General features: G+C 69.2%; 40 protein-coding genes and 1 riboswitch. Of the genes, 24 read left to right on the top strand and 16 right to left on the bottom strand.

Going from position 1 to position 49148, the window contains the following annotated elements; translation table 11 throughout:
• Nucleotides 1-65: 65 nt before the first annotated feature.
• From QWY84_RS13710 to QWY84_RS13685, 6 genes are all read left to right on the top strand, one after another.
• On the top strand, nucleotides 66-917 hold the full coding sequence (locus tag QWY84_RS13710) for a tetratricopeptide repeat protein (RefSeq protein WP_290203285.1): 852 nt from the start codon (nucleotides 66-68) through the stop codon (nucleotides 915-917).
• 1101 nt (nucleotides 918-2018) lie between these two features.
• On the top strand, nucleotides 2019-8141 hold the full coding sequence (locus QWY84_RS13705; RefSeq protein WP_290203283.1) for an SPM autocatalytic domain-containing protein: 6123 nt from the start codon (nucleotides 2019-2021) through the stop codon (nucleotides 8139-8141).
• A gap of 92 nt (nucleotides 8142-8233) precedes the next feature.
• Nucleotides 8234-8773 carry a toxin-activating lysine-acyltransferase gene (locus tag QWY84_RS13700; protein WP_290203282.1) on the top strand — a complete coding sequence of 180 codons (540 nt, stop codon included), beginning with the start codon at nucleotides 8234-8236 and terminating at the stop codon, nucleotides 8771-8773.
• A gap of 58 nt (nucleotides 8774-8831) precedes the next feature.
• The gene (locus QWY84_RS13695; protein WP_290203280.1) at nucleotides 8832-11024 is read left to right on the top strand and encodes a peptidase domain-containing ABC transporter; all 2193 of its coding nucleotides are present in this window, start codon (nucleotides 8832-8834) and stop codon (nucleotides 11022-11024) included.
• On the top strand, nucleotides 11005-12375 hold the full coding sequence (locus tag QWY84_RS13690; protein WP_290203279.1) for an HlyD family type I secretion periplasmic adaptor subunit: 1371 nt from the start codon (nucleotides 11005-11007) through the stop codon (nucleotides 12373-12375). The genes QWY84_RS13695 and QWY84_RS13690 overlap by 20 nt, the downstream gene beginning before the upstream one ends.
• Before the next feature lie 8 nt (nucleotides 12376-12383).
• Nucleotides 12384-12851, top strand: coding sequence for a GNAT family N-acetyltransferase (locus QWY84_RS13685; protein ID WP_290203277.1), 468 nt, complete (start codon nucleotides 12384-12386; stop codon nucleotides 12849-12851).
• Nucleotide 12852: 1 nt separating this feature from the next.
• Here the strand turns inward: QWY84_RS13685 and pepN are convergent, their stop codons facing one another.
• Nucleotides 12853-15516, bottom strand: a complete 2664-nt coding sequence (pepN, locus tag QWY84_RS13680) for an aminopeptidase N (protein WP_290203275.1) — start codon at nucleotides 15514-15516, stop codon at nucleotides 12853-12855.
• 218 nt (nucleotides 15517-15734) lie between these two features.
• Here pepN and QWY84_RS13675 point away from each other — a divergent pair, with 218 nt between their 5' ends.
• Nucleotides 15735-16565, top strand: coding sequence for an SDR family oxidoreductase (locus tag QWY84_RS13675; protein ID WP_290203273.1), 831 nt, complete (start codon nucleotides 15735-15737; stop codon nucleotides 16563-16565).
• A gap of 5 nt (nucleotides 16566-16570) precedes the next feature.
• On the opposite strand, the gene QWY84_RS13670 is transcribed toward QWY84_RS13675, so the two are convergent.
• From QWY84_RS13670 to QWY84_RS13655, 4 genes are read right to left on the bottom strand one after another with little or no spacing between them, the layout of a single operon-like run.
• The gene (locus QWY84_RS13670) at nucleotides 16571-17233 is read right to left on the bottom strand and encodes an ABC-type transport auxiliary lipoprotein family protein (RefSeq protein WP_290203271.1); all 663 of its coding nucleotides are present in this window, start codon (nucleotides 17231-17233) and stop codon (nucleotides 16571-16573) included.
• The gene (locus tag QWY84_RS13665; RefSeq protein ID WP_290203270.1) at nucleotides 17217-18152 is read right to left on the bottom strand and encodes an MlaD family protein; all 936 of its coding nucleotides are present in this window, start codon (nucleotides 18150-18152) and stop codon (nucleotides 17217-17219) included. The genes QWY84_RS13670 and QWY84_RS13665 overlap by 17 nt, the downstream gene beginning before the upstream one ends.
• A gap of 8 nt (nucleotides 18153-18160) precedes the next feature.
• On the bottom strand, nucleotides 18161-18928 hold the full coding sequence (locus QWY84_RS13660) for an ABC transporter ATP-binding protein (RefSeq protein ID WP_290203268.1): 768 nt from the start codon (nucleotides 18926-18928) through the stop codon (nucleotides 18161-18163).
• A gap of 56 nt (nucleotides 18929-18984) precedes the next feature.
• Nucleotides 18985-20112 (bottom strand): MlaE family ABC transporter permease, encoded by a 1128-nt coding sequence (locus QWY84_RS13655; RefSeq protein ID WP_290203266.1) that lies wholly within the window; start codon nucleotides 20110-20112, stop codon nucleotides 18985-18987.
• 72 nt (nucleotides 20113-20184) lie between these two features.
• Here QWY84_RS13655 and QWY84_RS13650 point away from each other — a divergent pair, with 72 nt between their 5' ends.
• Entirely contained in the window at nucleotides 20185-21093 is a 909-nt protein-coding gene (locus QWY84_RS13650) for a PHP domain-containing protein (RefSeq protein ID WP_290203265.1), read from the top strand.
• Here QWY84_RS13650 and QWY84_RS13645 read toward each other — a convergent pair.
• Nucleotides 21026-21322 (bottom strand): hypothetical protein, encoded by a 297-nt coding sequence (locus tag QWY84_RS13645; RefSeq protein WP_290203263.1) that lies wholly within the window; start codon nucleotides 21320-21322, stop codon nucleotides 21026-21028. The two genes, QWY84_RS13650 and QWY84_RS13645, sit on opposite strands and share 68 nt — an antisense overlap.
• A gap of 234 nt (nucleotides 21323-21556) precedes the next feature.
• Here QWY84_RS13645 and QWY84_RS13640 point away from each other — a divergent pair, with 234 nt between their 5' ends.
• The 4 genes from QWY84_RS13640 to QWY84_RS13625 all read left to right on the top strand — a co-directional run bounded on the left by QWY84_RS13640 (nucleotide 21557) and on the right by QWY84_RS13625 (nucleotide 24610).
• Complete coding sequence (locus tag QWY84_RS13640; RefSeq protein WP_290203262.1) at nucleotides 21557-23200, top strand: methyl-accepting chemotaxis protein; 1644 nt, start codon at nucleotides 21557-21559, stop codon at nucleotides 23198-23200.
• Between the two features lie 96 nt (nucleotides 23201-23296).
• Complete coding sequence (locus QWY84_RS13635) at nucleotides 23297-23710, top strand: DUF2750 domain-containing protein (protein WP_290203260.1); 414 nt, start codon at nucleotides 23297-23299, stop codon at nucleotides 23708-23710.
• Nucleotides 23700-24152, top strand: a complete 453-nt coding sequence (locus QWY84_RS13630) for a PaaI family thioesterase (protein ID WP_290203259.1) — start codon at nucleotides 23700-23702, stop codon at nucleotides 24150-24152. The genes QWY84_RS13635 and QWY84_RS13630 overlap by 11 nt, the downstream gene beginning before the upstream one ends.
• Nucleotides 24149-24610 (top strand): PaaI family thioesterase, encoded by a 462-nt coding sequence (locus tag QWY84_RS13625; protein ID WP_290203258.1) that lies wholly within the window; start codon nucleotides 24149-24151, stop codon nucleotides 24608-24610. Before QWY84_RS13630 ends, QWY84_RS13625 begins: the two co-directional genes overlap by 4 nt.
• Before the next feature lie 29 nt (nucleotides 24611-24639).
• Here the strand turns inward: QWY84_RS13625 and QWY84_RS13620 are convergent, their stop codons facing one another.
• The 6 genes from QWY84_RS13620 to QWY84_RS13595 all read right to left on the bottom strand — a co-directional run bounded on the left by QWY84_RS13620 (nucleotide 24640) and on the right by QWY84_RS13595 (nucleotide 30577).
• The gene (locus tag QWY84_RS13620) at nucleotides 24640-24810 is read right to left on the bottom strand and encodes a hypothetical protein (RefSeq protein ID WP_290203257.1); all 171 of its coding nucleotides are present in this window, start codon (nucleotides 24808-24810) and stop codon (nucleotides 24640-24642) included.
• 15 nt (nucleotides 24811-24825) lie between these two features.
• On the bottom strand, nucleotides 24826-25080 hold the full coding sequence (locus QWY84_RS13615; RefSeq protein WP_290203256.1) for a hypothetical protein: 255 nt from the start codon (nucleotides 25078-25080) through the stop codon (nucleotides 24826-24828).
• A 153-nt stretch (nucleotides 25081-25233) separates the two neighbouring features.
• Nucleotides 25234-27111 carry a phosphomethylpyrimidine synthase ThiC gene (thiC, locus tag QWY84_RS13610; protein WP_290203255.1) on the bottom strand — a complete coding sequence of 626 codons (1878 nt, stop codon included), beginning with the start codon at nucleotides 27109-27111 and terminating at the stop codon, nucleotides 25234-25236.
• A gap of 56 nt (nucleotides 27112-27167) precedes the next feature.
• Nucleotides 27168-27271, bottom strand: a riboswitch (TPP riboswitch).
• Between the two features lie 347 nt (nucleotides 27272-27618).
• Complete coding sequence (locus tag QWY84_RS13605) at nucleotides 27619-28275, bottom strand: LutC/YkgG family protein (protein WP_290203254.1); 657 nt, start codon at nucleotides 28273-28275, stop codon at nucleotides 27619-27621.
• Nucleotides 28272-29696 (bottom strand): LutB/LldF family L-lactate oxidation iron-sulfur protein, encoded by a 1425-nt coding sequence (locus QWY84_RS13600; protein ID WP_290203253.1) that lies wholly within the window; start codon nucleotides 29694-29696, stop codon nucleotides 28272-28274. The genes QWY84_RS13605 and QWY84_RS13600 overlap by 4 nt, the downstream gene beginning before the upstream one ends.
• Nucleotides 29696-30577 (bottom strand): (Fe-S)-binding protein, encoded by an 882-nt coding sequence (locus QWY84_RS13595; protein WP_353959893.1) that lies wholly within the window; start codon nucleotides 30575-30577, stop codon nucleotides 29696-29698. Before QWY84_RS13595 ends, QWY84_RS13600 begins: the two co-directional genes overlap by 1 nt.
• Before the next feature lie 52 nt (nucleotides 30578-30629).
• Between QWY84_RS13595 and QWY84_RS13590 the strand changes: the two genes are divergently transcribed.
• The 7 genes from QWY84_RS13590 to QWY84_RS13560 all read left to right on the top strand — a co-directional run bounded on the left by QWY84_RS13590 (nucleotide 30630) and on the right by QWY84_RS13560 (nucleotide 38378).
• On the top strand, nucleotides 30630-30962 hold the full coding sequence (locus tag QWY84_RS13590) for a 4a-hydroxytetrahydrobiopterin dehydratase (protein ID WP_290203252.1): 333 nt from the start codon (nucleotides 30630-30632) through the stop codon (nucleotides 30960-30962).
• Nucleotides 30963-31721: 759 nt separating this feature from the next.
• The gene (locus tag QWY84_RS13585) at nucleotides 31722-32468 is read left to right on the top strand and encodes a GntR family transcriptional regulator (protein WP_290203251.1); all 747 of its coding nucleotides are present in this window, start codon (nucleotides 31722-31724) and stop codon (nucleotides 32466-32468) included.
• 75 nt (nucleotides 32469-32543) lie between these two features.
• Nucleotides 32544-33563 (top strand): TRAP transporter substrate-binding protein DctP, encoded by a 1020-nt coding sequence (gene dctP / locus QWY84_RS13580; RefSeq protein WP_290203250.1) that lies wholly within the window; start codon nucleotides 32544-32546, stop codon nucleotides 33561-33563.
• A 67-nt stretch (nucleotides 33564-33630) separates the two neighbouring features.
• Complete coding sequence (locus QWY84_RS13575) at nucleotides 33631-34170, top strand: TRAP transporter small permease (RefSeq protein WP_290203248.1); 540 nt, start codon at nucleotides 33631-33633, stop codon at nucleotides 34168-34170.
• A complete protein-coding gene (locus QWY84_RS13570) occupies nucleotides 34167-35474 on the top strand; it encodes a TRAP transporter large permease (protein ID WP_290203246.1) in 1308 nt (435 codons plus the stop codon). The genes QWY84_RS13575 and QWY84_RS13570 overlap by 4 nt, the downstream gene beginning before the upstream one ends.
• A 28-nt stretch (nucleotides 35475-35502) precedes the next feature.
• The gene (locus tag QWY84_RS13565; RefSeq protein ID WP_290203245.1) at nucleotides 35503-36864 is read left to right on the top strand and encodes a malonyl-CoA decarboxylase; all 1362 of its coding nucleotides are present in this window, start codon (nucleotides 35503-35505) and stop codon (nucleotides 36862-36864) included.
• Nucleotides 36861-38378 (top strand): malonate--CoA ligase, encoded by a 1518-nt coding sequence (locus tag QWY84_RS13560; protein WP_290203244.1) that lies wholly within the window; start codon nucleotides 36861-36863, stop codon nucleotides 38376-38378. Before QWY84_RS13565 ends, QWY84_RS13560 begins: the two co-directional genes overlap by 4 nt.
• A 236-nt stretch (nucleotides 38379-38614) precedes the next feature.
• Here the strand turns inward: QWY84_RS13560 and moaC are convergent, their stop codons facing one another.
• Nucleotides 38615-39100 (bottom strand): cyclic pyranopterin monophosphate synthase MoaC, encoded by a 486-nt coding sequence (gene moaC / locus QWY84_RS13555; protein ID WP_290203243.1) that lies wholly within the window; start codon nucleotides 39098-39100, stop codon nucleotides 38615-38617.
• Between moaC and QWY84_RS13550 the strand changes: the two genes are divergently transcribed.
• Entirely contained in the window at nucleotides 39099-40685 is a 1587-nt protein-coding gene (locus QWY84_RS13550; RefSeq protein WP_290203242.1) for a hypothetical protein, read from the top strand. The genes moaC and QWY84_RS13550 overlap by 2 nt on opposite strands.
• 554 nt (nucleotides 40686-41239) lie before the next feature.
• Here the strand turns inward: QWY84_RS13550 and QWY84_RS13545 are convergent.
• The 3 genes from QWY84_RS13545 to QWY84_RS13535 form a co-directional block, all read right to left on the bottom strand.
• On the bottom strand, nucleotides 41240-41623 hold the full coding sequence (locus QWY84_RS13545) for a hypothetical protein (RefSeq protein WP_290203241.1): 384 nt from the start codon (nucleotides 41621-41623) through the stop codon (nucleotides 41240-41242).
• 227 nt (nucleotides 41624-41850) lie between these two features.
• On the bottom strand, nucleotides 41851-43002 hold the full coding sequence (locus QWY84_RS13540; protein ID WP_290203240.1) for a DcaP family trimeric outer membrane transporter: 1152 nt from the start codon (nucleotides 43000-43002) through the stop codon (nucleotides 41851-41853).
• A 249-nt stretch (nucleotides 43003-43251) separates the two neighbouring features.
• Entirely contained in the window at nucleotides 43252-43845 is a 594-nt protein-coding gene (locus tag QWY84_RS13535) for a DUF2946 family protein (RefSeq protein ID WP_290203239.1), read from the bottom strand.
• Nucleotides 43846-44282: 437 nt separating this feature from the next.
• Between QWY84_RS13535 and QWY84_RS13530 the strand changes: the two genes are divergently transcribed.
• The 4 genes from QWY84_RS13530 to QWY84_RS13515 all read left to right on the top strand — a co-directional run bounded on the left by QWY84_RS13530 (nucleotide 44283) and on the right by QWY84_RS13515 (nucleotide 49100).
• Nucleotides 44283-44948, top strand: a complete 666-nt coding sequence (locus tag QWY84_RS13530) for a Z-ring associated ZapG family protein (RefSeq protein WP_290203238.1) — start codon at nucleotides 44283-44285, stop codon at nucleotides 44946-44948.
• 928 nt (nucleotides 44949-45876) lie between these two features.
• Entirely contained in the window at nucleotides 45877-47076 is a 1200-nt protein-coding gene (gene proV, locus QWY84_RS13525; RefSeq protein WP_290203237.1) for a glycine betaine/L-proline ABC transporter ATP-binding protein ProV, read from the top strand.
• A 3-nt stretch (nucleotides 47077-47079) separates the two neighbouring features.
• Nucleotides 47080-47988 carry an ABC transporter permease gene (locus QWY84_RS13520; RefSeq protein ID WP_290203236.1) on the top strand — a complete coding sequence of 303 codons (909 nt, stop codon included), beginning with the start codon at nucleotides 47080-47082 and terminating at the stop codon, nucleotides 47986-47988.
• Nucleotides 47989-48233: 245 nt separating this feature from the next.
• Nucleotides 48234-49100: a glycine betaine ABC transporter substrate-binding protein gene (locus QWY84_RS13515; protein WP_290203235.1), complete on the top strand. Its 867-nt coding sequence runs from the start codon at nucleotides 48234-48236 to the stop codon at nucleotides 49098-49100.
• The last annotated feature ends 48 nt before the right edge of the window (nucleotides 49101-49148 follow it).

The raw sequence follows: 49148 nt of genomic DNA, 5'->3' as shown, positions 1-49148 counted from the left end.
TGCCATTAGTGGGTTTGCGGTGCGCGGAGCACGTGGTGTAATTTTTCCATACAAGGACGAAGGCCATGCGGACGGATCCGATGCCCTACCTTCGAATCATCTCTGATCCTCTGACCGGGCGCGGTAGTGCGCTGGTTATCAGTTTATTGCTTTGCATGGCCGCTGACGTGGCCGTCGCCGATACGGCGGCGGGTGTGGAGGCGTTCGAGTCCGGAAACTACGAAGAGGCCTACGAAGAACTCATGCCGGAGGCCGAGGCGGGGGATGCCGAGGCGCAGTTCTACGTCGCAAAGCTCTATGGCAGCGGTTACGGAGTTTCTGAGAATTTGGATGTAGCGAACCAGTGGCTGCAGCGTTCGGCGCAACAGGGTTATACAGATGCGGTGGTAGGTCTTGGTTACGTTTATTCAAACGGCGTCGGTGTTGATGTCGACGACGAGCGTGCATTTGAACTGTATCGGGAAGCTGCCGAACAAGGGAGTTCGGCAGCTCAAACAAATCTTGGCTTAATGTATGAAGAAGGCGAGGGTGTCGAGCGCGATGCGGAGTTGGCTGCCAGGTGGTTCCGTCGGGCTGCGGAGCAGGGGCAGGCCGTAGCGCAGAGGCTGTTGGGGACGGCGTACATGTGGGGTAGTGGCGTCGAGCAGGATTACGGCCAGGGTGTGCAATGGTTCCTCGAAGCTGCCCGACAGGGGGAGAGCCAGGCCCAGTACATGCTCTACAACGCCCATATCCAAGGGCTCGGCGTGCCGCAGGATCCGGTTGAGGCGTTCAAATGGGCGAAGATCGCGGCGGACAACGGCCACGACTGGGCGTCAGCCGAGTGGTCGGAGACATGGCAGTGGTTCCTGGATGAGGAAGGCCGCCGTGAGGCGGCCCGTCGAGCCGAGCAATGGCAACGGGAGTACGGAGAATAGGCAAGAGGATTGTGGGGAATGACGGACAGGAACGCGACGGAACGCGGTCGAAACATCTCCGGATCAGGTCCGGGCGATAGCGCAGCGAGTTCAGCGTCGGACGCAGCACCAGCACTGCCGATTCCCGATATCGGTATGCGAGAGTTCGCTAATGGGGTGCCCTCAGTGAAGCTCGGCATCAATGATAAAGGGCAGATTGGGCCAGAAATTTCCGGGCTTGGTTTTTCAGCTGGTGGTTATATTGGATGGAATGAAACGGGATCATTCGAAGTGGGGACCCCAGTAGGAGATGTTTCCTGGGGCAATGATCGTATGTACAAGGAGATTAATACTGACGAGCACCGATACGAGGTTGAGATTAATGAAAGATCACTTCAGGTTGCCGGTCCGGAAGGCAACGTAGATTTGTCCATGGTTACCCAAGTCGATCTTGTCGGAGAAAACGAGATCGGGCAAGTAGTCAGATTATCCGGAAAGAGTTTTCCTGAAGGTTTCGCCAACAGTGACGCGGCATTTGGGCAGGCTATTGATGACCGGCTTGCCGGTGACGTTCTGCGGGTCGGGGAAGCCTTAGACCAGACGGCAGCCATGCTTGGTAATGAGGAAGGCTACGCGCGCGGCGATATGTGGTCCGGCGAGCTTTCCGACGGTACTAGGTTCGTTGCTATAGATAGTTACCGTAATAATCCAGAACAAGGAATTAATAACGGAATTACTATTCGAACAATTGCATATGAGGATGGCACGTTAAAGCACATTGATAAGCCGTCATCATATAGTTTTGGTGATTATGGGAATGGAAATGACTTTTTGATGCGTCCGGTGGCGACTACTGAGACTAGCGTTTCTGAAAATGGTAATACAAATGAGATAGGAGATCCTTACCTTGATGAAATGGATGGCACAGGGATGTGGCTACCTTCAAATCACGGGAGTAACGCACCCGGCGAAGCCGTTTACGGAAATGGGCTGAATGGTACATACTCCGGTCAAATTCCGTTGGACCTGAACGGCGAAGCTATTCCCAATGACGTCGCCGGTACTCTCCGGCGTGATACTCCATCCTTAGATGAGCCGCCCGAAGCCGGGAGTAGTGTGGGCTTGGACTCGCGCTGGTACCTGGATGCCGATACCGAGAACTCCGTATCGTCCGGAGAGTTCAGCGAACTCCCCGACGATGCGGGCGCTCATCCGGCCGGCGCTGCGCACAACGCCGATAACGGCCTGCCCGACAACGACGGCCTGGATCGCCCCCAGGGCAACCGCACCGGTGCGCCGGCGGAGTCGGATGGGGAGGTGCCGGAGCTGGAGCCGGGGCAGGGGGAGCATCCTGCCGGCGATGCGCACGTGAACCAGGTCGAGGCGGGGAGCGCCGTGGCCTCGGGGGGTGCCGCGGCGTTCGGTTCGCTTCTGAACCGGCAGCTCGATCCGGACAGCGCCGGCGAGCAGTTCGCTGTTGATACCCTCAACAGCACCTTCCAGAGCACCGCGGTCGACGTGGTGAACGCGCCGTCCGGAGGCGTTACCTCCGGTGGTCTCGGGGCCAACCTGGGCGCCGGGGCCGTGGGTGCGGGCGCGGGCCTGGTGGCGGGCGAGCTCAGCGAGTCGCTTGGCTTCGACGGTTCGTCCTTTGGTGACCGGCTCGGCAGCGCCATGACCGAGCAGGCGGTGGCGGCCGGCTTCGACGCGGCCCTGGATGCAACGGGTTCCAGCCTGGGTACCGCCTCGGACGCGGCGACGGCGATGTCCAGCGGGGCGTCGCTCATGAACGCGGGCGTGTCCCTGGGGGCCAGCATCGCCACCAGCCAGCTGACCAGCGAGCTGGGGCTGGGTGCCGAGACGGAAGCGGGGGCGGTCATGTCCGCCGTGGGCTCGACGGTGGGATCCACCATCGGTGGTGCGATCGGCAGCGTCATTCCCGTGGTGGGGACCGTTATCGGGTCCGTGGTGGGCCAGTTCATCGGCAGTGTCATCGGCAGCGTGGTGGGTGACCTGTTCGGCAGCGAGCCGGACTTCCCGCCGCCGCCGAAGGCGCATGCGACCCTGTCCATGGCGGAGGACGGCAGCCTGGACGTGACCGACGTCGGCGATGCCAACGGCGGCAACGGCGGCGGTCTCATGCTCGCGGTCCAGGGCGCCGCGGACACCATCGACGGCATCGTCGACGCCGTGGGCGGCCGTTTCCTGGAGCCGGATGCCGTGGGCGACCTGACCCTGCGGTACGAGGCGCGCGACGGCGTCTACGTCAACGGCACCGAGGTGGACTCCGTGGACGCCGGCGTCAACCGCCTCGTCGCCGAAGCCCTGCAGGCGACGCCCATCGCCGGCGGCGACGTGCACGTCAAGCGGGCCCTGTACAATCACCTGGAAGCCGGCGAAGTCGATATTGCCGCCCTCAAGGATGAGCTGGCGACGGCGCAGCGCTACAGCGCCTACCAGGAGCAAGCCCACCGGATCGAGGAGATCGCGGGGCAGGAGGATGTGCAGGAAGAGCTGTCCGCCCTTGCCGCCGGCGACCTCGACGAGGCGGAACTGTCCGAAAGCGCGGCGCTCGTGCACGACTACCGCGCGATCAAGGCGGAGGCCAAGGCGCTCGGCCTCGATCAGCCGCATCCCCATGACAACGCCAGCCGGGCGAACCAGGCGTTCGCCGAGGCCGGTATCTCCCTGGACGACGTGACGGCGGGCGACCTCGTCCTGGCCGACGAGCACGGCGAGCTCATCATCGGGGTTCGCCGTCCGGGACAGGAGGATGCCGCCCTCGGCGATCTCGATCACGTGCGCGTCGACGCCTACGCGGCCGATTTCGATGCGGCCGCGCTGTATCTTCCCGACGGAGGATCGTGGAGTCTCCAGGCGCTCATGGATGCCGTCGGGGTCGAGCCCGGTGCCGGGCCGGTGGACGTGGGTGAGGCCCTGCGGGCGGCCCACGGGGCCGCGGGCGATGCCGTCCGGGCGGGTACCGCCGACGGCGACGTGATCGAGGGCACCGGGGCGGACGAGGTCCTCATCGGGCTCGGCGGCAGTGATGTGCTCAACGGCGGTGCCGGCGCCGATACGCTGATCGGCGGTCGCGGCGCGGATGTCCTTCGCGGCGGTGCGGGTGAGGACACGGCGGCCTATACGGCCTCGGATGGCGGTGTCCGGATGGATCTCGAGGCCGGGGAAGGCTACGGCGGCTACGCGCAGGGCGACACCCTCGAGGCGGTCGAGCATGTCACGGGCTCCGCTCATGATGATGTCCTGTCCGGCGACACGGAAGCGAACACCCTGGACGGCGGCGTCGGTGCGGATACGCTCGTGGGGCGCGAGGGTGCCGACACCCTGATCGGCGGCGCGGGCGATGACGCCCTCTACGGCGGCGCAGGCGACGACCGCATCAGCGCCGGCGAAGGGGCGGATGTCGTCGCCGGCGGCGCAGGTGATGATCATGTCCTCGCCGGTGCGGGCACGGATCGGGTCAGCGGCGGTGGCGGTGACGATGTCATCGTCGGCGGCGAAGGCGACGACCTTCTCGCGGGCGGCGCGGGCCGCGACGTGGTCCACGGCGACGCCGGTGACGACGTGCTCGTGGCGGCCGGCGACGGTGACCGACTCAGCGGAGGCGAGGGCAGCGACACGGCCATCTACGAAGGCGCCCGCGATACCTACCGTACCCAGGTGGACGATGCCGGCAACCTGTACATTGCCGCTGCCGATGGCGGCGGGGCGGCGGACCGTCTCGACGGCATCGAGCAGGTGCGCTTCGCCGACGGGGTCGCGACGGCGGACGAGCTGATCGCTGATGCCGAGAGCCGCAGTCAGGCCCTGGCGGCCCTGGCGGACCTGGCGGAGCTCGACGAGGAGCGCCGCCAGTACCTCACCACCGGCCGGCCGTCGGTGGGCGGAACCGTGCTCGGGGATGCGGCCGCCATCGGCGTGGCGGCGGTGCTCGCCACCGAGGGCGCGCCGGCCGCCGAGCGCCTGGGTGATACGCCGGCGGCGGGCGAGGGCGCATCGGGTACCGTGGAGGAAGGTGCCGCGGTACCCGCGCAGCCGGCGGTGGCGGAGCCTGCTCCCGTGACTGCTGCGCCCGGCCTTGTTCCGGTTGCCGATGCCATCCCCAGTCCCGTGGAGACCGCCGGTCCGGGCGATGGGTCGACGGAGCCCTTGTTGCTTGCTCCGGTGCCGGCCGGCGTCGAATCAACGGTGGCTTCTGCGCGGTGGCCGGAAGCGGCCATGCCACCGGAGGTGGCCGAGCTTCTGCCGGTGACGAACGGCCTGGTGCCGGTGGAGGCCGGGGACGCCGCGTCGGCGCCGGAGACCGACGATGCACCCCCGAACGCGGGCGACGGCGACTCCGGCGGCCCGGTGCCCGGCGACGGCATGGGCATCCCGGCGGTGGAGGGTACCGGGGGCGCCGACCAGCTCGAGGCCCTGGACGAGCGCTCCGCGGTGTTCGGCTATGGGGGCGACGATGTCCTGATCAGTGGCGAGGGCAACGATATCCTCTACGGCGGAGCCGGGGACGACGAATTCGTCGCCTCCGCCGGCGAGGATCGGTTCCACGGTGACCCGGGCTTCGACCGCGTGACCTACGCCGCGGCGGAATCGCCGGTGGCGGTGGATCTCGGCCGGGGGACCGGGCTTGCGGGTACAGCGGCGGGTGATTCGTACGTCTCGGTGGAGGCGGTCACCGGCACGGCGTACGGTGACCTGCTCCGCGCGGCGAATACCGGCAGCACGCTGATCGGCGGCGCAGGGGACGATCAACTGACCGGGCGCGGTGGTGCCGACCGCCTGCGCGGCGGTGAAGGTGCCGATTCCCTCGAAGGCGGTGCCGGCGCGGACCGACTGGCCGGCGGCGAGGGCGATGACCGCCTGTTCGCCGGGGACGGCCCGGATACGCTGGAAGGCGGTGCGGGTGACGACCTCCTCGACGCCGGGGCCGGCGCCGACGTCCTGCGCGGCGGCTCCGGTGCGGACATTCTCATCGGCGGCGGGGGCGATGATGTCCTTCGCGGCGGCGCGGGTGTCGACGAGCTGGTCGGGGGCGCGGGTGACGACGAGATCCATGTCGACGGTGCCGACGATCTCGCCTTCGTCGACGGCGGTGCCGGCCGCGATACCGTCATAGCGGATGAGAGCCTCGGTGCGGGCGCCAATCTCGGGCGTCTCGCCGGGGTCGAGGTGTTCAAGGGATCAGCGGCCGATGACGTGGTCGACGCCGGCTTCGGCCTGGATCGCATCGACGGCGGCGCCGGCAATGACCGGGTGCGCCTGACCGATGTCAGCGTGTTCGACGTCGAGTCCTTCGACTGGAGCGACGACCGCTCCCGGCTGACCATCACGCATCAGGGCGAGTCGGTGAGCGTCAGCAACGCCGCCGTGGAGCTCGCCGAAGGCACGGTCCGGCTCGGCGGTGTCGATAACGCCCCGTTCGTGGCGTCGGGCCCGGACACGCTGTCCACCGACGAGGACACCTCGCTGCGGCTGACCCCCGAGGACCTGCAGCCCGAGGTGCGCGATGTCGATCCCGGCGACAGCGGTCCGGTCACCATCGCTTCGGTTGCCGGTGTCGATGTCGGCCTGAGCCGGGGGATTCACGACGGGTACTGGGACGCCGATCCCGGGGCCGGGGATACCGCCCGCTTCGCCGGGCAGCGCACGGACTACGACATCAGCGCCCACGGTGACCACATCCGCGTTGCCGACCCCGACCAGGGCAGCGTGGAGCGCCTTCAGGGCGTGCACGAGCTGCGCTTCACCGAAAACCAGGACAGCGTGTTCATCGGCCGTGCGGAAACGCGCCACGGCACGGTCGAGGTGGACGAGGCCATCCGCTACACGCCGGACGCCAATTACAACAGTAACCACGGTGGGCCGGAGTTGTTGGACTACGAGATCAGCATTGACGGTAGCCCTCGTGCACCGGCACAGGCACGGATGGACGTGCAGCCGGTGAATGACGCGCCGCGCCTGGCCATGGCGGAAGCGAGCTATGACGGCACTTACAACTTTCGGACGATGTCGTTCGGGATGCTAGTCCCGGATATGGCGGCTAGCGGCAACCACGCCGAAAAGGCCTTCTGGGAGGCCGAAGGGGCCGGGCGTGTCCTCGGGGTCGACGTCGAGGACACGGACGGCAAGGCCGACGGCGCCGGGACGCTGACATACCGGCTGGCGGAGGAGCCGGCGTGGGGCGAGGTCGACCTGCGGCAGGACGGCTCCTTCGACTACCGTCTCAACAAGGGGGATGATCGCCCCTATGCGGACCTCTACACGGGGGACCTTAGCGATCTTCCTGATCAGGACCAAAGTATCCTAGAGAGACACCGGATCGTTACCCCGGAGGGCTTTGACGAGGTGTCCGAGGACCAGGCGGAGCACCCGCGTTTCCAGGTGGAGATCGAGGACGCGGACGGTGCCACCACGACGGAGACGGTCCATCTGACCAACGCGGAGCCGAGCGGCGGTGGGGGCGGCTGCCCCGTGGCCCTGGACCTGGACGGCGACGGGCTGGAGTTCCGGGACATCGACGACTCCGACGTGCTCGCCGACGTCAACGGCGACGGCCGTGCCGACCGCACCGCGTGGATCGGGACCGATGACGGCCTCCTGGCGCTGGACCGCGACGGCGACGGCACGGTCGATCTGGACGGTTTCGACGAGATCCGCTTCAGCGACGATCACCCCGACGCCCGCACGGACATGGAAGGCCTGGCGCTCGCCCACGACACCAATGACAACGGGCGCCTGGATGCCGGCGACGAGCGCTGGTCGGAGTTCGGCGTCTGGCGGGACGCGGATGGCGACGGCGAGACGGATCGCGGCGAGTTCGTCGGCATGGACGAGGCCGGCATCCGGTCCATCGGCCTGGAATCGGACCGGCAGCCGGAGGTGGCGGCGGACGGGGATGTCCAGATCTTCGGGCGTTCCGCGTTCACGCGTACGGACGGGTCCACGGGCATCGCCGGCGATACCGCGTTCCGCTACGCTGCGGCCAACGAGGATGCCGCCGGTCCGTCCGGGAGCACGAAGGCTGGAGAAGGCTCCGCGGACGGCAGCGAGGCAGCGCCGCCGTCCGCGGATGAGCTCGCGAGCACCTGGGCCCTGCGGCTCGCCCAGGAACAGGCGGCCCGGGCGGCCAACGAGCCCGGCGCCGGTGACGACATCCCCGTGCCGCTGGAGTTCGCCGTCCCGGACGAGGCGGACGCCGCCGACACGGCCACCGTGGGCGGCTGATTCGCGCTGCGAGCCGTCCGGGAGACCGCCGGCGTCCGCCGTTCGGCGGCGGGGACGGCAGCCGGCCTGCAATGAACAAAGGGAGGATTCTCGTGACAGCAGAGGAAACCGGAACGACGAAGACCAACGCCGCGGAGACGTCCGGCGGTGACGCCGGAGACGGCGCCCCGGAGGGGGGCGGCGGATCCGGGGCGCAGGCGCCGCAGAAGACCGTCGGCGCGGCGCTGGGGGAGATCGCGTGGCTGCTGTCGCAGTCGTCCGTGCATCGCCACAGCCTGTTCCTGGCCGACCTGGAGTGGCTGGTGATGCCGCCGCTGATGCAGTCGCAATACCGGCTGTTCTATGCCGAGGGGCAGCCCATCGGCGCGGCGCTGTGGGCGTTCGTCTCCGAGACCGTCGAGCAGCGCCTGGCCGCCGGCGGGCGTATCGCGGCCGGCGAATGGCGGGGTGGTGACCGGGTCTGGCTGGTGGAGCTGATCGCTCCCTACGGGCAGCAGGACGCCATGCTCGAGGACCTGCGCGGCACGGCGCTCGCCGACCGGCGCTTCCGCTTCGTGCGCACCGACACGCGGGGGCGTCGGGAGACGGTGACCCTCGACGGCCAGCGGCTGGAAGGAGGCGCGCAGTCCTAGCACCCACCGACGACAGCCCGGCAAGCCGGGCGCAGGGAAAGGCACGAGGGAACGAACCATGGGCAGGACGCCCGAGGCGACAGAATCGGACCCGCCGGATCGGCCCGATCCGGGATTGACCGCTCTCCTGGTCGCGCTCCGGCTGCTCGAGCAGCCGGTAAGCGAGGACGAGCTGCGTCGGCGCACCGGGTTCCACGGGGCGTTCGGTGTCGACCAGGTGCTGGACGCGGTCGACTGCTGCGGCCTGTCGGCGGAGCGCATCACCATCCGCCCGGGCGAGCTGCAGCGACTGTCGGCCCCGGCGCTGGTGGAGGCCGACGACGGTCGGTTGCTGGTGCTTGCCGCCACCGGTGACGACGGCGGCACAACGCTGTTGGAGCCGGTCTCGGGCGAGCAGCTGGATCCGGGTTCCGGCGAGGCACAGCGGCGCCTGACCGGCACGGTCGTCCTGCTGGGAGCGCGGCCGGCACGCCCGGATGCCAAGCAACGGTTCGGCCTGGGGGCGCTCCTGCCCGGCCTGCTGCGCTACCGGGGCACCATGCTCCAGCTCCTGGGGGCGTCGCTGTTCATCCAGCTGTTCGCCATGGCGACGCCGCTGTTCACCATGCTGGTCATCGACCGGGTGCTCACCACCGGCGCCATGTCGACGCTCAACGTGCTCATCATCGGCCTGGCGGCCATCGCGCTGTTCGACCTGGTCATCGGTCTGCTTCGCGGCGCTCTCCTCGCCAACGTCACCAACCGCATCGACGTCGACCTGGTCGCCCGGCTGTTCCGCCACCTGACGCGCCTGCCCATGAGCTACTTCGGCGCCCGCCAGACCGGCGATACCGTCGCCCGCGTGCGCGAGCTGGAGTCGGTACGCCAGTTCCTTACCGGGCCCAGCCTCACGGCCATCGTCGATTTCCTCTTCGCGCTGCTGTTCCTGGGGGTCATGGCCCTGTTCAGCGTCACGCTGACGTTGATCGTGGCCGCGGCCATCGGCCTGATGCTGGGCCTCTACGCCGTGGCGGCGCCGTTGATGCAGCGGCGGCTGGAGGAGAAGTTCGCCAGCAACTCCGACAACCAGTCCTTTCTCGTGGAGGCGGTGGCGGGCATGGAGACGGTGAAATCGCTGTCGCTGGAGCCGCAGAAGCAGCGCGAGTGGGAGGACCGGGCCGTGGAGCAGACCCGCCACGCCCGGGAGTCGGAACGGCTCACCGGCACCCTGTCGCAGGTCGCGCAGTTCCTCAACAAGGGCACCGTGGCGCTGACGCTCTGGCTCGGTGCCCAGATGGCCATCGAGGGCAGTTTCACCGCCGGCCAGCTGATCGCCTTCAACATGATGGTCGGCCGCGTCATGGCGCCGGCGCAGCGGCTCGCCCAGCTGTTCCAGCAGCTGTCGCAGACGAAGGTGTCGGTCCGGCGACTCGCCGACATTCTCGATGCCCGGCCCGAGCCCGTGGTCCACGCCGCGTCCGACCGGCTGCCGCCCATGCAGGGCTCGGTGCGCTTCGAGCAGGTGTCGTTCCGGTACCGGGCCGAGACACCCGATGCCCTGCGCGAGGTCAGCTTCGCCGTCGAGCCCGGCGAGGTCATCGGCGTGGCGGGCGCGTCCGGTTCCGGCAAGACCTCGCTGCTGCGCCTGCTGCAGCGCTTGTACGTACCGACCGCGGGGCGCGTGCTGGTCGACGGCGCCAACATCGCCGACGTCGACCCGGTCTGGCTGCGCCGGCACATCGGTGCCATCACCCAGGACACCGTGCTGTTCGACGGCACCGTGCGCGAGAACATCGCCGCCGCACGGCCGGATCTGGGCATCGAGGCCGTGGAGCAGGCGGCCCGCCTGGCAGCGGCGGACGAGTTCATCCGCTCGCTGCCCAGCGCCTACGACACGCCCGTCGGCGAGCACGGCGCGCAGCTCTCGGTGGGGCAGCGCCAGCGCATCGCCCTGGCGCGCGCGCTGGCGGCGGATCCGCGCATGCTGCTCCTGGACGAGCCCACCAGCTCCCTGGATGCCGCCGCCGAACGCCGGATCCAGGACAACCTTCTGGAGATGGCGCGCGGGCGCACCGTGTTCATCGTCGCCCATCGGCTGTCGACGCTGCGGGTGTGCAACCGGGTACTGGTGCTCGAGGACGGCCGGCTGGTGGAAGACGGGGCGCCCGAACGGCTTCTGGCCGCCGACGGCCCGTTTGCCCACCTGAAGCGCGCCCAGCTCGATTTCCGTCGCGACAGCGGAGAGGCCACCGATGGCGCCCTGGCGAACTGAGCGCGCAGCCGATGCAAGGCGACGAGCGCAGGCGGATGATGCCATCGCCCGTCACCGCGGCGGCGTCCGGGCCATTACCGATGCGCCGCCACCCCGCGCCGGCTTGTGGCTGCTGGGCAGCCTGTTGCTGGTGCTTGCCGGGCTTCTTCTGTGGGCATCCCTGGGGCGGATGGACGTGGTCGCCTTCGCCCAAGGGCGCACCGTGGTCAGCTCCCGCGTTCAGCCGGTGCAGTCCGTGGAGCGGGCACGGGCCACCGAGGTGCTGGTGGAGGAGGGCGAACGCGTGGAGGCCGGTGATCCCCTCGTCTACCTGGAACGCGACAGCGCCAAGGCGCGGGTGGATGATCTCGCCTTCCGCCTGGAGCACAGGCGGGCGGAGCGGGCGCGGATCCGCGCACTGCTCGCCGCCGAGCCGGACGGCGACCCCCGGTTGGACATGGCGGAGGACATTCGCCCGCGCATCGCCGAGCGCGAGCGCGCCCGCCTGGCGAGCCAGTGGAACGCCTATCGCCGGGAGCTGGAAGAGCTCCGCCAGGAGCTGCGCAACCGGCAGGCCGAGGTGGCGACCACGCGCGCACGCATCGCCTCGATCAACGAAATCCTGCCGTATCCCCGGCGGCGCGTGGCGCGCATGGAGCAGCTGGTCGAGGGCGACGTCGTGCCGGTGGTCGATCTCGACGAGGCCCGCCAGGAGCTCGTGGCCAAGGAGAACGAGCGGCGCGTGCAGCAGCGGGCGCTGGAAGAGGCGAAGGGCCGGGTGGCCCTGACCCGGCGGCAGATCGAGCGCACCCGCAGCGAGTTCCGCTCGGATCTGCTGGACGAGCTCGCCCGCACCGAGAGCGCCATCACCGAGCTGCGCCGGCAGCTGGTCGAGGCGCGGGCCCGGCTCCGGCGCCACACGCTGCGGGCACCGATCGACGGCCTGGTGCAGGACGTCAAGGTCCACGCCGGCGGCACCGTAGTCGAGCCGTCGAAGGTGCTCATGCGGGTCGTGCCCGAGGACCGGCCGGTGGAAGTCGAGGCCAAGATCCTCAACCGGGATATCGGTTTCGCCCGTGAGGGCCAGGAGGTGGACGTGAAGTTCGACACCTTCGACTTCACCCGCTACGGCGTCGTGCCCGGGACCATCCGCGAGGTTTCGCGGACGTCCACGGAGGACGAGGACCTGGGGCGGGTCTACCGGGCGCTCATCGAGCTGGAGCGCAACACCATCACCGTCAACGGCGACGAGGTGCGGCTGCGGCCCGGCATGACGGCGACGGTGGATGTCGAGATGGGGCAACGCCGGATCATCGAGTACTTCCTCGGGCCGATCCTGCGCTATAGCGACGAGGCGCTGCGGGAGCGGTAAGGGAGGCAATGGTGAAGATCGAATGGCTGACGCATCCGTCCCTGGAAGACGCCGTGGCGCTGGGCCGGCAGATGCATGCCGAGAGCCGGTTCAGTGCGCTGCCCTTCGACGGCGAGCGCCTGCGGACCTCCCTGGCCGGCGCCATCGATGACGACCGGGGCGTGTATTTCACGGTGCTGGCCCGCAGCTCGGGCGGGGCGGTGGCCGGCGGCCTGTTCGGCACGGTGGAGCGGCCGTATTTCACCAGCGGCGTGCTGGCCCACGACTACGCGTTCTACGTGAAGCCCGATTTCCGGGGCTCCAGCGCGGCGCTGAAGCTGCTCACGGCGTTCCGCCGCTGGGCGCAGAAGCGCGGCGCGAGCGAGCTGCACGTCTATCAGACGGTGGCCGTGGAACGCGAGCGCTTCGACCGCATGATGCGCCGCGCCGGCTTCGAGTACGCCGGCGGCAACTACATCTATCCGCTGACCGGCTGAATCAGCCTGCCTGCCCGGGCGCCAGGGCCCGGTCGACCACCTCGCGGGTGTTGTCGGAGCATCCGGGCAGCTGCTGGACGCGCTCCAGCTGTGCCTTCATGAGCCCCTGCCGCCGGGCGTCGAAGCGTCGCCAGCGGATCATCGCCTGGACCAGGCCGCTGGCGATCTGCGGGTTGACGGGGTCGAGCTCCATGACGAAGTCCGCCAGCAGCCTGTATCCACGGCCGTCGGCGGCATGGAACGCCCGGAAGTTGCCCATGGCGAACGCGCCGACCAGGGCGCGGATGCGGTTCGGGTTGTGGCGGTCGAACGCCGGGTGGGCCATGAGGCGCTCGACATCGTCGATCGCCCCGGGGCGCTGGCTGGTGGCCTGCACGGTGAGCCACTTGTCCGTGACCAGCGGCTCGTCATGCCACTTGTCGTAGAACGCGCCGAGCGCCTCGTCGCGCTCCGGCCGGTCGAGATCCGCCAGGACGCGGAGGCCGCCCATGACATCGGTCATGTTGCGCGCGGCCCGGACCTGGTCAACGGCGTGCTGGACATACGCGTCGCGGTCCAGGTCGCCGAGATAGCCCAGGCACAGGTTCTTCAGCCGGCGCCGGCCCATGGATTCGGCGTCGATGCCGGTTCCGCGATCATCGGCGCGCAGCCGGTAGATGCGGCCGAAATCATCCTCCAGGGCCTCGGCAAGCTGGTTTACCAGGGTGTCGCGGGCGGCGTAGAGGCCGTCCGGGTCGATGACGTCGAGCTCCTCGCCGATCTCGCGGGCCCCGGGCAGGGTCAGCGTGGCGGCGATCATGGCGTCATCCATGACCTCGCTGTTGAGCACCCGGCGGAAGGCCTCGATGTCCGCCTCGGGCAGGCGGGGCGTCACGGAGCGGGCCTGCTGGTCCATGAAGTCCAGCACGCGGCCGGTGACCAGGGTCTGGGCGCTGTCCCAGCGGTTGAAGGCGTCGGTGTCGTGGGCGACGAGAAAGCGCAGGGTGTCGTCGTCGAACTCCCGCTCGACGATGACCGGGGCGGAGAAATTGCGCAGCAGGGAAACGGTCGGGCGTTCCCGGACCTCCCGGAACACGAAGGTCTGCTCGCTCTCGGTGACCGGGAGCACCGTCTCGGTGTCTTCACCGTCCCGGTCCCCGTGCTTCAGCGGCAGCGGCCGGCCCCGGCCGTCCAGCAGGCCCATGCGCAGCGGGATCACCAGCGGCTGCTTGTCGGGCTGGTCGGCGGTGGGCGGCGTCGACTGGTGCACGGTGAGGTGGTGGGTGTGCTGCTCGTGGTCCCAGTGCTCCTCGACGCGGATCCGCGGCGTACCGGCCTGGTGGTACCAGCGCTTGAAGCGGTCGAGGTCGGTGCCGGTGGCGTCGGCCATGGCGGCGACGAAATCGTCGCAGGTGACCGCCTGGCCGTCGTGGCGCCGGAAATAGAGGTCCATTCCCCGCCGGAAGCCGTCCGCGCCCACCAGGTTGTAGAGCATCCGGATGACCTCGGCGCCCTTCTCGTAGACCGTCAGCGTGTAGAAGTTGTCGATCTTGATGTAGTGATCCGGGCGCACCGGGTGGGCCATGGGCCCGTTGTCCTCCGGGAACTGCTGGCTGCGCAGCACGCGCACGTCCTCGATGCGCTTGAGCGGCGCCGAGTGCATGTCGGCGGTGAACTGCTGGTCGCGGAAGACGGTCAGGCCCTCCTTGAGCGAGAGCTGGAACCAGTCACGGCAGGTGACGCGGTTGCCCGTCCAGTTGTGGAAGTACTCGTGGGCGATGACCGACTCGATGGCCTGGAAATCGTTGTCCGTGGCCGTATCCGCGTCCGCCAGCACCAGCTTGGAGTTGAAGATGTTCAGCCCCTTGTTCTCCATGGCGCCCATGTTGAAGTCGTCCACGGAGACGATCTGGAACAGGTCCAGGTCGTACTCCAGGCCGAAGGTCTCCTCGTCCCAGCGCATGGCCTTCTTCAGCGACGCCATGGCGTGGTCCGTGCGGCCGCGGTTGTGGGCCTCGGTGTAGATGCGCAGGGTGACCTCGCGCCCCGAGGCGGTGGTGAAGCGGTCCTCGTGGGCCTCCAGGGCGCCGGCGACCAGGGCGAACAGGTAGCTCGGTTTCGGGAACGGATCGTGCCAGCGGGCCCAGTGCCGGCCGTCCGGCAGGCTGCCGCTGTCCAGCGGGTTGCCGTTGGACAGCAGCACCGGGTAGCGCGCGGCATCCGCCACCAGCGTGACGCTGTACACCGCCATGTTGTCCGGCCGGTCGATGAAGTACGTGATGCGCCGGAAGCCCTCCGGCTCGCACTGGCTACAGAAGGTCCCGTCGGCGATGTACAGCCCCATGCGCGTGGTGTTGGCCGCGGGGTGGCAGTCGTTGACCACCGTCAGCTCGAACGCGGCCGGCACGCCCGGGATGACCAGGCTCCGGCCCTCGAAACGGTAGGCGTCGGCGTCCAGCTCGTCGCCGTCGATGCGCAGCGAGCGCAGCTCGATGTCCTCGCCGTCGAGGATGAGAGGTTCCTCGGCGTTGGCCTCCGCACGGCGCCGGACCTGCATGGTACTGGTCACGCGCGTGGTGTCCGCGTCCAGGTCGAAGCGCAGATCCACCGCCTCGACGGTGAACGCCGCGGGCCGGTATTCGCTGAGATACACGGGACGCAGGGCAGTGCTGCTGGCATCGGACACGGGTGGAGACCTTCGGTTGCGGACGAACCGCCATTGTGGAGGGGGGCGGGGTTTCGGTCCAGATCCGGCCGGTATCCCGCACCGGTGTCGTGCCCCGACGTGACGCGGTGATTGACACCGCCGCCCGGGACCGGTTTGCTGCAACGTCGGACCCGACCGCTCGGGGCGACCGGCACTGACCTCGGGCCCGGAGCTGCCGCCACACAGGAGGAGATACCGTGACGACCCTGAAAAACAAGACCCTGTTCATTACCGGTGCCAGCCGCGGCGTGGGCCTGGCCATCGGCAAGCGCGCCGCGCAGGACGGCGCCAACGTGGTGATCGCGGCCAAGACGGACCAGCCGCACCCGAAGCTGCCGGGCACCATCTACACCGCTGCCGAGGAGATCGAGCAGGCCGGCGGCCGGGCCCTGCCGGTGGTCACGGACGTGCGCAGCGAGGAGGACGTGATCGCCGCGGTGAACCGGGCCGTGGAGACCTTCGGCGGCATCGACATCCTGGTGAACAACGCCAGCGCCATCAATCTGGCCGGCACCGAGGATCTGGACATGAAGCGCTACGACCTCATGCACCAGATCAATCTCCGAGGCACCTTCCTGTGCTCGCGCACGTGCATTCCGCACCTGCGCAAGGCGGACAATCCCCACGTGCTGAATCTCTCGCCGCCGCTGAACATGGATCCGAAGTGGTTCGCCCCGCACGTGGCCTACACCATGGCCAAGTACGGCATGAGCATGTGCGCCATGGGCATGGCCGAGGAATACCGCAACGAGGGGATCGCCTTCAACGCGCTGTGGCCGCGCACGCTCCTGGATACGGCGGCGGTGCGCAACCTGCTGGGCGGCGAGGCGGCGGCGCGCCAGGGGCGCAAGCCGGAGATCATGGCGGATGCCGCCTACCACGTGCTCACGCGCAACAGCCGCGAGTGCACGGGCAACTTCTTCATCGACGACGCCCTGCTGGCGGAGGCCGGCGTCACGGATTTCAGCCCCTACCGGGTGGATCCGGACCGCTCGGACGACGAGCTCCAGCAGGATCTGTTCCTGTAGCGCGCTCAGGGCTGCCCGGGAACCGCCCCGGGCAGCCAGGCCACGAGCTCTTCCAGCAGCCGCTCCAGGGCCCGGTTGGCGGCCGTGACGCCGCCTGCCGGGCCGGTCTCGCGGCTGGGCTCGGTGGCCTCGAACCGCCGCGTGGCCACCACGGTGCCCCGGCCCGTGTCCACCAGCCGGGCGCGGAGGCGGATGCGGGCCCGGCCGTGCTCGAGCTCGCGGTAGTCGTGCTCCAGCTCCAGCAGCTCGGTCTCCAGGCGGTAGGCAGCGGACGCGGTCGCGCTGGTCGAGACCACCCCGGTGACCACGCCGGCGTCCTCGATGGCGCGCACCAGGTGCGGGTGAAGCATGCGGGCGGGCTCGTCCACCCAGCGGTTGTGCGCATAGTAGCTTCGCTGCAGGGAGCGCTCGCGATAGGCCATGGCCCGGGTCGCCAGGGCGGCGATGGCCGTGGGCCGATCCACGTGCAGGGTAATGTCTTTCTGCGTGGCGACCGGCTCCGGCGACGCCGGGTCCAGCTCCCAGTTGGTGGCCGCTTCCTCGGTCGGCATCTGCAGGGGGCTGCAGGCCGTCAGCGCCAGGGCGACGGCGATCAACGTGCACAGCGACAGCGCCGCGGCCGGGCGGGCGCGGCCGGCGGCGTGACGGGGCTTATTCGCGGGCTTCATTGGCGTCCTCTCCCGGTCCGGGCGGGCGGCGCGGGCCGCCGAAGATCAGCTGGCTGGGGTGATCGATGAGGCCCTGGCCGAACCGGTCCAGGGTGCGGGTGACGTCGCGCACGTCCCGCAGGGTCCGGTTGAGCTCGGGCAGGGTCTCGCGGTTGACGCGCTCCAGGGTGAGGCTGCCCTGGGCCTGGGTGGCCTGGAGATCGTCAGCGACGGTCTTGACGCTGCCAACGGCGGCGTCGAAGCGATCCAGGGACCGCTGCATGCGCGTCAGGGTCTCGGGGGCGGCATTGACCAGCGCGCGCGTGTCCCGGATGAGCGCTTCGGCCTCCGTCAGGGTTTGATTCAGGTGCTCCGAGTTGTCGGCCAGCGACTCGCTGATGCGCTCGACGTTCGCCATGGTCCGGCTGAGGCCGCGGATGTTCTCCTCGCTGAGAAGGGTCTCCATGCGCTCGCCCATGCGGTCGATGCTGGCCAGGCCGTCCTCCACGGCCTGCTCGAGACGGCTGCGCAGCGACGGCGCGTTGGGCAGCACCGGGTAGGCGTGCTCGTCGGCCCGGGGCTTCGGCGCATCGGAGTCGCCGGGGACGAGCTCCAGGTGGCCGAGGCCGGTCAGCCCCTGGCTCGCCAGGCGCACCTTAGTGTCGGCGCGCACGGGCACGTTCTCGCCGACGCTGATGAGCACCCGCACCCGCCCCTGCTCGTCCAGGCCCAGCTCGCGGACCCGGCCCACGTCGATGCCCTGGTACTTCACCGGGGAGTTGCGGCTCAGCCCGGTCAGCGACTCCTCCGGGTAGACCAGGAAGTGCTTCTGCTCTTCCTGATCGATGTCGGCACTGAACCACAGGCCCGCGGCCACCAGCGCGATGCCGAGCACCACGACGAACAGGCCGACCAGGGTGTAGTTGACGCGGTTGAACATGGGTGCGGTCAGGCTCCACCGGGCTCGGGGGAGGGCGCGGGCGTGCCCTGCGGGCGCGCCCGCGTTCCCTGGAAGTATTGTGCGATCGCCGGGTCGGTGCTCGCCAGGAGGTCGCCCATGGGGGCCAGCGCCCGGACCCGGCGTTCCGCCAGGAAGGCGACGCGGTCGGCGGCCTGGCGCAGCGATTCCGGGTCGTGGGTGATCATGACCACGGTCAGGCCCAGCAGGTCGCGCAGCTCCACGATGCGCTCGTCGAAGGCGGCGGCGCTGACCGGGTCGAGCCCGGACGTGGGCTCGTCCAGGAAGAGCAGCTCCGGGTCCAGCGCCAGGGCGCGCGCCAGCGCCGCGCGCTTGACCATGCCGCCGCTGAGCGCATCCGGGTACTGGTCCGCGGCGCCGGCGGGCAGCCCCGCGAGACTGATGCGGATGTCCGCCAGCTCCTGCGCCAGCCCGGCGCTCAGTCGTGCGTGCTCCTGAATCACCAGGCGGACGTTCTCGCGCACCGTCAGGCCCGTGAACAGCGCCCCCTGCTGGAACAGCACACCCATGCGGCGGCGCAGCGCACGCAGGCCGCGGCGGTCGATGCGCGTGGCGTCGGTGCCCAGGATCTCGATGGTCCCCGCGGTGGGCGCATGCAGCAGCATGATCTCGCGCATGAGCACGGTCTTGCCGGTGCCGCTGCCGCCCACCAGCCCGAGGATCTCGCCGCGCCGCACGTCCAGGTCGAGGCCGTCGTGGATAACCGTCTCGCCGAACTGCGTGCGCAGCCCGCGCACGCGGATCACCGGGTGTTGGTCTTCCGCGCGGGTTGTGAATGCATGTGCCGGCTGTGTCATAGCTTGAGCAGGTTGAAGACCACGGAAAAGACCGCGTCGGCGACGATCACCAGGAAGATCCCCTGGACCACGCTCTGGGTGGTCGCCCGGCCGACGCTCTCGGTGCTGCCCTGTACGCAGAACCCGTGATAACACGAAACCAGCGTAATCAGGATGGCGAACACCGGCGCCTTGATGATGCCCACCCAGAACGAGCTGGGCGCGATCGCCTCGGGCATGCGCGCGATGAACTCCGTCGCGCCGACGCCGAACCACGCCCCGGCCACGGTGATGCCGCCGAGCATGCCGAGGATGTCGGCGAAAATGGTCAGCAACGGCATGGCCACCAGCAGCGCCAGCAGCTTCGGCAGCACCAGCATCTCGTAGGGCGTGATGCCGATGACGCGCAGCGCGTCCACCTCCTCGGTGATGCGCATGGTGCCGATCTGCGCCGTGTACGCGGAGCCGGTGCGCCCGGCCACGATAATGGCCGTCATCAACGGCGCCATCTCCCGCAGCATGGTCAGCGTCAGCAGGTCCACGAGAAAGATGTTGGCGCCGTAGCGCTGCAGCGGGGCCCCGCCCTGGTAGGCGATCACCACGCCGGTGAGAAACACCAGCAGGCCCAGGATGGGCAGCGCCCGCAGGCCGGCGTGGTCGATCTCGCCGACGACCTGCCGCCAGCGGATGCGGTGCGGGCGCATCACCAGGGGCAGGGCGTCGGCGGCCACTTCGCCGACGAAGGCGAAGAACGCGCTCAGGCGGCCCAGGCCCCGGGCCGTGCCGAAGCCGATGCGGTAGAGTACCCCGGCACGGGGGCGCGGGTCCGCGGGGGGCAGGCGGTGGCGGCGCACGAGCGCCAGCAGCCCTTCATGGCCGTCCGGGAGGCCATCGCGGTCAACGGCGCAGCCGTTGCTCTCCAGGGCCTCGATACGATGCTGCAGCACCACGGCACCAGCGGTGTCCAGGCCGCGGATGCCGGTGGTATCGAGGTGCAGCCGGCCGTTGATGCCGCCGGGCAGGCCGGGCTCGGCCAGGGACAGGCCGCCCCAGGTCCAGTCGCCCCGGCAGAGCAGCCGGCTCTGCTCGGCATCCCATTGCAGTCGGGGCGGCTCGGGCTGTGTCGCTGACTCGTCCGCTGTCATGCGTCTTTCCGCGGTTGGGGCGGCGGTGCCGGCGCATTGCGTCGGCCCGTGGATCGCGGGATCATCCCGGCCATGTCACCAGGGAACCCGGAGCCCGGTACCGCCGGTACCGACCTGCACATGCATTCCACGGCGTCGGACGGCGCCCTGCCGCCGGCGGAGCTGGTGCACCGCGCCGCGGCGCTGGGCGTGTCGCGACTCGCGCTGACGGATCATGACACGACCGCCGGTGTGGCGGAAGCGGTCCGGGCCGGAGAGGCCGCGGGGGTGGAGGTGGTCGCCGGCGTGGAGCTGTCCACCCTGTGGTGCGGGCGCGAGATCCATGTGGTCGGCCTGGGCATGGCGCATCATCCCGTGTTCGACCAGGGGCTGGCGTATCAGCAACAGCAGCGCTGGCAACGCGCCGAGGCCATTGCCGACCGCCTGCACAAGCGGGGCTTGCCCGGCGCGCTGCAGGGCGTCGCCGGTGACGGCGAGCGGGCTCCCGGACGCAGTCACTTCGCGGACTGGCTGGTGGCGCAGGGCGCCGTCCGGGACCGGCCGCAGGCGTTCAAGCGCTACCTGGGCCGGCAGGGTTCCGCCTGGGTGCGGCCGGCCTGGGTCAGCCTCGACACCGGTGTCCGCTGGATCCGCCTCGCCGGGGGCATCGCGGTTCTCGCGCATCCCTTCGCCTACCGCATGACCGGCGCCTGGCGCCGGCGGCTGTGTACCGCGTTCGTCGAGGCCGGGGGCGAGGCCGTGGAGGTGGTGACCGGCCGCACCACCCCCGTGCAGGTACGCGACGGCATCGGCCTGGCCCTGCGTCACGGGCTCCTGGCGTCGGCGGGCTCGGACTTCCACGCCCCCGGCACGGGGCTGGAGCCGGGCCGCCTTCTGCCGCTGCCCGACGCCGTGGCGCCCGTGAGCCAGCTGGTCAGGGATCATCGTGATGGCGGCCCCGGCCGGGCCGCGAGCGGCGCACCCGGTATTCGCCCTCGATAGTCGTCTGCCGCCCCGAGGTGTGCGGGTCGTCACGGGCGGGACCGGAACGGCGCCCGCCGGCACCGGGCCATCGGAAACCCCGCAGAAGCCGGAAGCGGACCCAGAGGACCAGGGCCAGGATCGCCCCGGCGCCCAGCAGAAACACCAGCAGCAGCGCGCCCACGGCGAGGGACGCGCCGACCACGGCCATGGCGCCGAGCAGCAGCAGGATCCGGGCGAACACGTGCACTTGCGCAACTCTCCTCGATGCCGCGATGCAGCCGACAGGGGAATCGTACCGGGGATGACGGCCTGTTGTCGTGTTCCCCCCGGCCAAACAGCATCGCGAAACAGGGCCCCATGTTGTCTCAAGGCTGCGTCATCCGTGCCGATACGCTGAATGGCGGCTCCCGTGCAGGCGGGGAGCAAGCGCGGATTCCTTCCGCAATGGTCCGATGGCGTTTCATTCAGGAGGCTCGGCTTCATGGGCGGCGTTCTACGATTCTTCCGCAGCAGCGTTCGCAACAAGCTGCTGGTGATCACCGGCGGCGGCACGGCGCTGGTGCTGGCGGCGACACTGTTCGGCTTCTCCCAGCTGCACGGGGTGATCCAGGGCTACCAGCACCTGGCGGAGGAAGAGGGCGCCCAGGAGCGGCAGCTGCAGGTGATCCGGGCGCGGTTCGCCACCCAGATGGAGGAGTGGCTGACCCTGCTGCTGCGCGGCGCCAACAACAGCGACCGGCGCGAGGAGCACTGGCAGCAGTTCCGCAGCCACCACGACGACATCCAGGCCATGACCGGCGAGCTCCTCGCGGACGTGGAGCACGCCGAGGTGGCCGAGCCCCTGCGGCGCTTCCGGGACGAGCACGCGGCCATGCTGGACGACTACGAGGGGGCCCTGCAGGTCTTCGAGGATACCTACGGCGACCCAATGGCCGGCTACGACTGGGCGGCCGATGCCGACGCGGCCGCGCTGGGCGCGTTGCGCGACGCCCGTGACGCCATCGTCGACGTTGCCGCGCAGCAGCGCGAGCAGAGCCTCGCCAGCGCCAGCACGGCGCTGACGCTCAGCCTCGCCCTGCTCGGCGCCGCGGTGGGCGTGGCCTTTGTCGTGTTCCTGGTCCTGCTCCAGCGCGGCATCATCCGGCCGGCGGTGCACCTGCGCGAGGACCTGGACCGCCTGGCCGACGGCGATTTCACGCAGCCCATTCGCAGGACCACGGAGGACGAGCTCGGCGGCATCGCCACCAGCGGCCGGCAGATTCAGGAGCAGCTGGGCCGGATGATCGGGCAGGTCCGTGACGCGGTGGCCCAGCTGTCGTCGTCGGCGGAGGAGATGTCCACCATCTCCGAGCAGACCGCCCGCGGCATGGACCGCCAGCGTTCCGAGACCAGCGGCGTTGCCACGGCGATGAACGAGATGACCGCGACGGTCCAGGAAGTCGCCCGCAATGCCACGGAGGCGGCCGAGGCGGCGCGGGATGCCGACGGGCGCGCCAGCGAGGGCCGCAACGTCGTCGACGAGACAGTAGCCGCCGTGAATCGCCTTGCCGACGAGATGGAGCGGGCCGCGGACTCGGTGGGCAAGCTCAAGGACGAGAGCGAGTCCATCGGCTCGGTGCTGGATGTCATCCGCGGCATCGCGGAGCAGACCAATCTCCTGGCCCTGAACGCGGCCATCGAGGCCGCCCGGGCCGGCGAGCAGGGGCGCGGCTTCGCCGTGGTGGCGGACGAGGTGCGCAGTCTCGCCCAGCGTACCCAGCAGTCCACCCAGGAGATCCAGGAGATGATCGAGCGGGTGCAGACGGGAACCGGCGAGACGGTGTCCGTCATCCAGGAGGGCCGCGATCAGACGCGGAACGTGGTGGAGCAGTCCCGTTCCGCCGGGGAGGCGCTGCAGGGTATCGCCCAGGCGGTGAGCCGGATCACCGAGATGAACACCCAGATCGCCAGCGCCGCCGAGGAGCAGAGCTCCACCGCGGAAGAGATCAACCGCAACGTCGACACCATCAACCAGGTGGCCGAGGAGAGCAGTGAATCCGTGGAGAGCAGCCGCAAGGCCAGCGAGGAGCTCGCCCGGCTGTCCGCGGAGCTCCAGGAGCAGGTGCGGGCGTTCCGCATCGACTGACCCGCAGCGGTCCCTGGTCACCCGAGCCATGGTGTTAGTACACTTCCGGGCGTCCCGGGGCATCCCGTCCCGGGATGCTGCGCGCGGGAGCACGCCATGACCGATTCACCCTCCGATATCCCGGACCCGGCCTACCGGGCCTTTCTCGAGCAGGCCGTCGCCGGCGGCGAGGTCTGGGGCCTCAGCGATCCGGAAGGCTGGGCCCTGGCGCCGGCGGCCGACGACGACACGGTCATGGTCATGCCGTTCTGGAGCGGCGAGGCCGGCGCCGGCTCCTGCGCCACGGGCGACTGGCAGGGCTTCACCCCGGAGGCGGTGCCCCTGGACCTGTTCCTGGAGGAGTGGCTGCCGGGCATGGAGGGGGACGGCCTGCGGGTGGGTGTCGACTGGACGGACGAGCTCGAGGGCGTGGAGGTGCCGCCGCTGGAGCTGCAGGCCGATCTGGAGGCGACCATCGTTGCCTGGAGCGAGGCCGAGGACGACACCGGTGACGACCCGGATGCCTCCTGAATCACAAGCGGTTCCCCCGGCCGGTGGCGAGGCGGCGGCGTCACGGGCGATGCTGGCCGACCACCTGCTGCCGGGCATCGAGGCGCTGCAGGCCGACACCGGGAGGGTCGTGCTGCACCTGCCGTTCGACCCGGCACTGGTGGGCGACCCCCGGACGGGCCACGTTCACGGCGGCGTCCTGACGGCGCTCCTGGACAAGGCCGTGCGCCTGGCCGTGCTCTGCCGGCTGCCGGCGGACGAGGGCGTGGAGCTGCTGGATCTGCGGGTGGACCACCTGCGTGCCACCGCGGCGCGGGCGGGGCTGCAGTCCCGCGCCGTATGCCGGCGCCTGACCGCCGCGATCGGGTTCGTGGCGGCCGATGTCGTCGAGGCGGACTCCGGGGTCACCGTGGTGACCGCCGCGGGCAGCGTGCTGCGTACCGCGGACGGGGAGGGGCCATGAACGAGTTCCGCGACGAGGTCCTGGCCGCGCGCGCGAGCGGGGATTGCCGCCGGCTGGTGGAGCTGATCCCGTATGCGCGCATGCTGGGGATCGATTTCCACGAGAACGCCGCCGGCGAGCTCGTCTTCCGGCTGGCGTACCAGCCGGAGAACATCGGCAACCCGTCGCTTCCGGCGCTGCACGGCGGTGCCGTGGGGGCGTTCATGGAGCACGCCGCCATCTTCGAGCTGCTCTGGCGCCTGGAAGCCTCCATGCTGCCGCGCGTGGTGGACTTCTCCATCGACTACCTGCGCCCGGGCCAGCCCGAGGACGCCTTCGCCCGGTGCCGTGTGTGGCGGCAAGGTCAGCGGGTGGCCAACGTGGCCGTGGAAACCTGGCAGTCCGGGCGCGAGACCACCATCGCCACCGCCCGCGGGCATTTCCTCCTGTCGGCGCCGGAGTCGGCGACCACCAGCTAGTGTCCCGGAGGGTCAACGGACCGGGCGGGTCAGACGCGGCCCGGCTCGATCAGCGCCATGCCCGTCCACACCAGCGCGACCAGCAGTACCAGGGCCGCCACTGCCAGCGCGGCCCGGGTGCCCCGGCGCGTGCGGTACATGCCCCAGGCGATGCCGACGAATGCCAGCGTGCCGCCCAGCAGCAGGGCCGTGGTGAGCATCGCCGGCCGCTCGCTTCAGGCGCGGCCGCGCTGCCGCAGGAAGCCGCGCCGGAGCCACTCACCGGCATGGCACCCCACGGTGATCGCGGCGACCAGCACCACGCCGCCGGTGAGCTCGTAGCCGCCGGTGGAGACCTGGAAACCGGCATAGCCCAGCAGTGCGGTGACAGCGACCATGGCCGCCAGGGCCAGGGCATGGCTCGACAGCCACTCGGCGAGGCTGCGTTCCGGCTCGTGCAGCAGGTTGCCGCTGCTCTCGGTGTCGCTCATGGACGTGTTCTCCGTGGTCTGCGATGGCCCGCCAGGGTAGCGAATCCGGGCCAGCGTGTCCCGTCCCGGCGCCGCGCCGGGACGGAAATCCCGTGAACCGGTGCCCCGCGGGCGACGCGCAGTCGGGGCGCCCGCGGGGCGTGTCAGCCGGCCCTATTCGGGCTGGTAGATGCCGTGCTCCGACTCGCGGAACTCCGCGGCCTTCTCCGCCATGCCCTGCTCCAGCGCCTCACGGGAGTCCAGCCCGTGGGCGCGGGCATACTCCCGCACCTCCTGGGTGATTTGCATGGAGCAGAAGTGCGGCCCGCACATGGAGCAGAAGTGGGCGACCTTGTGGCCTTCCTTCGGCAGGGTCTCGTCGTGGTAGGCCCGTGCCCGCTCCGGGTCCAGCCCGAGGTTGAACTGATCCTCCCAGCGGAACTCGAAGCGCGCCTTGGACAGGGCGTTGTCGCGCACCTGGGCCGCCGGGTGCCCCTTGGCCAGGTCGGCGGCGTGGGCGGCGATGCGGTAGGCGACGATGCCCTCGCGCACGTCGTCCTTGTTGGGCAGGCCCAGGTGCTCCTTGGGCGTGACGTAGCAGAGCATGGCCGTGCCGTACCAGCCGATCTGGGCGGCGCCGATGGCCGAGGTGATGTGGTCGTAGCCGGGGGCGATGTCCGTGGTCAGCGGTCCCAGGGTGTAGAACGGGGCCTCGTCGCAGACCGACAGCTCCTTGTCCATGTTCTCCTTGATCATCTGCATGGGCACGTGGCCGGGCCCTTCGATCATCACCTGGACGTCGTGCCGCCAGGCGACCTGCGTTAGCTCCCCGAGGGTCTCCAGCTCGGCGAACTGCGCCTCGTCGTTGGCATCGGCGATGCAGCCCGGGCGCAGGCCGTCCCCCAGGGAGAAGGCCACGTCGTAGGCCTGCATGATCTCGCAGATGTCCTCGAAATGGGTGTAGAGGAAGCTCTCCTGGTGGTGGGCGAGGCACCACTTGGCCATGATGGAGCCGCCCCGGGAGACGATGCCGGTGATCCGGTCGGCGGTTAGCGGCACGTGGTGGAGGCGCACGCCGGCGTGGATGGTGAAGTAGTCCACGCCCTGTTCCGCCTGCTCGATGAGCGTGTCCCGGAACAGCTCCCAGGTGAGCTCCTCGGCCTTGCCGTTGACCTTCTCCAGGGCCTGGTAGATGGGCACCGTGCCGATGGGCACCGGGCTGTTGCGCAGGATCCACTCGCGGGTCTCGTGGATGTGCTTGCCGGTGGACAGGTCCATGACCGTGTCGCCGCCCCAGCGGATGCCCCGCACCATCTTCTCCACCTCCTCGTCGATGGAGGAGGTCACCGCGGAGTTGCCCAGGTTGCAGTTGATCTTCACCAGGAAGTTGCGGCCGATGGCCATGGGCTCCAGCTCCGGGTGGTTGATGTTGCAGGGGATGATGGCGCGTCCCCGGGCGACCTCCTCGCGCACGAACTCCGGCGTGATCTCGTCGGGAATGCTTGCGCCGAAACCCTGCCCGGCGTGGCGCTTGAGCAGGCACTGGTCGCGGATCTCCTGGCGCCGCTGGTTCTCGCGGATGGCGACGTACTCCATCTCCGGGGTGATGACGCCCTGCCGGGCGTAGTGCATCTGCGAGACGTTGCGGCCGGGCAGGGCGCGCCGGGGCGGGCGGATGTGCTCGAAGCGCAGCGCCGCGGTGGCCGGGTCCTCCGCCCGCTGGCGGCCGAACGCCGAGCTGGGCCCGTCCAGCTGCTCGGTGTCGCCCCGTTCCTCGATCCAGGGCTGCCGCGGGCAGTCCAGCCCCCGGCGCAGGTCGATGACGGCGTCGGGGTCGGTGTAGGGCCCGGAGGTGTCGTAGACGGTCAGCGGCGGATTCGTCTCGCGCCCCCGGTCGCTGAGGGTGTCGGCCTGCTCGATCTCGCGCATCGGCACGCGCAGATCGGGACGGGATCCGGTGACCCAGACGCGACGGGAGCCGGGAAACGGACGGGTGATCTCGGGATCCAGCCCGTGGGCCGGCTCCCGGAAGTCAAAGGGCTGTGTACTCATCGTGTTTTCACCTTGCGAAGGACCGTGAAAAACACGAAGCGAGAGCGCATTCGATGAGGCAGGTCATCGAAGCTTCCCTACGCCGGTGCGAACCGGGTCAGGTTCAAAGGGTCTGTCTCAGCTCTCCGGCCCGCGGCCGGAGGCACCCCCGCTTCGGATCGTTGTCGTGGCCGCAGCGGCCACGACAACGAGGGTACGGGAAACGAGGGCGGAGGCAAACCGGCATAGGGCTCGCGACGTGTGGGAGCGGCTTTAGCCGCGACTTTCCAGAGCGTCACCGCGCTCGGGCGGTCGGGGCTGAAGCCCCCTCCCACAGCAGGCAACGGGAAAGCCCGGGGATGCACCCGCCGTAGGAGCGACGTCAGTCGCGACCTACCAGAGCGTTTGATGCACTGGGACGTCGCGGCTGAAGCCGCTCCCACACGGCTCCGGTAAAGCCTGTTGCAGGCCCCCTGTGGGAGCGGCTTTAGCCGCGACCGGCCGGCGCGTCCGCCGGCGGGCGAACGCCTACGTCTCCACCAGCACCACGTGCAGGCTGCGCGGCCCGTGGGCGCCGAGCTGGAGGGTCTGCTCCACGTCGGCGGTGCGCGACGGGCCGGTGATGAAGTTGAAGCTCCGGGGCGGGAAGCCGTCGGTTTGGCGCATGCGGGCCCAGATGTCCTCGAACCAGGGCACCACGTCGGCGGTGCGCAGCACGATGATGTGGTAGTCGGGTAGAAAGGCCAGGGTGGCGGGGTTGTCCGGGCCGGAGGCCAGCGCCAGCGACCCGGTCTCGGCCATGCCCGCCAGGGCGCGGCTCACGCCCACCAGGGCGGCGCGGCCGTCGCGGGCGGTCTCCACCGTCAGGTGGTCGGGCCAGTCGACGGCATCCAGCGCCGGGTCCGGGGCCCGGTGCACTGCGGTGCCCGCGGGTCGTTCCGCCAGGTAGTCGGCCACGGCGCGGCCGACTTCCGCCATGCTCGGTACCGCCACCCAGGTCCCCGCGGCCGCCTCGAGGCACTGCTGGAAGCGGGCCAGGTCGTCACCCTGCCATTCCGGCCGCTGGGAAGGGCCGTCGCCCACGGCGGCCTGCCGCGCGGAGCGGGTGGCCTCGGCATCCGGCGGCCCTTCCCGGCCGAGGGCGGTGCGGATGCGGCCCAGGATGCGCTCGCGTGCGTCGCTCATCGGTTTGCCCCTCGCTGCTGACGCCACGCCGCCTGGAACGTGGTCCTCTGCGGCGCCGGGAAATCGCGGCCGGCCGTCCAGCCGCCCGCCAGGGGCAGGTGGCGGAAGCGGCCCTTGCGCCGTCCGATCCTGCCCATTGCGCCGATGCCCGCCCGGGCCAGGGCATTGTAGAGGCGCGGTCGCCGGGCGAACCACGCCCACACGGCCAGGCCCCAGCGGGTGGTGCGCGGGGTGAGGTTGTGCTGGTACTGCTCCTCGCGCAGGTCCCGCAGCAGGTCGGGCAGGGGGATCTTGACCGGGCAGACGCTCTGGCAGCGACCGTTGAGCGTGCAGGCGTTGGGCAGGTCGCGGGTGCGGTCCAGGCCGACGATGAGCGGCGTGAGCACCGAGCCCATGGGGCCGGGGTAGACCCAGCCGTAGGCGTGGCCGCCGATGGCGGAGTAGACGGGGCAGTGGTTCATGCAGGCGCCGCAGCGGATGCAGCGGAGCATCTCGCGGAAGCGGCCCTCCAGCATGCGCGTGCGGCCGTTGTCCAGCAGCACGATGTGGAATTCCTCCGGACCGTCGGTATCGGGCGCGCGTCGGGGGCCGGTCACCATGGTGGTGTAGGCGGTCATGTCCTGGCCGGTGGCGCTGCGCGCCAGCAGCCGCAGCTGCGTGGCGGCGTCCTCCAGCGTCGGCACCAGCTTCTCGATGCCGGCGATGGCCACGTGCACGCGGGGCAGGGAATGGGTCAGGTCGCCGTTGCCCTCGTTGGTAACCAGGAACAGCGAGCCGGTCTCCGCCACCAGGCAGTTGGCGCCGGTGATGCCGACGTCGGCGCTGAGGAACTTCTGCCGCAGGATGCCCCGGGCTTCGTCGACCAGCTCCGGCACCTCCCGGAGCTTGTCCTTGAGCGTGCCGCGGTGGTGGTGCTCGTTGAACAGGTCGCTGATCTGCTGGCGCGTCTTGTGGATGGCCGGCGCGATGATGTGGCTGGGCGGCTCATGGGCGAGCTGGATGATGTACTCGCCCAGGTCCGTCTCCACGGTCTCGACGCCGGCGGCCTCCAGGGCCTCGTTGAGCTCCACCTCCTCGCCGGCCATGGTCTTGCCCTTGGTGACGATGCGGGCGTCGGCCTGGCGGCAGATATCGGTGACGATCTTCTGGGCCTCGTCCTGGGTGCCGGCCCAGTGCACATGGCCGCCGGCGGCGTGCACCTGCGCCTCGAACTGCTCCAGGTAGACGTCCAGGTTGGCCAGGGTGTGGTCCTTGATGCGCCGGCCGCGCTCGCGCAGGCCCTCGAAGTCCGGGAAGCGGTCGACGACGAACTTGCGCTTGCCCACGAAGCCGGCCTGGACGTTGGCCAGCGCCTGCTGGAGATCCGGGTTGTGGAGCGCTTCCCGGGCGGCGGGCTTGAAGTACTGGGCGCGGGATTCCATCAGGCCTCCCCCTCGCCGATGGCGGCATCGCGCTGGGCGGTGCCCGCCAGGACCTCGGCGACGTGATAGGCGCGTACGGGCTTGTCCAGGCGCTTGAGCCGGCCGGCAATGTTGAACAGGCAGCCGAGATCGCCGGCGAGCACCATGTCGGCGCCGGAGGCCTCGATGTTGGCCACCTTGTCCGAGACCAGGCGCTCGGAGATCTCCGGGTACTTCACGCAGAAGGTGCCGCCGAAGCCGCAGCACACGTCGGTGTCGTCCATCTCCCGCAGCTCTAGCCCGCGCACCTGGCCGAGGAGCCTGCGCGGCTGGCTGCGGATGCCCAGCTCCCGCAGGCCGGAGCAGGAATCGTGGTAGGTGGTCACGCCGGGGTGATCGACCCCGGGGAGCTCCAGCTCGGCCACCTCCACCAGGAAGCGGGTGAGCTCCCAGGTGCGCTCGGCCAGCTCCTCGGCGGCCTGCCGCCACTGCGGCTCGTGGCGCAGCAGGTCGGGGTAGTGGGCGGCGATGGTGCCGCCGCAGGAGCCCGACGGCACGACCACGTAGTCGTACCCGCGGAAGGCCTCGATGACCTGCCGGGCGATGGCGGCCGCATGGGCATTGTCGCCACTGTTGTACGCCGGCTGGCCGCAGCAGGTCTGGGCCTCCGGAACCTCCACGCGGTAGCCGGCCTGCTCCAGGAGCTGTGCGGAGGCGAAACCCACGGACGGGCGGAAGAGATCGACGAGACAGGTGGCGAAAAGCGCCACGGTGGGACGGGTGGTCGCGCTGGCGGCATCGGGCATGGGGTGCTCCCCGGGATTCGTGTCATTCGTCGCGGGCCGGCGGCGGGTGCGCCCCTTGAAAGGCGTACATCCCGCCCGCAGGCTGTGCAGTACCATACCTCACATCCTGTTCCATGCAACGTTGCACGGCAACGAGGGAGCCACCGCCATGAGTCTGACCGAGAAGAAGTGCACGCCCTGCCAGGGCGGAACGGAGCCCATGCCCCGGGAACGTGCCGAAGGCTACATGGACCAGGTCCCGGGCTGGGAGCTGACCCATGACGCCACGCGGCTGCAGCGCAAGTTCAAGTTCAAGAACTTCGCCCAGGCCAACGCGTTCGTGGACAAGGTCGGCGAGCTGGCCGAGTCCGAGGATCACCACCCCGATATTACCTTCGGCTACGGCTACGCGATCATCGAGATCTCGACCCACAAGATCAAGGGGTTGCACGAGAACGATTTCATCTTCGCGGCGAAGACGAACGAGCTGGCCGGAGAGTAACGGCCGCCCGGGCCGTCCGCCTTGTAGGAGCGGCTTCAGCCGCGACATCCTAGAGAACCGGACGCCCTGGAACGTCGCGGCTGAAGCCGCTCCTACATGGCTCCGGCACGGCCTGCCGGAGAATGCCGTGGGAGGGGCTTCAGCCCCGACCGGCCACCGGCGGACCCCGGAAAATCAGGGCTGAAGCCCCTCCCACAGCCACATCGGAAAGAGCCCGCCGTAGGAGCGAGGTCAGTCGCGACTTCCCAGAGAACCTGACGCCCTGGAACGTCGCGGCTGAAGCCGCTCCTACACGGCTCCGGCACGGCTTGCCGGAGAATGCCGTGGGAGGGGCTTCAGCCCCGATCGGCCACCGGCGGACCCCGGAAAATCAGGGCTGAAGCCCCTCCCACAGCCACATCGGAAAGAGCCCGCCGTAGGAGCGACGTCAGTCGCGACTTCCCAGAGAACCTGGCGCCCTGGAACGTCGCGGCTGAAGCCGCTCCTACACGGCTCCGGCACGGCTTGCCGGAGAATGCCGTGGGAGGGGCTTCAGCCCCGACTTTCCAGACAGCCGGGGCTTCCCGCCCGGCTCGTGCCCGAAGATTCCGGCATCCCCCGCCCGTCGCCCGCCGAGCAAGGTCACTCGCGGCCCCCGGGAACGCAGGATCATTCCGTTCCCATTACAGGTATACAACAGAACGATGACTACTATACTTCAGCCAGGGTGACGGGAAGATCCCGCCCCACCGGCACGGTCTGTCTCTGAAGGAGCAGGGAATGGCCCGCACGCAGCAATCCGGCGCCGCCCGCCTGCGCGACAGCCTCGAGGACGATATCGTCAACGGGCGCCTGCGTCCGGGCGAGAAGCTCGATCCCGAGGCGCTCGGCCGCCGTTTCGGGGTCTCGCGCACGCCCGTGCGCGAAGCCATCCAGCACCTGGAAAGCAGCGGCCTGGTCACGGTGCTTCCCAAGCGGGGAACGTTCGTCACCGAGATCGGCATTCCCCGGCTCATCGAGATGTTCGAGGTGATGGCCGAGCTCGAGGCCATGTCCGGCCGCCTGGCGGCGCGGCGCATCGAGGCCGGCGAGGCCCAGGCGCTGTCCGCGGCGCTGCAGCGCTGCCGTGACGCCGCCGACCGCGGCGAGAGCGACGAGTACTACTACGAGAACGAGCGCTTCCATTACCTCATCTACGCCGCATCCCACAACGGCTTCCTCGCCGACGAGGCGAAGCGCGTGCACGGGCGCCTGAAGCCCTACCGGCGCCTGCAGCTGCGGGTGCGCAACCGCATGTACCGGTCCCTGGCGGAGCACGAGACCATCGTGGCCGCCATCGTGAACGGTGACGAGACCGAGGCGGAGCGCTGCCTGAAGGCGCACATCCTGGTGCAGGGCGAGCGCTTCAGCGATCTGGTTGCATCGCTGGGCGACGCGGCGCATCTGTCCATGCCCGCGTCGCCCGACGGTGGGGACGGCGACGACGAATCCGAGAAAGACCGGCAGAGACCGGCGACGACGCGCTGACGCACCCCCGGGGGCCGCCGCCGGCGGCGTCCGGCGCGCCAGCGCAATAGAAGCAGAAAGCGGAGGAGAGAGACGATGAACCAACTGAAAGCACGCATCCCCCGAACCATGCTCACGCTCGGGTTGGCGCTGGCCGGCGCCGGCATGCTCGGCACGGCGAGCGCCGAGGAAGTCCAGCTGCGGGCCTCGCACCAGTGGCCGGGCGGCCAGGGCGATATCCGCGACGAGATGGTGCAGATCATCGCCGAGGAGGCGGAAGCCGCCGACGTGGGGCTCAGCATCCGGGTCTACCCGGGGGCGTCGCTGTTCGAGCCCCGGGAGCAGTGGAACGCCATGGCCCGGGACCGCCTGGCCATTTCCGCCTTCCCGCTCGCCTATGCCGGCGGCCAGCACCCGGAGTTCAACCTCACCCTGATGCCGGGGCTGGTAAAGAACCATGACCACGCCCAGCGGCTCAACGACTCGGAATTCATGGAACGCATCGTGGAGATCATGGAAGACGACAACGTCATGGTCCTCAGCCACACCTGGCTCGCGGGGGGCTTCGTCAGCAAGGAGGGCTGCATTCTCGAGCCCGACGACGTGGACGGCATGCAGATGCGTGCCGCGGGCAAGGCCTTCAACCAGCTGCTGGCCGAGGCCGGCGCGTCCATCTCCTCGATGCCCAGCTCCGAGATCTACAGCGCCTTGCAGACCGGGGTTCTCGACGGTGCCAACACCAGCTCCTCGAGCCTGGTGTCGTACCGGATCTACGAGCAGGTGGAGTGCCTGACCGCACCCGGCGACAACGCACTGTGGTTCATGTACGAGCCCATTCTCATGTCCAAGGCGGCCTTCGACCGGCTCAACGAGGAGCAGCAGCAGGCCCTGCTGGAGGCGGGCGAGAAGGCCGAGGAGTTCGCCTACGAGGCCGCCAAGGAGGCGGACCAGAAGCTGGTCGAGGCCTATGAGGAAGCCGGCGTCGAGGTGGTCAGCATGAACCAGGAGCAGTTCCGCATGTGGCGGGATATCGCCCAGGACAGCTCCTACGCCAGCTTCGTGGAGGAGACGCCCAACGGCCAGGAGCTGCTGGACATGGCCCTGTCCGTGGACTAGAAGGCGCAACCGCTACCGCCGCCCTGCGGGGCGGCGGTGCCGTCACCGCGTCCCGGGAGGTCTCCCCATGAAGGCATTCATCAACGCGGTCAACCGCGTGTCGGCGGCGTTCGGCGTTGCCGCCGCGGTCATGCTGCTCCTCGGCGTGATCGTGATCTGCCAGATGGTGTTCACGCGCTACGTGCTCAACCACTCCGTCTACTGGCAGACCGAGTTCGTGACCTACGTGCTCATTGCCATGACGCTCATGGGCAGCCCGTACGTCCTGCTTCGCGGCGCGCACGTCAAGGTGGACGCGCTGCCGCGGGTGCTCGGCGACCGGGGGCGCTTCGCCTGCGCGGTCATCGCCTACCTGACCGGGTTCGTCTTCGCCGCGGTCATCGCCGTGTTCGGCTTCGAGTACTGGCACCTGGCCTGGTCGCGCAACTGGGACACGGGAACCATGTGGGGGCCGCCCCTGTGGATCCCGCTGCTGGCCCTGCCCCTGGGCATGGGGCTGCTGGCGCTGCAGTACGTGGCCAGCTTCCTGGCGCTGATCACCGGTCACGAGACCCCGTTCGCCGACGCCGGGGAGCCGTTGCCCATGGACGAGGAGCACGAGCAATGACGCCACTCGACATCGGCGGACTGGTCATTGTCACCCTGCTGGTGCTGCTGGCCCTGGGCACGCCGGTGGCCTTCGCCCTCGGCGGCACGGCCCTGATCTTCCTGTACTTCTTCGAGGGGCCGCGGAGCATGGGCACGGCGGCGGAGACGCTGTACGCCTCGCTCAACTCCTTCGAGCTGCTGGCGATTCCCATGTTCATCCTCATGGGCGCGGCGGTGGCGCACTCGCGCGCCGGCCCCGATCTCTACGAGGCCCTGGAGCGCTGGCTCTACCGCGTGCCGGGCGGGCTGCTGGTGTCCAACATCGGCGCCTGCGGCATCTTCGCGGCGCTGTCGGGCTCCTCGCCGGCCACCTGCGCGGCCATCGGCAAGATGGGCATCCCGGAGATGCGCAAGCGCGGCTATCCCGAGGGGCTGGCGGCCGGGGCCATCGGCGCCGGCGGCACCCTGGGCATCCTGATCCCGCCCAGCGTGACCATGATCGTCTACGGCATCGCCACGGAGACGTCCATCGGGCGCCTGTTCGCCGCCGGCATTCTCCCGGGGCTGATGATCGTGGTCCTGTTCTGCGCCTGGGGCATCTTCTACTCGCACCGCTACGGCCAGGCGTACCGGCTCACCGGCGCCGGCTACAGCTGGCGCGAGCGCTTCGTGATCCTGCCCAAGGTGCTGCCGTTCCTGGCCGTGGTGGTGGGGGTGCTGTGGACGCTCTACGGCGGTGTCGCCACGCCGTCCGAGGCCGCCGGCGTCGGGGCGCTTTTCTGCATCCTGCTGGTGGTGATCATCTACCGCGTGCGCAACCCGCGCTCGCTGTGGACGGTGCTCAACACGTCCATGCGCGAGTCGGTGATGATCATGATGATCCTCGGGGCGGCGGGGCTGTTCAGCTTCATGCTGTCGAGCCTGTACGTCACCCAGACCCTGGCCGAGATGATCGTCGCGCTGGAGATCAATCGCTGGCTGCTGCTGGCGCTGATCAACGTGTTCCTGCTCATCGCCGGCTTGTTTCTGCCGCCGGTAGCGGTCATTGTCATGGTGGCGCCGACGCTGATCCCGATCATCACCGACATCGGCTTCGACCCCATCTGGTTCGCCGTGGTGCTGACGCTGAACATGGAGGTGGGGCTGATTACGCCGCCGGTGGGTCTGAATCTGTACGTGCTCAACGCCATCGCGCCGGACGTCAGGCTCGGGACCATTCTCTGGGGCAGCCTGCCGTTCGCCCTGATCCTGCTGCTGGGGATCGTCATCCTGTGCGTGTTTCCGGGCATCGCCACCTGGCTGCCCGAGGTGCTCATGGGCTGACCCCGGCGGCCACCGGAGACCGTGCGTTATGGACATGAACTTCCTGCAGGAGATGATCAGCAGCATTACCCAGCGCAACGCGGCCTCGCGCCGGCGCATGCTCGACCGCGTGTCGCCGGATCACCAGAGCCTGCTCGCCGCCTGCCGGGAGCTGCTGGCCAGCGACGGCGAGGCGTCGAGCATCGCGCTGGCCCGCCGGGCGCTGGACCTGTACGCGCGTCTGGATGCCGACGAGAAGCGGCGCTTCTTCGAGGCGCTGGCGGCGGACTTCGCCGCCGACCCGGAGGCCATCGAGCAGGCGTACCGGGCCTACCGCGAGGCCGGTGACAACACCACGCTGCATGCGCTCTTCCAGGCCTGCGAGCCCGGGCGCCAGGAGCTGTTCCGGCGCCTGAACCTGGCCTCCGGCGGTACCTACGACCTGGTGCGCATGCGCCAGGATCTGCTGGGCATGCTCCGCGACCACCCCGAGTTCCCGGCCGTCGACGCCGACTTCGAGCACCTGTTCAGCTCCTGGTTCAGTCGCGGCTTCCTGGTGCTGCGCCGGATCGACTGGCACACGCCGGCGGCCATCCTGGAGAAGATCATCGACTACGAGGCGGTGCACGCCATCAGCGACTGGCAGGACCTGCGCCGGCGGCTCGACCCCACCGACCGGCGCTGCTTCGCGTTCTTCCATCCGGCCATCGGCGACGAGCCGCTGATCTTCGTGGAAGTCGCCCTGCACAAGGGCCTGCCGGACCGGGTCCAGCCCATCCTCGAGCGCGGCCGGCGCGACGTGGACGAGCCCGAGGCCGCCGACACGGCGGCGTTCTACGGCATCAGCAACTGCCAGACGGGCCTGCGCGGGATCTCCTTCGGCAACTTCCTGATCAAGCAGGTGGTCCAGGAGCTCAAGCAGGAGCTGCCCAACCTGAAGTACTTCGTGACCCTGTCCCCGGTCCCGGGCTTCCGCCGCTGGCTGGAGGCCCTGCGCGACGACCCCGACAGCGGCCTGGACCCCCAGGCGCGCGAGGTGCTCGGGGAGCTGGAGACCCCCGGCTGGCACCGGGATGAGGCCGGCGCCGAGCGGCTGCGGGATACCGTCCGGCCGCTGGCCGCCCACTACCTGCTGGGGCTCAAGGACGACAGCGGCCACCCGCTCAACCGCGTGGCCCGCTTCCATCTGGGCAACGGCGCACGCCTGCACCGCATCAACTGGCTCGGGGACACCTCGGACAAGGGGCTCGAGCAGGCCGCCGGGTTGATGGTGAACTACCTCTACGTGCTCGACGAGATCGAGCGCAACCATGAGCAGTTCACCGCCCGCGGCACCATCGCCTGCTCGAGCGAGGTGCGCGATCTCAACAAGCGCGCGAAGAAGCTGATCAAGGGGGAGCAAGTCCGATGAGCGACAATCTCTTCGAGACCTTCGCCGACCGCATGCACGCTCGCGGCGCCGCCACGTTCGTGACCACGCCGGACGGCCGCCGGTACGGCTACGACGAGGCGCTGGCCACAGTGGCGCGGCTGGCTGCCGTGCTGAGCGAGCTGGGGGTGCAGCCCGGGGACCGGGTTGCCGCGCAGGTGGACAAGAGCCCGGAGGCCATCCTGCTGTACCTGGCCACCCTGCGCGCCGGCGCCGTGTACCTGCCTCTGAACACCGCCTACACCGATGCCGAGGTACGCTACTTCCTGGACGACGCCGAGCCGGCTCTGCTCGTCTGCCGCCCGGCCGCCGCGGACGCGGCCGCCCGCCTGGCGGCGGCGTCCGGCTCCGCACGAGTGGAGACCCTCGGCACGGCGGCGGACGGCAGCCTCATGGAGCGCGCCGGGGCCGCCGCGCCCGCCGGCGACCCGAAGCCCCGCGGCGCCGACGACCTGGCCGCGATCCTTTACACCTCCGGCACCACCGGCCGCCCCAAGGGGGCCATGATCACCCACCGGAACCTGGCATCCAACGCCCGCTCCCTGGCCGAGTACTGGCGCTTCACCGAGGACGACCGGCTCATCCACGTGCTGCCCATCTTCCATACCCACGGGCTGTTCGTGGCCTGCAACGTGGTGCTCATGGCCGGGGCGAGCATGCTGTTCATGCCGCAGTTCGACGTCGACGCGGTCATGGCGGAGCTGCCCCGGGGCTCCACTCTCATGGGCGTGCCCACCATCTACCGGCGGCTGCTCCAGGACGAGCGGCTGACCCCGGAGCGCACCGCCGCCATGCGGCTGTTCACCTCCGGGTCGGCACCGCTCACCCCGGAGATGCACCGGGAATTCCGCGAGCGCACGGGCCACGCGATCCTGGAGCGCTACGGCATGACCGAGACCAACATGAACACCTCCAACCCCTACGACGGCGAGCGCATTGCCGGCACGGTGGGGTTCCCGCTTCCCGATGTGGAGGTGCGCATCGTCGACCGGGAGGAGCGCACCGAGCTGCCCCGGGGCGAGATCGGCATGATCGAGGTGCGCGGCCCGAACGTGTTCGTCGGCTACTGGCGCATGCCGGAGAAGACCCGCGAGGAGCTCCACGACGACGGCTTCTTCACCACCGGGGATCTCGGCTTCATCGACCAGCGCGGCTATGTCCACATCGTGGGCCGTGACAAGGATCTCGTCATCTCCGGCGGCTACAACGTCTATCCCAAGGAGATCGAGCAGGTCATCGACGAGATGGACGAGGTCGCGGAGTCGGCGGTGATCGGCGTCCCGCACCCGGACCTGGGCGAGGGCGTCACGGCGGTGGTGGTGCCGCGTCCCGGTGCGGCCCTCGGCGAGCGGGACGTGCTCGACGCCCTGGGCGACCGCCTGGCGCGCTACAAGCAGCCCAGGCGCGTGTTCTTCGTCGACGACCTGCCCCGCAACGCCATGGGCAAGGTCCAGAAGAACGAGCTGCGCGACCGGTATGCGGACACGTACCAGTAACGCTCTGGAAGGTCGCGACGGACGTCGCTCCTACGGCGGGCTCTCCCTGATATGACCGTGGGAGGGGCTTCAGCCCCGACTGGCCGGCGGACTTGCTCTGGAATTGTCGGGGCTGAAGCCCCTCCCACAAAGGCTCCGGTCATCCCTTTCCCGAAACCCGCCGTCCCGAAACCCGCCGTAGGAGCGGCTTCAGCCGCGACCTTCCAGAGCGTCTGGCCCCCGGAGAGTCCCAGGGATCACTCCCCCTGATCCCGCTCCCAGGTCCCCGACTTGCCGCCGCTCTTGTGCACGAGCCGTACGCCGGTGATCTCCATGCCCCGGTCCATGCCCTTGCACATGTCATAGACGGTGAGCAGCGCCGCCTGCACGGCATTGATGGCCTCCATCTCCACGCCGGTGCGCTCGACGGTCTCGGTGCGCCCGGTGCAGTGCACGCCGCTGCCGTCATTCAGCGGTTCCAGGGTGACCTCGGCGTGGGTAAGCTGGATGGGGTGGCACAGGGGCACGGTCTCCCAGGTCTTCTTGGCGGCCATGAGGCCGGCCACCCGGGCGACGGCGAGCACGTCGCCCTTCTTGATGCGCTGCTCGCGGATGGCCGCGAGCGTCTCCGGATGCATCAGGATGCGGCCCTCGGCCAGTGCCACGCGGCGCGTGCTGTCCTTGTCGCCGACATCGACGATATGGACCTCGCCGGTTTCATTCAGATGCGGGAGATTGCTCATGGTTCCTCCGTTGCCCCAGGGCCCGGTACCCGCCGGGCGCCGCGCATGGCCGTGCCGCCATGATAACCGCAAAGCCGGCGCGGGGCAGGGGGCGCATACCCCGGGTACCGGGGCAGGGCGGCTGGTTGCGGCGGCCGCCGCCGTCGTCATGACCGTTCTCGCCGGCTGCGCCACGCCGCCCGCGGAGGTGGCCCGCCAGGGCGATCCGGAAGCCGCGTGCCGGGCGTTCTTCCGCAGCCTGGACGAGCAGGTGGCCGCGGCCGGTGTCCGCGACGGCATCGGCGCCCCGCCGGCGGCCTATCCGTATCTGCGGGCGACGCGTTTTCTCGGCAGCTTCCGGGATGAGCTGGACGATCCCGCCGTGCGCGGCGCCTGGCTGGATGCCGCCCAGGCCCTGGACCGGGAGGCACGCTTGCTGGAGCTGCGCCACCTCGGGCCCGACGCCCGGGACGCCGTTGCCGTGCCGGCGTCCATGGACAATGCCACCGCGGCGGTGGTCGGCTGCGGCAAGCGTCTGCGGCGGGCCGACGGGCTGGACCGTGCGGACGGCCCCTGGCCGCAAGCGGCGGAGGCGTTGCGGGTGCCCGATGAGTACGTCAGCTGGCATCGCGCCCTGGGCTTCTACCCGGTCTCGCGCTGGTTCATCAGCGCCGGGGTGGCGAGCTGGCAGCAGGGGGTGCGCGAGACCTTCGAGAACACGGTCCCGGCGGACGAGCCCGCCCTGCGCTACCGGCCGGCCACGGAGCCCGCGGAGCCGGCGGTCGCCGGCGAGATCCTGGCGCGCGCGCCCCGCGATCCCCTGGGGCGGCCGGAGCTGACGAAGACCGAGTGGCGGCAGGTGTTCGAGCATTTCGCGCCGGTGGTGGAGCTGGAGCGGGATGTCCGCCACAATCGCCTGGGCTGGCCGTTGCTGCGGCCGGACGGTCTCCCGGCCGTGGATACCCAGCAGCCCGTCGTGTTCACTCACCGCAGCTACATGCCCTACGGCGACGAGACGCTGACCCAGCTCAACTACAACTGGTGGTTCAGCGAGCGGCCCGTGGATCACTGGCTCGACCTGCTCGGGGGCCGGCTGGACGGCCTGACCGTGCGCCTCACCCTGGACGGCGCCGGCCGGCTGCTGCTGGTGGAGACCATGCACAACTGCGGTTGCTACCACCAGCACTACCCGGTGCAGGGCCTGGAGCCGCGGGACGAGCCGCGCTACGCGGAGAAGCCCCTGATCCTGCCCGGGCCCGGGCGGCCGGGCCCGGGCGAGCGCCTGCGCGTGCGCCTGGAGGGCGGCACTCACTACGTGCAGCATCTGGCCTTCGCTCCGGTGCCGGGGCAGGGTAGGCGCTATGTCATGGACGACTACGACACGCTGCGCAGCCTGCCGGCCCCGGACGGCGGCCGCCGCAGCCTGTTCCAGCCCGACGGGCTGGTGGCCGGCACCGAGCGCAGCGAGCGCTGGTTCCTCTGGGTCTCCGGCGTGCCGCAGCCCGGCGCCATGCGCCAGTACTACAACCATGCCACCGCCTTCGTCGGCCGCCGTCACTTCGATGACCCGGATCTCCTGGAGCGAATCTACACCGATACGCGGTAGCGGGGGCCGCAGTGGGCATGTCGATCCCATGCCCCCCTGTGCTCTCCGGGGCCCCTTGTAGGAGCGACGTCAGTCGCGACGTTCCCAGAGAGCCTGATGCCCTGGAATGTCGCGGCTGAAGCCGCTCCTACGGCGGGCCACGGAGAGGTCTTTCCGGAATGCCGCCGTAGGAGCGAGGTGACTCGCGACATTTCCAGAGAGCCTGATGCCCTGGAACGTCGCGGCTGAAGCCGCTCCTACGGCGGGCCACGGGGAGGTCTTTCCGGAATGCCGCTGTAGGAGCGAGGTCACTCGCGACATTTCCAGAGAGCCTGATGCCCTGGAACGTCGCGGCTGAAGCCGCTCCTACGGCGGGTCACAGGAAGGTCTTTCCGGAATCCCGCTGTAGGAGCGAGGTGACTCGCGACATTTCCAGAGAGCCTGATGTTCTGGAACGTCGCGGCTGAAGCCGCTCCTACACGGCTTCGGGGAAGCCTGGTGCAGGAGACCCTGTGGGAGGGGCTTCAGCCCCGACGGGGTTGGCCCGCAAGCGTGCCTGTCCCCGTGGGTCGTCCCTACTCCCGGCCGCGGATCACCAGGTCGTAGCGGTCGATATTGCTCATGAAGCGGCTGCGCTGGGGGTGGCCGCGGAGGAACTGCTCGACCTCGTCGTGGACGGCCCGCGCCGCCTCGACATTGTCGTTGGACAGGTGCTCGCGGATGCGGGCCATGCGCAGGTGGTAGTAGCGCTCCAGGCGTAGCGCCTGGTGGCGGGGGTGGGTCGGGTCCACTCGCTGTAGCGCCTCGTCCAGGAGCTCGGTGGCCCGGTCCAGCTGGTGGTTGTTGCGAAGCTCCCGCGCCTGCTCGAGGATCGAGTCCGGCTCGGGCGCCTGTGCCAGCGGCGCCGCCAGCGGCGCCAGTATCAGAAGCAGTACGCAGTACCGCAGGAATCCCTTCATGGCTGCTCTACCTCCACGCACCGGCATTGCACCGGTCATCACACCTCGGGGTTATTGTCTGTTCGCGCGTCCACGACGCTTGTCCCTCGATCGACGCGAGGGCTCGGACCCATCGTCCGCCACCAGCCAAACACAGCGGCGCGGCCATAACTGCGAACGGAGTCCCAAATAAAAACGGGCGCCCGAGGGCGCCCGTTCATGATAACGGCTTGTGCCGTCAGGCCAGCTTAGAAGCTGTACTGCGCGGAGGCCTGGATGCGAACGCCGTCGCTGTCGTCGTCGCCGTTGGACAGCTGGTCCTGGTAGGACTGACGGTGCCAGCCGGCCTCGATGCCGTAGCTCACCTGGTCCACCGGCGACCAGATGTAGTTGGCGAACAGGCTCTCGTTGGTCTCGGGAGCCGAGCCCGCCAGCGCACCGTCGTCGACCGCATCGTCAATGTCCGCCGTAGCGTGAGCATAGGCGACGGTCAGGGCGCCCGGGCCGATGGCCTGGGTTACGCTGACGGTGCCGCCGAAGGCGGAGATGGTCTCGATGTCGTTGCCATCCACGTAGCCCGGGGCGGCCGGGTTGACGTAGAGGTAGCTGCCGATGCCGTCACCGGCGGTCAGCGCACCACGGATGGTGGTGCCCGGGGTGACCTCGCTGCTCACCGCGCCGAAGGCACCGAAGCCGGTGGCGTTGTCGTCGGTGGTGCCGTTGTCAAAGCCGAACTGGTTCGCCACGGCGCCGACGCTGAAGTTCACCGGACCGGCGGAGGACTCGTAGCGGGCCGTCAGGTCGTAGAAGCTGTCCTTCTCGCCAACCTGGTTCAGTGCCTCGCCGCCGATGCCGTCCGGATCCTCGACGGCCACGGAGAAGTCGCCGACCGTGTAGCGCACCTGCGCCTGGCGGGACTGGGCGGACTGGCCGACGGCGCCGGTGAAGTCCAGGCTCGGGGGCGTGCCCACGAAGGTGTTGAAGTTGGACCAGGTCTGCCCGGCCAGGACGCCGTTCCAGGTGCCGTAGGCGTGACGCAGGCGGAGCTCGCCGCCGCCGGCGCCGTAGAAGTCACCCTCGATGTAGGTGTTCAGGTCGCCGCCCATGTCCATCGGCGTCGCGGTGCCGAAGCCGATGCGGCTCTGGTAGGCATGCATGCGCGTATGACCGTCGATGTCCTTGTACGTGTCAGGGTTGACGGTGCTCCCCAAGTTGCCATGGCTCACGGAGTTGCCGAGGTCGGCATCAACGTCATAGATCATGTCGAGCTTGGCGTAGCCCTGGATAGTCAGCTCGGTGTTGCCGACGTCGGTGCTGAGCGCGTGGGCCGAGCCCGCGGCCGCCAGTGCCAGCGCCGAGACGGAGCCGACAGCAGTTGCCTTCAGCGTGCGCTTTGCCATTGTTGTTACTCCTTTGAGTAGTTGTGGAACAAACGCTGAGTCGTGGGGCCGGCCTGCCGGCCGGGTGCCCGTTTTTATTGCATCACCAACAGTGTAGCCGGTTTTCACAGGATGCAAGGATCAATTTGCAACATCTCGTTGTTCTACTGCAACAAGGGGAACAATACGCATATGACACCCCCGTGACAAGCCCCGCCGTTGCGCGGTTTGCGGGTGGTCTGTGACGTGGTTCACGTTTTCGTGAGGCGGTCAGCCGTCATCCGCCCGGAGCCGCCAGGCCGGGCGCCACTCGGAGACGGCGGCGCGTAGGTCGTCCGGGGCAGGTTGCGGGTGTGCATCGAAGCCGAAACAGGCGGTGAGGTTGTTGCTTGCAAGCGACTCGAGCGGGGCGTCGCCGGCGGCGAGGTGGAGGCGGCCGGCAACGCCGCCGGTGCCGCCGCCGGAATCCTCCAGGGCATCGCCCAGGCGGTCCAGGTCCTGGGCATGGACCAGGCCCGGCCCCAGCTCGGTGACCAGTACCACGTCGCCGTCGGGCGTGAGCCAGGCCTGCCGCAGCTCGCGCGCCGGCCGGCCGGTGTGCGTGGCCAGGGCCCGGTCGTTGCCCAGGTGGTAGATCCAGGGTGTGGCCTCCAGGTCGGCGTAGGCGCGCTGGGGGCCGTTCTGGAAGAAGGCGCGGCCGTGGTCGTCGACGTCGTAGTTGCGCTGGATGAAGGCGAGGGTGCGCTCGTGGGTCACCCGGTGGCCCTGCAGCAGGAAATCGCCGCGCCGGTTCACGCCGATGTAGCCGTAGACGGCGGGGACATCGGGCCAGCGGGCCATGGCGTTGTGGACGGACGGGTCCATGGTGGCTCGTTCTCCGTTCGTGTAGGCCGAGGGCGCCCGGTGCGACCTGCCTGCCGGCGAGGTCTGACAGGCCCGCTGTAGGAGCGACGTGAGTCGCGACCTTCCAGAGAACCCGACGCCCTGCAAGGTCGCGGCTGAAGCCGCTCCTACATGGCTTTGGTAGTGCCTGGTACCGGATCCTGTGGGAGGGGCTTCAGCCCCGACTTTCCAGAGTTCAGGATCCTCTGCGACGGTCACGACTGACGTCGCTCCTGCGGCTTCTCCGCGGCTGCTGCTCTCCGGTTCCATCATCCCCGAAGCGGGGCGGCTCGGGGAAGGCGTGATTTCGTCGCGGCGGCGGGGCTCGCGTATAGTCGGGGAGAAAGAGCGCCGCTCGGGGGCGCCGGGGGCGCCGCCGGCGCGCCGTCCACTTGCCACCACCACGGGGACCGATTCCTATGACGACCATTGTCTGGATCATTGTTGTTCTGGTCTGCCTCGCCGGAGGCATCTGGCTGGGGCGGTATACGGCGCCGGGGGTCGAGCGGTCCCGGGCGCTGGAGAAGGAACGCGACGAGGCCCAGGCGGAGCTGCAGCGCTACCGCGAGGATGTGCGCAACCACTTCGAGAAGACGGCGCACCTGTTCAACCAGGTGACCACCGGCTACCGCCAGCTCTACGAGCACCTGGCCGAGGGCTCCGAGCGCCTGGGCACGGGCGAGAACGCCCGCATGCTGGAGAACCGGCCCGAGGACCGCACCCTGCAGACGCCGGACGACGCGGCGGACCGCACCGGCGAGCGGAGCGCCGCAGACGCCGCGGGGCAGGAACGACAGGCGCAGGAATCGGCCCCGGGAGCCGCGGCGGCAGGCGCCGCCGCGCCCGCCACCGCCACCGCCGCGACGACGTCGGCGGCGGAGTCCGACGCCTCCAGCGCGGCGCCGGCGGAAGGCGAACCGACAGAGCACCCCGAGGAAGACGAGGCGCCACGGCAGGCGACGGATTACGCACCGGACCCGGACGGCGGAGCCGGCGAGACGGCGGCGGAGACCGCTGCGGAGACGAGCCCGGAGGAGGGCGGCGAGGCCGCCGCGGCGACGGAGAAGAGCTCCGGGAAGAATTAAGGTTTTGGGTGAAGAGCTTTCTGTAACCCGCGGTAGGAACAAGGTGCGTCGCGACGTTCCAGAGAACCGGATGCCCTGGAATGTCGCGACTGACGTCGCTCCTACGGCGGGTCACGGGGAGGTCTTTCCGGAAGCCCCCGTAGGAGCGCGGTCACTCGCGGCCTTTCCCGTGTTTCCGGTCGGGGCTGAAGCCCCTCCCACAGGATCCTGCAGCAGGCTTTACCGAAGTCGTGCAGGAGCGGCTTCAGCCGCGACGTTCCAGGGCACCCGGTTCTCTGGAACGTCGCGAGTGACCTCGCTCCGGCATGGCTCCGATGGAGGCTGCTGCCGAAAGAAAACAGCCGCACCCAATGGCTGCGGCTGAACAGGGCAGCGTGCCCCACGAGGTACTCGGTGGCAAAGCGCGTCGTGCGCTTGCAGGCCGGAACGGAAACCCGCCGTGATGCCTTCCCTGGCGCCCGTCCCGCTCCGTGGGATCGAGTCACTCCGTATCCGTGTACTGGGAAGTTTACGGGATTATCATGCAGAGCGCAATGCGACGTATTCGCATTTACGATGAATGGATTTGGCTCTCTGCCGGCCGGGCGGTACACTGCCGGCTTTTGATTGAATGATTAAATAAAAATCGTGCTCCGGACCCGGTTACGGCGAGCGTGCCGGGACGAGCATGCGGCGCTCGAACGGGTGTGCGGCGGCAGCCGGTGTTTGCGGATGCCGCGTGCCTCTCTTAAAGTGCTGCTGAGGGCAGGCCCGGGCGTCGGTGTTCGGCAACGCTGCAGGCCGGGCAAACCAGAGAACAGGCCAACGCGCGCAGAGGTCCGCCTGGCAGGGTCGTTGGATGGCGTCCTGCGGCAGGCCGCCGGCGGAAGCCGGACCGGTACGGAGCGGCCCGACTCCGCGTGCGGAGGCGCCATACAAAGGCGAATCCATGTCTGAAGACAACAAGCTTGTTATCGAGAATCTCTACAAGATTTTCGGTCCCAGCCCCGACGAGGCGATGAAGCTCGTCGAGCAGGGCTACCACAAGGACGACATTCTCGAGCAGACCGGCAACACCATCGGCGTCCAGGACGCCAGCTTCTCCATCCGCGCCGGCGAGATCTTCGTGGTCATGGGGCTGTCGGGCTCCGGCAAGTCCACCCTGGTGCGCATGCTCAACCGGCTCATCGAGCCCACCTCGGGCGCGGTCAAGGTGGACGGCCAGGATGTCACGCAGATGAGCAAGAAGGAGCTCATCGACCTGCGCCGCCACAACATGAGCATGGTGTTCCAGTCCTTCGCGCTGATGCCGCACAAGTCGGTGCTGGACAACGCGGCCTTCGGCCTCGAGGCCTCGAGGGTGCCGAAGGACAAGCGCCGCGAGCGCGCGGCCCGGGCGCTGGAGTCGGTGGGCCTCGGGGCCTGGATCCACAGCTTCCCCCACGAGCTCTCCGGCGGCATGAAGCAGCGCGTGGGCCTGGCCCGGGCCCTGGCCACCGACCCGAGCATCATGCTCATGGACGAGGCCTTCTCCGCCCTGGACCCGCTCATCCGCACCGAGATGCAGGATGAGCTGCTGGAGCTCCAGCACAAGGATCAGCGCACGGTGGTGTTCATCTCCCACGACCTGGACGAGGCCATGCGCATCGGCGACCGCATCGCCATGATGGAAGGCGGCCGCGTGGTGCAGGTCGGCACTCCGGAGGAGATCGTCACCAACCCTGCCAACGACTACGTGCGCTCGTTCTTCTACGGCGTCGACGTCAGCCAGGTGTTCTCCGCCGGCGATATCGCCACCAACAAGCAGGTCACCGTCATCCAGCGCCCGGGCGTGGACGTGGGGGCCGCCCTGTCGCGGCTGCGGGAGCACGACCGCGAGTACGGCGTGGTCGTGGACCGCGACCGGCAGTACCAGGGCGTGGTTTCCGCCAGCGGGCTCGCGGAGGCCTACGACTCGGGCAGCGAGGATCGCTGGTCCATGGCCTTCGAGAAGGACGTCGAGCCGGTAACCAACGACAGGCCGCTGACGGAGGTGCTGGGCATTGTCGCGGACTCGCGCTGGCCGGTGCCGGTGGTGGACGGCGAGGGACGCTACCTCGGCTCCATCTCCAAGACGGCGCTGCTGCAGACTCTGAAAAAGGCGGGCTGAACCATGGCATTCTTTCTGGACGATATAACGATTCCGGTCGGCAACTACGTCGAGGGCGCGGTCGACTGGGTCCGCAACAACCTCACCGAGGTGCTGGACGCATTCGCCGGCATCGTGGGGTTTTTCACGAACAACTTCGAGGACTTCCTGCTATGGGTCCCGGCGGAGGTATTCATCATCGCCATTGCGCTGCTGGCGTTCACGCGGGTGGGCTGGCGATTCGGCACCTTCGCGGTACTGGCGCTGCTGCTTGTCGGCATCATGGACCTGTGGGATCCCACCATGTCCACCCTGGCCCTGGTGCTGGCGGCCAGCGTGGTGGCGCTGATCATCGGCGTCCCCATCGGGGTGGCCATGTCGCGCAACGACATCGTCGAGCAGGCGGTGCGCCCGGTGCTGGACTTCATGCAGACCATGCCCCCCTTCGTGTATCTCATCCCGGCGGTGATCTTCTTCGGCCTGGGCAAGGTTCCGGGCACCATTGCCACGGTGGTCTTCGCCATGCCGCCGGCGGTGCGTCTCACGAACCTGGGGATCCGCCAGGTGGGCGAGGAGAACGTCGAGGCCGGCCGGGCGTTCGGCTGCACGGACCGGCAGCTGCTGTTCAAGGTGCAGCTGCCGCTGGCCCTGCCCAACATCATGGCGGGCATCAACCAGACCATCATGCTGTCGCTGTCCATGGTGGTGATCGCGTCCATGATCGGTGCGGGCGGGCTCGGCAACGTGGTGCTCACCGGCATCCAGCGGCTGAACGTGGGCCTCGGTTTCGAGGGCGGCCTGGGCGTGGTGATTCTGGCGATCCTGCTGGACCGGATCACGCAGAGCTTCGCGCCGACCTACGGCTCCGCGGGGCGGCCCTCTCTGCTGGCGATCCTGCGCCGGTGGATGGGCAGGGAACAAGAAAACGCCTGAGTTCGTTATACTTGGCGATACAGGGTGGGCAGTCAGTGGCTGTTTCGCCCCCTTGCGCAAGGAGTCTGTCGGCCTCGGGCGAGAGGTTGATGCCCGAGCCCGACAGGCTCCTGGCAGGCTCTGACGGGAGGGCGTCCGCCTTCTCGTCGCTGCCTGCCGTCCGGCCCCGGGCCGGACGGTTAGCGTGGAAAGGTCGGGCGTCCGGCGCCCGGCTTTGATCAAGGGCAAACGAGGAGTAATAAGCAATGTTAAAACTCACGAGTCGTGCTCTGACCACTGCGATTCTGGGAACGGCCGTGGCCGGCACGTCGGCTTCGGCGCAGGACATCACCATCGGCTGGACCGCGTGGTCCGACGCCGAGTTCGTTACCAAGCTCGCCGAGCAGATCCTTGAGAATCGTGCGGACTACGATGTCGAGCTCACGCAGACGGACATCGCGCCGCAGTACCAGGGGATTGCCCAGGGCGACATCGACATGATGCTCATGTCCTGGCAGCCGGGTACGCACGGTGATTACCTGGACGGTATCGCCGGCGAGTACACGGACCTTGGTCCGATCTACACCCATGCCCGCCTGGGTTGGGTGGTGCCGGACTACATCCCCGAAGAGGACATCAGCTCCATCGCGGATCTCAAGAGCAATGCCGTGCGCGAGCGGCTTGACGGCGAGATCGTTGGTATCGATCCGGGTGCGGGCCTGTCGCAGCTCTCCGAGGACGCCCTGGAGGACTACGGCCTGGACGGCTACAACATCCAGTTCTCCAGCGGTGCCGGCATGACCGCGGCCCTGGACCGGGCCATCAACCGCGAGGAATGGATCGTGGTCACCGGCTGGAGCCCGCACTGGAAGTTCGGTGCCTACGACCTGCGCTATCTGGAGGACCCGGAAGGCTCGCTGGGCGGTGCCGAGCGCATCCACGCCCTGACGCGTACGGGCTTCCATCAGGATCATCCGGAAGCGACGGATATCATCACCCGCATGTTCATCCCGATCAGCATGCTCGAGAACTACATGGCCTTCGCCCAGGAGAACTCCTATGAGGAGGCCGTGGACAAGTTCATCGAGGAGCAGTCCGACCGGGTGGACTACTGGGTGAACGGCGAGTTCTAAGACCGCTCCCGGATCGTCCGGAAAAAGGCCCGACCGGCGTTCGCCGGT

Origin of the sequence: Aquisalimonas lutea, from assembly GCF_030409225.1 — a bacterium.
Lineage (GTDB): Bacteria > Pseudomonadota > Gammaproteobacteria > Nitrococcales > Aquisalimonadaceae > Aquisalimonas > Aquisalimonas lutea.
This window is presented reverse-complemented; position numbering and strand designations above follow the sequence as displayed.

Bases quoted from the DNA above. Each gene is read 5' to 3' on its own strand.
- QWY84_RS13710 (WP_290203285.1), top strand. From the start codon at position 66: ATGCGGACGGATCCGATGCCCTACCTTCGAATCATCTCTGATCCTCTG.
- QWY84_RS13695 (WP_290203280.1), top strand. From the start codon at position 8,832: ATGGGCAGGACGCCCGAGGCGACAGAATCGGACCCGCCGGATCGGCCC.
- QWY84_RS13690 (WP_290203279.1), top strand. From the start codon at position 11,005: ATGGCGCCCTGGCGAACTGAGCGCGCAGCCGATGCAAGGCGACGAGCG.
- QWY84_RS13685 (WP_290203277.1), top strand. From the start codon at position 12,384: ATGGTGAAGATCGAATGGCTGACGCATCCGTCCCTGGAAGACGCCGTG.
- QWY84_RS13670 (WP_290203271.1), bottom strand. From the start codon at position 17,233: ATGAAGCCCGCGAATAAGCCCCGTCACGCCGCCGGCCGCGCCCGCCCG.
- QWY84_RS13665 (WP_290203270.1), bottom strand. From the start codon at position 18,152: ATGTTCAACCGCGTCAACTACACCCTGGTCGGCCTGTTCGTCGTGGTG.
- QWY84_RS13655 (WP_290203266.1), bottom strand. From the start codon at position 20,112: ATGACAGCGGACGAGTCAGCGACACAGCCCGAGCCGCCCCGACTGCAA.
- QWY84_RS13650 (WP_290203265.1), top strand. From the start codon at position 20,185: ATGTCACCAGGGAACCCGGAGCCCGGTACCGCCGGTACCGACCTGCAC.
- QWY84_RS13640 (WP_290203262.1), top strand. From the start codon at position 21,557: ATGGGCGGCGTTCTACGATTCTTCCGCAGCAGCGTTCGCAACAAGCTG.
- QWY84_RS13635 (WP_290203260.1), top strand. From the start codon at position 23,297: ATGACCGATTCACCCTCCGATATCCCGGACCCGGCCTACCGGGCCTTT.
- QWY84_RS13630 (WP_290203259.1), top strand. From the start codon at position 23,700: ATGCCTCCTGAATCACAAGCGGTTCCCCCGGCCGGTGGCGAGGCGGCG.
- QWY84_RS13625 (WP_290203258.1), top strand. From the start codon at position 24,149: ATGAACGAGTTCCGCGACGAGGTCCTGGCCGCGCGCGCGAGCGGGGAT.
- QWY84_RS13620 (WP_290203257.1), bottom strand. From the start codon at position 24,810: ATGCTCACCACGGCCCTGCTGCTGGGCGGCACGCTGGCATTCGTCGGC.
- QWY84_RS13615 (WP_290203256.1), bottom strand. From the start codon at position 25,080: ATGAGCGACACCGAGAGCAGCGGCAACCTGCTGCACGAGCCGGAACGC.
- thiC (WP_290203255.1), bottom strand. From the start codon at position 27,111: ATGAGTACACAGCCCTTTGACTTCCGGGAGCCGGCCCACGGGCTGGAT.
- QWY84_RS13605 (WP_290203254.1), bottom strand. From the start codon at position 28,275: ATGAGCGACGCACGCGAGCGCATCCTGGGCCGCATCCGCACCGCCCTC.
- QWY84_RS13600 (WP_290203253.1), bottom strand. From the start codon at position 29,696: ATGGAATCCCGCGCCCAGTACTTCAAGCCCGCCGCCCGGGAAGCGCTC.
- QWY84_RS13595 (WP_353959893.1), bottom strand. From the start codon at position 30,577: ATGGTACTGCACAGCCTGCGGGCGGGATGTACGCCTTTCAAGGGGCGC.
- QWY84_RS13590 (WP_290203252.1), top strand. From the start codon at position 30,630: ATGAGTCTGACCGAGAAGAAGTGCACGCCCTGCCAGGGCGGAACGGAG.
- QWY84_RS13585 (WP_290203251.1), top strand. From the start codon at position 31,722: ATGGCCCGCACGCAGCAATCCGGCGCCGCCCGCCTGCGCGACAGCCTC.
- dctP (WP_290203250.1), top strand. From the start codon at position 32,544: ATGAACCAACTGAAAGCACGCATCCCCCGAACCATGCTCACGCTCGGG.
- QWY84_RS13575 (WP_290203248.1), top strand. From the start codon at position 33,631: ATGAAGGCATTCATCAACGCGGTCAACCGCGTGTCGGCGGCGTTCGGC.
- QWY84_RS13570 (WP_290203246.1), top strand. From the start codon at position 34,167: ATGACGCCACTCGACATCGGCGGACTGGTCATTGTCACCCTGCTGGTG.
- QWY84_RS13565 (WP_290203245.1), top strand. From the start codon at position 35,503: ATGGACATGAACTTCCTGCAGGAGATGATCAGCAGCATTACCCAGCGC.
- QWY84_RS13560 (WP_290203244.1), top strand. From the start codon at position 36,861: ATGAGCGACAATCTCTTCGAGACCTTCGCCGACCGCATGCACGCTCGC.
- QWY84_RS13550 (WP_290203242.1), top strand. From the start codon at position 39,099: ATGGTTCCTCCGTTGCCCCAGGGCCCGGTACCCGCCGGGCGCCGCGCA.
- moaC (WP_290203243.1), bottom strand. From the start codon at position 39,100: ATGAGCAATCTCCCGCATCTGAATGAAACCGGCGAGGTCCATATCGTC.
- QWY84_RS13545 (WP_290203241.1), bottom strand. From the start codon at position 41,623: ATGAAGGGATTCCTGCGGTACTGCGTACTGCTTCTGATACTGGCGCCG.
- QWY84_RS13540 (WP_290203240.1), bottom strand. From the start codon at position 43,002: ATGGCAAAGCGCACGCTGAAGGCAACTGCTGTCGGCTCCGTCTCGGCG.
- QWY84_RS13535 (WP_290203239.1), bottom strand. From the start codon at position 43,845: ATGGACCCGTCCGTCCACAACGCCATGGCCCGCTGGCCCGATGTCCCC.
- QWY84_RS13530 (WP_290203238.1), top strand. From the start codon at position 44,283: ATGACGACCATTGTCTGGATCATTGTTGTTCTGGTCTGCCTCGCCGGA.
- proV (WP_290203237.1), top strand. From the start codon at position 45,877: ATGTCTGAAGACAACAAGCTTGTTATCGAGAATCTCTACAAGATTTTC.
- QWY84_RS13520 (WP_290203236.1), top strand. From the start codon at position 47,080: ATGGCATTCTTTCTGGACGATATAACGATTCCGGTCGGCAACTACGTC.
- QWY84_RS13515 (WP_290203235.1), top strand. From the start codon at position 48,234: ATGTTAAAACTCACGAGTCGTGCTCTGACCACTGCGATTCTGGGAACG.